Annotated in this window: 49 protein-coding genes and 3 tRNA genes (1 of these 52 only partly in view); 19 read left to right on the top strand and 33 right to left on the bottom strand. The window is 55.0% G+C overall.

Translation table 11 applies throughout. The features are described 5' to 3' along the window. Positions 1-154: 154 nt before the first annotated feature. A complete protein-coding gene (locus AC2FCQ_RS17310; RefSeq protein WP_209639831.1) occupies positions 155-379 on the bottom strand; it encodes a YgdI/YgdR family lipoprotein in 225 nt (74 codons plus the stop codon). 196 nt (positions 380-575) lie between these two features. Between AC2FCQ_RS17310 and csdA the strand changes: the two genes are divergently transcribed. Together csdA and csdE are read left to right on the top strand one after the other, a co-directional pair. Further along, positions 576-1,781, top strand: coding sequence for a cysteine desulfurase CsdA (gene csdA / locus AC2FCQ_RS17315; RefSeq protein WP_490309077.1), 1,206 nt, complete (start codon positions 576-578; stop codon positions 1,779-1,781). A gap of 18 nt (positions 1,782-1,799) precedes the next feature. After that, complete coding sequence (gene csdE / locus AC2FCQ_RS17320; RefSeq protein ID WP_265556474.1) at positions 1,800-2,234, top strand: cysteine desulfurase sulfur acceptor subunit CsdE; 435 nt, start codon at positions 1,800-1,802, stop codon at positions 2,232-2,234. Here csdE and tcdA read toward each other — a convergent pair. Together tcdA and mltA are read right to left on the bottom strand one after the other, a co-directional pair. Continuing rightward, the gene (gene tcdA / locus AC2FCQ_RS17325; RefSeq protein ID WP_012146512.1) at positions 2,225-3,031 is read right to left on the bottom strand and encodes a tRNA cyclic N6-threonylcarbamoyladenosine(37) synthase TcdA; all 807 of its coding nucleotides are present in this window, start codon (positions 3,029-3,031) and stop codon (positions 2,225-2,227) included. The two genes, csdE and tcdA, sit on opposite strands and share 10 nt — an antisense overlap. 88 nt (positions 3,032-3,119) lie before the next feature. Next, positions 3,120-4,262, bottom strand: coding sequence for a murein transglycosylase A (mltA, locus tag AC2FCQ_RS17330; RefSeq protein ID WP_404760916.1), 1,143 nt, complete (start codon positions 4,260-4,262; stop codon positions 3,120-3,122). Between the two features lie 213 nt (positions 4,263-4,475). Between mltA and AC2FCQ_RS17335 the strand changes: the two genes are divergently transcribed. The 3 genes from AC2FCQ_RS17335 to AC2FCQ_RS17345 all read left to right on the top strand — a co-directional run bounded on the left by AC2FCQ_RS17335 (position 4,476) and on the right by AC2FCQ_RS17345 (position 4,831). Further along, positions 4,476-4,552, top strand: a tRNA-Met gene (locus tag AC2FCQ_RS17335). A gap of 61 nt (positions 4,553-4,613) precedes the next feature. After that, positions 4,614-4,690: transfer RNA gene (locus AC2FCQ_RS17340), tRNA-Met, on the top strand. Between the two features lie 64 nt (positions 4,691-4,754). After that, positions 4,755-4,831 (top strand) — tRNA-Met (locus AC2FCQ_RS17345). A gap of 100 nt (positions 4,832-4,931) precedes the next feature. On the opposite strand, the gene amiC is transcribed toward AC2FCQ_RS17345, so the two are convergent. Beyond that, positions 4,932-6,185 carry an N-acetylmuramoyl-L-alanine amidase AmiC gene (gene amiC, locus AC2FCQ_RS17350; protein ID WP_209639822.1) on the bottom strand — a complete coding sequence of 418 codons (1,254 nt, stop codon included), beginning with the start codon at positions 6,183-6,185 and terminating at the stop codon, positions 4,932-4,934. A gap of 240 nt (positions 6,186-6,425) precedes the next feature. Between amiC and argA the strand changes: the two genes are divergently transcribed. Further along, positions 6,426-7,751, top strand: a complete 1,326-nt coding sequence (gene argA / locus AC2FCQ_RS17355; RefSeq protein WP_209639819.1) for an amino-acid N-acetyltransferase — start codon at positions 6,426-6,428, stop codon at positions 7,749-7,751. Between the two features lie 31 nt (positions 7,752-7,782). Here argA and recD read toward each other — a convergent pair whose 3' ends face one another. The 12 genes from recD to rppH form a co-directional block, all read right to left on the bottom strand. Further along, positions 7,783-9,633, bottom strand: a complete 1,851-nt coding sequence (gene recD / locus AC2FCQ_RS17360) for an exodeoxyribonuclease V subunit alpha (RefSeq protein ID WP_404760867.1) — start codon at positions 9,631-9,633, stop codon at positions 7,783-7,785. Next, on the bottom strand, positions 9,630-13,190 hold the full coding sequence (gene recB / locus AC2FCQ_RS17365; RefSeq protein WP_490308766.1) for an exodeoxyribonuclease V subunit beta: 3,561 nt from the start codon (positions 13,188-13,190) through the stop codon (positions 9,630-9,632). Before recB ends, recD begins: the two co-directional genes overlap by 4 nt. Next, positions 13,187-16,075, bottom strand: coding sequence for a pitrilysin (ptrA, locus tag AC2FCQ_RS17370; protein ID WP_490308802.1), 2,889 nt, complete (start codon positions 16,073-16,075; stop codon positions 13,187-13,189). The genes recB and ptrA overlap by 4 nt, the downstream gene beginning before the upstream one ends. Positions 16,076-16,320: 245 nt before the next feature. Next, positions 16,321-19,692: an exodeoxyribonuclease V subunit gamma gene (gene recC / locus AC2FCQ_RS17375; protein ID WP_490308767.1), complete on the bottom strand. Its 3,372-nt coding sequence runs from the start codon at positions 19,690-19,692 to the stop codon at positions 16,321-16,323. A 33-nt stretch (positions 19,693-19,725) separates the two neighbouring features. Continuing rightward, positions 19,726-20,067 carry a prepilin-type N-terminal cleavage/methylation domain-containing protein gene (locus AC2FCQ_RS17380; RefSeq protein WP_209639807.1) on the bottom strand — a complete coding sequence of 114 codons (342 nt, stop codon included), beginning with the start codon at positions 20,065-20,067 and terminating at the stop codon, positions 19,726-19,728. Beyond that, on the bottom strand, positions 20,057-20,503 hold the full coding sequence (locus AC2FCQ_RS17385) for a YgdB family protein (RefSeq protein ID WP_404760870.1): 447 nt from the start codon (positions 20,501-20,503) through the stop codon (positions 20,057-20,059). The genes AC2FCQ_RS17380 and AC2FCQ_RS17385 overlap by 11 nt, the downstream gene beginning before the upstream one ends. Further along, on the bottom strand, positions 20,500-21,078 hold the full coding sequence (locus AC2FCQ_RS17390; protein ID WP_490308768.1) for a prepilin peptidase-dependent protein: 579 nt from the start codon (positions 21,076-21,078) through the stop codon (positions 20,500-20,502). Before AC2FCQ_RS17390 ends, AC2FCQ_RS17385 begins: the two co-directional genes overlap by 4 nt. Continuing rightward, positions 21,066-21,572, bottom strand: coding sequence for a prepilin peptidase-dependent protein (locus AC2FCQ_RS17395; RefSeq protein WP_490308769.1), 507 nt, complete (start codon positions 21,570-21,572; stop codon positions 21,066-21,068). Before AC2FCQ_RS17395 ends, AC2FCQ_RS17390 begins: the two co-directional genes overlap by 13 nt. A 220-nt stretch (positions 21,573-21,792) precedes the next feature. Further along, complete coding sequence (gene thyA, locus AC2FCQ_RS17400) at positions 21,793-22,587, bottom strand: thymidylate synthase (RefSeq protein ID WP_209639795.1); 795 nt, start codon at positions 22,585-22,587, stop codon at positions 21,793-21,795. Between the two features lie 7 nt (positions 22,588-22,594). Then, complete coding sequence (lgt, locus tag AC2FCQ_RS17405; protein WP_209639792.1) at positions 22,595-23,467, bottom strand: prolipoprotein diacylglyceryl transferase; 873 nt, start codon at positions 23,465-23,467, stop codon at positions 22,595-22,597. A 193-nt stretch (positions 23,468-23,660) separates the two neighbouring features. Further along, positions 23,661-25,907: a phosphoenolpyruvate--protein phosphotransferase gene (gene ptsP, locus AC2FCQ_RS17410; RefSeq protein ID WP_209639789.1), complete on the bottom strand. Its 2,247-nt coding sequence runs from the start codon at positions 25,905-25,907 to the stop codon at positions 23,661-23,663. 12 nt (positions 25,908-25,919) lie between these two features. Continuing rightward, positions 25,920-26,447 (bottom strand): RNA pyrophosphohydrolase, encoded by a 528-nt coding sequence (rppH, locus tag AC2FCQ_RS17415; protein WP_209639786.1) that lies wholly within the window; start codon positions 26,445-26,447, stop codon positions 25,920-25,922. Between the two features lie 696 nt (positions 26,448-27,143). On the opposite strand from rppH, the gene mutH reads away from it, so the two are divergent. The 4 genes from mutH to AC2FCQ_RS17435 all read left to right on the top strand — a co-directional run bounded on the left by mutH (position 27,144) and on the right by AC2FCQ_RS17435 (position 30,411). Further along, entirely contained in the window at positions 27,144-27,830 is a 687-nt protein-coding gene (gene mutH / locus AC2FCQ_RS17420) for a DNA mismatch repair endonuclease MutH (RefSeq protein WP_209639783.1), read from the top strand. Between the two features lie 94 nt (positions 27,831-27,924). Continuing rightward, on the top strand, positions 27,925-28,641 hold the full coding sequence (locus AC2FCQ_RS17425; RefSeq protein ID WP_209639780.1) for a TerC family protein: 717 nt from the start codon (positions 27,925-27,927) through the stop codon (positions 28,639-28,641). A 174-nt stretch (positions 28,642-28,815) separates the two neighbouring features. After that, a complete protein-coding gene (locus tag AC2FCQ_RS17430) occupies positions 28,816-29,034 on the top strand; it encodes a YgdI/YgdR family lipoprotein (RefSeq protein ID WP_135317776.1) in 219 nt (72 codons plus the stop codon). A gap of 336 nt (positions 29,035-29,370) precedes the next feature. Beyond that, a complete protein-coding gene (locus AC2FCQ_RS17435) occupies positions 29,371-30,411 on the top strand; it encodes an NADP(H)-dependent aldo-keto reductase (protein ID WP_130381893.1) in 1,041 nt (346 codons plus the stop codon). A gap of 37 nt (positions 30,412-30,448) precedes the next feature. Here AC2FCQ_RS17435 and lplT read toward each other — a convergent pair whose 3' ends face one another. The 3 genes from lplT to AC2FCQ_RS17450 all read right to left on the bottom strand — a co-directional run bounded on the left by lplT (position 30,449) and on the right by AC2FCQ_RS17450 (position 36,692). After that, a complete protein-coding gene (gene lplT, locus AC2FCQ_RS17440; protein ID WP_209639774.1) occupies positions 30,449-31,645 on the bottom strand; it encodes a lysophospholipid transporter LplT in 1,197 nt (398 codons plus the stop codon). Then, positions 31,645-33,798 (bottom strand): bifunctional acyl-ACP--phospholipid O-acyltransferase/long-chain-fatty-acid--ACP ligase, encoded by a 2,154-nt coding sequence (aas, locus tag AC2FCQ_RS17445; protein WP_490308770.1) that lies wholly within the window; start codon positions 33,796-33,798, stop codon positions 31,645-31,647. Before aas ends, lplT begins: the two co-directional genes overlap by 1 nt. 635 nt (positions 33,799-34,433) lie before the next feature. Next, positions 34,434-36,692 (bottom strand): molybdopterin guanine dinucleotide-containing S/N-oxide reductase, encoded by a 2,259-nt coding sequence (locus AC2FCQ_RS17450; protein ID WP_490308771.1) that lies wholly within the window; start codon positions 36,690-36,692, stop codon positions 34,434-34,436. A 219-nt stretch (positions 36,693-36,911) separates the two neighbouring features. On the opposite strand from AC2FCQ_RS17450, the gene galR reads away from it, so the two are divergent. Next, on the top strand, positions 36,912-37,931 hold the full coding sequence (gene galR, locus AC2FCQ_RS17455) for an HTH-type transcriptional regulator GalR (RefSeq protein WP_265556487.1): 1,020 nt from the start codon (positions 36,912-36,914) through the stop codon (positions 37,929-37,931). On the opposite strand, the gene AC2FCQ_RS17460 is transcribed toward galR, so the two are convergent. Then, positions 37,928-38,383, bottom strand: a complete 456-nt coding sequence (locus tag AC2FCQ_RS17460) for a GNAT family N-acetyltransferase (protein WP_209639763.1) — start codon at positions 38,381-38,383, stop codon at positions 37,928-37,930. The genes galR and AC2FCQ_RS17460 overlap by 4 nt on opposite strands. A gap of 152 nt (positions 38,384-38,535) precedes the next feature. On the opposite strand from AC2FCQ_RS17460, the gene AC2FCQ_RS17465 reads away from it, so the two are divergent. The 3 genes from AC2FCQ_RS17465 to AC2FCQ_RS17475 all read left to right on the top strand — a co-directional run bounded on the left by AC2FCQ_RS17465 (position 38,536) and on the right by AC2FCQ_RS17475 (position 40,338). Then, a complete protein-coding gene (locus tag AC2FCQ_RS17465; protein WP_404760875.1) occupies positions 38,536-39,546 on the top strand; it encodes a LacI family DNA-binding transcriptional regulator in 1,011 nt (336 codons plus the stop codon). A 139-nt stretch (positions 39,547-39,685) separates the two neighbouring features. Then, complete coding sequence (locus AC2FCQ_RS17470) at positions 39,686-40,030, top strand: type II toxin-antitoxin system RelE/ParE family toxin (RefSeq protein WP_209639757.1); 345 nt, start codon at positions 39,686-39,688, stop codon at positions 40,028-40,030. A 5-nt stretch (positions 40,031-40,035) separates the two neighbouring features. Then, a complete protein-coding gene (locus AC2FCQ_RS17475; protein ID WP_404760876.1) occupies positions 40,036-40,338 on the top strand; it encodes a helix-turn-helix domain-containing protein in 303 nt (100 codons plus the stop codon). A 30-nt stretch (positions 40,339-40,368) separates the two neighbouring features. Here AC2FCQ_RS17475 and lysA read toward each other — a convergent pair whose 3' ends face one another. Further along, the gene (gene lysA, locus AC2FCQ_RS17480; RefSeq protein WP_490308772.1) at positions 40,369-41,631 is read right to left on the bottom strand and encodes a diaminopimelate decarboxylase; all 1,263 of its coding nucleotides are present in this window, start codon (positions 41,629-41,631) and stop codon (positions 40,369-40,371) included. Between the two features lie 189 nt (positions 41,632-41,820). On the opposite strand from lysA, the gene AC2FCQ_RS17485 reads away from it, so the two are divergent. Next, positions 41,821-42,744: a LysR family transcriptional regulator gene (locus AC2FCQ_RS17485; protein WP_209639748.1), complete on the top strand. Its 924-nt coding sequence runs from the start codon at positions 41,821-41,823 to the stop codon at positions 42,742-42,744. Here the strand turns inward: AC2FCQ_RS17485 and AC2FCQ_RS17490 are convergent. Together AC2FCQ_RS17490 and AC2FCQ_RS17495 are read right to left on the bottom strand one after the other, a co-directional pair. Next, on the bottom strand, positions 42,734-43,888 hold the full coding sequence (locus tag AC2FCQ_RS17490; RefSeq protein WP_209639745.1) for an MFS transporter: 1,155 nt from the start codon (positions 43,886-43,888) through the stop codon (positions 42,734-42,736). The genes AC2FCQ_RS17485 and AC2FCQ_RS17490 overlap by 11 nt on opposite strands. A gap of 314 nt (positions 43,889-44,202) precedes the next feature. Continuing rightward, positions 44,203-45,111 (bottom strand): LysR family transcriptional regulator, encoded by a 909-nt coding sequence (locus tag AC2FCQ_RS17495; protein WP_209639743.1) that lies wholly within the window; start codon positions 45,109-45,111, stop codon positions 44,203-44,205. A 108-nt stretch (positions 45,112-45,219) separates the two neighbouring features. Between AC2FCQ_RS17495 and AC2FCQ_RS17500 the strand changes: the two genes are divergently transcribed. After that, positions 45,220-46,104 (top strand): MBL fold metallo-hydrolase, encoded by an 885-nt coding sequence (locus AC2FCQ_RS17500; protein WP_404760877.1) that lies wholly within the window; start codon positions 45,220-45,222, stop codon positions 46,102-46,104. Positions 46,105-46,216: 112 nt separating this feature from the next. Next, on the top strand, positions 46,217-46,867 hold the full coding sequence (locus AC2FCQ_RS17505) for a DsbA family protein (protein ID WP_265556499.1): 651 nt from the start codon (positions 46,217-46,219) through the stop codon (positions 46,865-46,867). A 47-nt stretch (positions 46,868-46,914) separates the two neighbouring features. Here the strand turns inward: AC2FCQ_RS17505 and AC2FCQ_RS17510 are convergent, their stop codons facing one another. Further along, positions 46,915-47,622: a tetratricopeptide repeat protein gene (locus AC2FCQ_RS17510; protein WP_209639734.1), complete on the bottom strand. Its 708-nt coding sequence runs from the start codon at positions 47,620-47,622 to the stop codon at positions 46,915-46,917. 191 nt (positions 47,623-47,813) lie between these two features. On the opposite strand from AC2FCQ_RS17510, the gene AC2FCQ_RS17515 reads away from it, so the two are divergent. Beyond that, complete coding sequence (locus AC2FCQ_RS17515) at positions 47,814-49,550, top strand: ABC transporter ATP-binding protein/permease (RefSeq protein WP_209639731.1); 1,737 nt, start codon at positions 47,814-47,816, stop codon at positions 49,548-49,550. 44 nt (positions 49,551-49,594) lie between these two features. On the opposite strand, the gene agaF is transcribed toward AC2FCQ_RS17515, so the two are convergent. From agaF to agaR, 6 genes are read right to left on the bottom strand one after another with little or no spacing between them, the layout of a single operon-like run. Further along, on the bottom strand, positions 49,595-50,029 hold the full coding sequence (agaF, locus tag AC2FCQ_RS17520) for a PTS galactosamine/N-acetylgalactosamine transporter subunit IIA (RefSeq protein WP_490308773.1): 435 nt from the start codon (positions 50,027-50,029) through the stop codon (positions 49,595-49,597). Positions 50,030-50,039: 10 nt separating this feature from the next. Next, positions 50,040-50,933, bottom strand: a complete 894-nt coding sequence (locus tag AC2FCQ_RS17525; RefSeq protein WP_490308774.1) for a PTS system mannose/fructose/sorbose family transporter subunit IID — start codon at positions 50,931-50,933, stop codon at positions 50,040-50,042. After that, positions 50,923-51,702: a PTS N-acetylgalactosamine transporter subunit IIC gene (gene agaW, locus AC2FCQ_RS17530; protein WP_209639722.1), complete on the bottom strand. Its 780-nt coding sequence runs from the start codon at positions 51,700-51,702 to the stop codon at positions 50,923-50,925. Before agaW ends, AC2FCQ_RS17525 begins: the two co-directional genes overlap by 11 nt. 14 nt (positions 51,703-51,716) lie before the next feature. Continuing rightward, positions 51,717-52,193, bottom strand: coding sequence for a PTS N-acetylgalactosamine transporter subunit IIB (gene agaV, locus AC2FCQ_RS17535; protein WP_037418370.1), 477 nt, complete (start codon positions 52,191-52,193; stop codon positions 51,717-51,719). Between the two features lies 1 nt (position 52,194). Continuing rightward, entirely contained in the window at positions 52,195-53,478 is a 1,284-nt protein-coding gene (locus AC2FCQ_RS17540) for a D-tagatose-bisphosphate aldolase, class II, non-catalytic subunit (protein WP_209639719.1), read from the bottom strand. 23 nt (positions 53,479-53,501) lie between these two features. After that, complete coding sequence (agaR, locus tag AC2FCQ_RS17545) at positions 53,502-54,275, bottom strand: transcriptional repressor AgaR (RefSeq protein ID WP_037418365.1); 774 nt, start codon at positions 54,273-54,275, stop codon at positions 53,502-53,504. A gap of 515 nt (positions 54,276-54,790) precedes the next feature. Here agaR and AC2FCQ_RS17550 point away from each other — a divergent pair. Then, complete coding sequence (locus AC2FCQ_RS17550; protein ID WP_265556510.1) at positions 54,791-56,011, top strand: CynX/NimT family MFS transporter; 1,221 nt, start codon at positions 54,791-54,793, stop codon at positions 56,009-56,011. On the opposite strand, the gene AC2FCQ_RS17555 is transcribed toward AC2FCQ_RS17550, so the two are convergent. The 3 genes from AC2FCQ_RS17555 to AC2FCQ_RS17565 all read right to left on the bottom strand — a co-directional run. Then, positions 56,001-56,174 carry a hypothetical protein gene (locus tag AC2FCQ_RS17555; RefSeq protein ID WP_209639713.1) on the bottom strand — a complete coding sequence of 58 codons (174 nt, stop codon included), beginning with the start codon at positions 56,172-56,174 and terminating at the stop codon, positions 56,001-56,003. The genes AC2FCQ_RS17550 and AC2FCQ_RS17555 overlap by 11 nt on opposite strands. Before the next feature lie 11 nt (positions 56,175-56,185). Beyond that, positions 56,186-56,299: a YmiA family putative membrane protein gene (locus tag AC2FCQ_RS17560; RefSeq protein ID WP_209639711.1), complete on the bottom strand. Its 114-nt coding sequence runs from the start codon at positions 56,297-56,299 to the stop codon at positions 56,186-56,188. Between the two features lie 400 nt (positions 56,300-56,699). Then, a protein-coding gene (locus AC2FCQ_RS17565; RefSeq protein ID WP_209639709.1) for a multidrug ABC transporter permease/ATP-binding protein crosses the window boundary here: on the bottom strand, positions 56,700-57,671 show its 3' portion. It continues 681 nt past the right edge of the window; only the last 972 of its 1,653 coding nucleotides appear in the window; its start codon lies off the right edge, out of view; its stop codon occupies positions 56,700-56,702.

Consider the following 57,671-nt stretch of genomic DNA (forward strand, 5'->3'; position numbering starts at 1 on the left):
TGTGATGTTGTGTTTGCAAATTGTCTGGCAATCCAGACGTGGTAGCTAAGCTACTGTTTTTTCACTTCCTGTACATTTACCCTGTCTGTCCATAGTGATTTTATGCAGCACCGCAATCTTTGCGGTGCTTTTTTTTACCCGCTTTTGACCGACGTTACTGGTCGCTTTCAACCATTTCCTTCACGTCTGAACGGTTGATCTGCTGCTCAACGCCATTGGCGTCTTTATAGCGGATCATGCCTGTATCATTATCCAACGCGGGCTTTCCTTTAGCGACAATGGTACGTCCATCATTGGTCTGCATCACGTAGTTGCTGGAACAGGCTGCCAGGGTAAACGTTAGCATCAGGGCAGAGATAACTGCGGCTGTTTTCTTCATTGTGGACTCCTTTGTAGTTTTAAATGCTGTAAAAAACCTTTTATATTATTTAACGTCATGACTTAGTGCGCACCTAACAGCATAACAAACTTACCCATAATTTCCAGCCGATGAATCCTAATATGCGGGATAGCTTGTCTCTGGCGATAAAATAAGACAGGATCAACCATTGACTCAAGCCAGTGACAATCAGGGTATGACACCTTTTAACCCCATCGCTTTTCGTAATCAGTTTCCTGCTTTGCAACAAGCGGGTATTTATCTTGATAGCGCCGCCACCGCGTTGAAACCCTTGGCGGTCATCAACGCTACGCAGCAGTTTTACCGTGACGACGCTGCCACCGTGCACCGCAGCCAACATCGCGCGGCGCAAGATCTGACCTTGCGTTTCGAACAGGCTCGTCAGCAAGTCGCCAAGCTTGTGAATGCTCCGTCAGCCGATGACATTATTTGGACCCGGGGTACGACTGAAGCCATCAATTTGGTGGCGCAAAGTTATGCGCGCCCGCGCTTGCAGCCGGGTGACGAAATCCTGGTAAGCGAGGCCGAACACCACGCCAACCTGATTCCCTGGCTCATGGTGGCTGAACAAACCGGCGCACGCGTGGTGAAATTGCCGCTTGGCGCAGACTCGTTACCCGATCTTACACAATTACCGAGCCTGCTCAGCGATAAAACCCGCCTGCTGGCTTTGGGACAGATGTCCAACGTCACTGGCGGTTGCCCGGATCTGGCACACGCCATAGATTTGGCCCACAGCGTCGGCGCACGCGTGATGATCGACGGCGCACAAGGTATCGTGCACTGCCCGGCCGACGTTCAGCAACTTAACATAGATTTTTACGCCTTCTCTGGGCATAAGCTCTATGGCCCGACCGGCATTGGCGCACTGTACGGTAAAAGTGAATTATTGGCGCAGATGGCCCCCTGGCAAGGGGGCGGCAAGATGTTAACGCTGGCGTCATTCGACGGTTTCACGCCGCAAAAACCCCCACACTGTTTTGAAGCCGGTACGCCAAATATCGCGGGTGTGTTAGGGCTGGCCGCAGCGCTGGAATGGCTGGGCAATCAGGATATGGCGGCAGCTGAGCACTACAGCCGCGAACTGGCCGATCTGGCAGAGAAACAGTTGGCGCAACTGCCGGGGTTCCGCAGCTTCCGTTGTTCTGGCTCCAGCCTGTTGGCGTTTGATATTGCCGGTATCCACCACAGTGATATCGTCACCTTGCTGGCAGAACAAGGCATCGCGGTGCGTGCAGGTCAGCACTGCGCTCAGCCGCTCATGGCGGCATTGGGGGTCAGCGGGACGCTACGTGCCTCTTTTGCGCCTTACAACACCCGGGAAGACGTCAATGCCCTGGTGGCCGCACTGCAGAGCGCCATCGACCTGCTGGCCGACTAAATGACTCCCGGAGAGACTATGCTTGCCCCCCATCCCTTTGGCCATGAAATAACCGCCGAGGCATTAACCGAGAAGTTTACCGCGCTGAAACAGTGGGAAGATCGCTATCGCCAACTGATCATGCTGGCGAAGCAATTACCGCCGCTGCCAGAAGCATTACGTGCAGCGGAAATGGAATTGAGTGGCTGTGAGAACCGGGTCTGGCTGGGGCATCAGCTATTGGCGGACGGCACCATGCACTTTTATGGTGACAGCGAAGGCCGCATCGTACGCGGCCTGCTGGCGGTGCTGTTGACGGCGGTCGAAGGAAAAACGCCACAGCAAATCGTGGCAATGGATCCCTTGGCGCTGTTTGAGCAGCTTGCACTGCGTGCCCAGCTCAGCGCCACCCGCGCCAGCGGGTTGGAGGCTCTGGCTGGCGCCGTGAAGACGATGGCCGCTCGCTACGCCTGACGCGCGGCTTTTGCTACCATCTTCTTCAGGGCATGGGAAACAGCGACAAAGCCAAAGGTGGCGGTCACCATCGTTGCCGCACCAAACCCTGCACTGCAATCCATTCTTTTTGGCCCTTCCGCGGTACTCCGCGACGCACAAACGCTGCCATCCGGCTGCGGGTAAACCAGGGGTTCACTCGAAAACACGCAGTCAATACCCAGCTTACCCTTGCTGTTCTTCACCACGTTGAAGTCATTTTTCAGCCGTTCACGCAATTTGGCGGCTAACGGATCCTGAATGGTTTTCGCCAAGTCGACTACCGCAATCTGGGTAGGATCTATCTGGCCACCGGCACCACCGGTAGTAACCACGGGGATCTTGTAACGGCGACAATAGGCCAGCAGTGCCGCCTTCGGCCGCACGCTGTCAATCGCATCAATGACATAGCTAAAATTGTTATTCAGCAACTCTGCGACATTGTCGGCAGTAATAAAGTCGTCAATGCACGTCACCCGACACTCTGGGTTGATCGCCAAAATACGTTCCGCCATCACTTCCGTTTTTGACTGACCGACATGCTGGCGTAGCGCATGAATCTGGCGGTTAGTGTTGGTGACGCAGACATCATCCATATCAATCAGTGTGATGGCACCGATTCCGGTGCGCGCCAGTGCCTCTGCCGCCCAAGAGCCCACGCCGCCGATGCCAATCACGCAAATGTGCGCCTGGGCAAACAGTGCCAATGCCTGCTGACCGTACAAACGTGCCGTGCCGCCAAAACGCTGCAGGTAGGCTTCAGAATAGGCTGTGCTCATAACGCTTCAATACCTTAACATTGCAAATGATAAGGGCCGGAATGTCCGGCCCTTGCGGGTCAATCTATTTCTGTATCACCCAGAGCCGTTAGCGGGTGACTAACAGCGAGCCACCGGACGTGGAACCGCTCTGGCTGGTAAACAACGGCGCGTTAACATTGGCGCCTTTCAACACCCAAACGCGGCCATAGTGGTTGTAAAAACCTGCCGAGTGACCGGCATCTGGCCCGATACCCTGGTACATGTCAAAGTGCTGGCCTTTAATCGCCCCACCCACATCCAGAGCCACCATCAGGCGCATCTCATATTTTCCCGTGAATTTACCCTTGTTGTCCAGCAGCGGCACTTCTGCCAGCAGCGTGGTGCCTGCCGGGATCAACGAACGGTCGGACGCCACCGAGGCTTTGGCAATCAGTGGCACAGCACTGGCGCCCCTAACCGGCGCAAAAGCCTCCGGACGGAAGAAGACAAAGGAAGGGTTTTGCTCCAGCAACTCACGCACTTCTGCTGCGCTGTGGGTATCCGCCCACTGACGAATCGCCTGCATCGACATATCCGCCTTCGCCACTTCGCCGCGGTCAATCAGCACTTTACCAATGCTGCGGTAAGCATGGCCGTTCTTGCCACCATAGCCGAAGAACACCAACGGCTGACCATTGCCATAATCCACATAGCCACTGCCCTGGACTTCCATCATAAAGTTGTCCATCAGTGAGTTGGTGTACGCCACAATATAGCGGTCATCCAGCGCACCTGAATAAATGCCTGCGCGATCGGGCAAGCGGCCTTTTCCTTTTGGCGGCATGCGGTACAGCGGGTAGCGGAACTCGCCCTGTTGGGTATAGCGCGCCTGCAATACCGGGGTGTAGTAACCGGTAAACTGCACATTACCGTAGTTGTCCACGCCCTCCATTTGGTAGGCGCTGAGGCCGTATTGGTTCAGGCTGCGCGTGTCAGCGCCAGAGGCCATCCAACGTTGTACGGCCTGAAACGTCGTGTTGTTGCGATTGAAAAGTGAAGGAGAGGCGTTTTTAATCTCCATCAGTTGATCTGCGTAATCCCTGGCATTCACCGGTACGCCCTTGGCGTTAGGTTGGTTCACCAGCTCCAGAGACTGATCCAGACGGCCATCTTTATATTGCTGTCCCCGGTCAGTCGGCTTAGACGAACAGCCTGCCAGTACCGCTACCACTAACCCGCCCAGCAGGTATTTGCCCCAACGTCCTTTCATCACGCACACTCTCAACTGATATGATCTACCGGCGAACGATAACAAACGCCCATAGATAAAGGAATCGCTGCAAATAAAAAAAGCCCCACGGCGGATAACGATGAAAAAGACCGCAAATTGCGGACTAATCCACCAGAAAGGCCGTTTTAGTTCAATTAAATGCAAAAAGGGTTGCAACAAAATGCACGGAGAGTATAGTGCGCTTCCATCGGACGCGGGGTGGAGCAGCCTGGTAGCTCGTCGGGCTCATAACCCGAAGGTCGTCGGTTCAAATCCGGCCTCCGCAACCAACCGATACTGCAAGAGCAGTATCAATTAAATGTTGGATTCGATGAAAAAGTATTATACGGACGCGGGGTGGAGCAGCCTGGTAGCTCGTCGGGCTCATAACCCGAAGGTCGTCGGTTCAAATCCGGCCCCCGCAACCAACAGATACTGTACCAGCGGTATCTTATGAAATGTTGGTTTCGATAATACAAGCATTAAGACGGACGCGGGGTGGAGCAGCCTGGTAGCTCGTCGGGCTCATAACCCGAAGGTCGTCGGTTCAAATCCGGCCTCCGCAACCAATCTTAATGACTACAGATAAGCACCTTAACGGGTGTTTTTTTGTATCTAAAATCCGCCAAAAACCGACCGGGCATCAGCCCAGCCGTTTCTGCTTTTAGGTTATCCTCTGCGCGCTACTGCCCCACCGTTGGCAAAATAGGCCTTGATGCCCGCAAGAATAGATTCCGCCACCTGCTGCTGGAAATGGGTGGTACGCAGCTTACGCTCTTCTTCTATGTTGCTGATAAACGCGGTCTCAACCAGGATCGATGGGATATCCGGTGCTTTTAATACGGCAAAACCGGCCTGATCGACACGATTCTTATGCAAACGGTTAATTTTCCCCATCCGGTTCAGCACTTCCTTGCCGAATTTCAAACTGTCATTGATGGTCGCGGTTTGGATTAGATCAAACATGGTGTGATCCAGGTAGCGGTCACCACTTTTACTTACCCCACCGATTTGGTCCGATTCATTCTGGGTTTGTGCCAGGAACTTCGCCGCCGAGCTGGTTGCCCCCTTGGTCGACAGAGCAAAGACCGACGAGCCGCGTGCGGCGCGGCTGGTAAAAGCATCTGCGTGGATTGACACAAACAGGTCAGCACGCTGCTTGCGCGCCTTAGCCACCCTCACCTTCAGCGGAATAAAGACATCTTCATTGCGCGTCATAAAGACTTTCATATTCGGCTCGCGTTTGATTAACGTGCTCAGTCGCCGCGCAATCTGCAACACGATGTCTTTTTCACGCGTCTTGAATTTGCCAATGGCACCGGGATCCTCCCCCCCATGCCCAGGATCCAGCATGATGACAATAGGCCGGTCACGCCCTGCCTTACCGGCCTGTGGTGCCTCCGCCGGCAAAGTACGCTCAAGATCGCCCTTGTTGTAATCTTCCAGTAACGCCAGCAGTGGATCATAGTCTTCACCGCTACCGCCCTTACTCGGATACAAATCCATTACCAGACGATTGCGATATTCCGGTACCGGTGCCAGCGTAAACATATGTGGGCTAACGCTCTGTTTTAGCTCCAGCACCAAGCGGACGGTATTTTGATCGAACTGCCCAACACGCGCCTGCTTCAGGTAGGGATCGTCGTCACGCACTTGACCGACAATACCCTTCAACACGCTGTTGAGTTGCACGCCTTCAATATCCACCACCACGCGATCGGGATTGGTCAGCGCAAACTGTTTGTATTTCAATTCAACGTTAGATTCGAGCGTCACCCGGGTATAGGTGGAGGAAGGCCAGACGCGTACGGCAATGACGTGCGATGAAGCAGCGATACCTACGCGACTCACACTCAGCAACCAGCTTGCGGCAACCCCCTGTAATAAACGACGGCGGCCCAGATTGTGATTTGAGTTTGGCATGCGACTCCAGCAGTGATAACAGATTAAAACAGATGAAAAAAACACCAGTAAAACGGGAATGCCGAAAACTTTAACCAATCATTCCGGCGCTGTCATCAGAAAATCTTTTTATGGTTTTTCAATTTATTAACGATTCAGCGCCCTTAGCAAAGGAAGAGAGACAATTTCGTACTTGCCATCAGGACCAGAAAAGAATAAAAATACAAAAATATCGTATAAATATGCAAATGAGGTTTGGCCGTGAAGGAACGTAGTACAGAGCTGGTCCAAGGATTCCGTCACTCAGTTCCCTATATCAACGCCCACCGCGGCAAGACGTTTGTCGTCATGCTTGGCGGGGAAGCCATAGAACATGAGAACTTTTCCAACATCGTCAACGATATCGGGCTGCTGCATAGCCTTGGTATTCGTTTGGTGGTGGTTTATGGTGCACGACCGCAGATCGATGCCAACCTCGCGCAGCATAATCTAGAACCGATTTATCACAAGCATACCCGCGTCACCGACGCTCACACGCTTGAGTTGGTGAAACAGGCTGCAGGCCTGTTGCAGTTGGACATCACCGCCCGGTTGTCGATGAGCCTTAACAACACGCCGCTCCAGGGTGCGCATATTAACGTGGTTAGCGGTAATTTTATCATTGCCCAACCACTGGGAATTGATGACGGCGTAGACTACTGCCACAGCGGTCGTATCCGTCGTATTGATGAAGAGGCCATTCACCGTCAGCTCGACAGCAACGCTATCGTGCTGATTGGCCCGGTCGCCGTTTCCGTCACCGGCGAAAGCTTTAATCTGACGTCAGAAGAAGTGGCAACCCAGTTAGCCATCAAACTGAAGGCCGAGAAAATGATCGGCTTCTGCTCTTCTCAAGGGGTCACCGATCAACAAGGCAATATCCTGTCCGAACTGTTCCCCAATGATGCGCAGAAACGCATCGAAGAACTTGAAGAGACTGGTGACTACCATTCCGGCACCGTGCGCTTCCTGCGTGGCGCAGTAAAAGCCTGCCGCAGCGGCGTGCGTCGCAGCCACCTGATCAGTTATCAGGAAGACGGTGCACTGGTGCAAGAGCTGTTCTCGCGCGACGGTATCGGTACCCAGATCGTCATGGAGAGTGCTGAACAGGTACGCCGGGCGACAATTAACGATATCGGCGGCATCCTCGAGCTCATCCGCCCGCTTGAACAGCAAGGTATTTTGGTTCGTCGCTCACGTGAGCAATTAGAGATGGAGATCGACAAGTTCACTATTATCGAACGCGATAACCTGACCATCGCCTGCGCTGCGCTATACCCATTCCCTGAAGAAAAGATCGGTGAAATGGCCTGCGTTGCGGTTCACCCCGATTATCGCAGCTCATCGCGCGGTGAAATGTTACTACAGCGAGTGGAAAGCCAGGCACGGCAGATGGGCTTACATAAACTGTTTGTGCTAACCACGCGCAGCATTCACTGGTTCCAGGAGAGAGGCTTCACGCCGGCAGACGTCGACGTGCTACCCGTCGAGAAACAGGCGCTATACAACTACCAGCGCCGCTCCAAGATCCTACTGGCGGATCTGTAATCCTTTGTGGGCGCAGCATGCTGCGCCCCATTTACACCCTGATCTGCAACCGTTCAGCCAACCCACTGCGGCGCTGTGTTGGCGTGCGGATCGCCCGTGTCAGAACCGCATCGGTGGCATATAACGAAAGTTGCCTGCGTGCGCGGGTTATCGCGGTATAGACCAATTCACGCGTCAATACCGGCATAAAGTGATTAGGCAGCACCAGCACTGTGTGGTCAAATTCCGAGCCCTGGGACTTATGTACCGTCATCGCATAGGCGGTTTCATGTGCCGGTAAACGGCTCGGTTGTACCGACTTAATACTGCCATCTGGCAGTTGGAAGTGAACGCGAAGTTCGCCGTTAACATCCCGTAAGGCAATACCAATATCACCGTTAAACAGCCCTAACGCACTGTCATTACGGCCAATCATCACCGGACGCCCCGGATACCAGCGCCCCGCAGCACCGGGTTTACGGCGAATCAGACCGGCGCGTTGCAATCCTGTCTCAATACGTTCGTTCAATCCGGTAATACCAAATGGCCCTTCTCGCAGCGCGCACAAAACCTGAAAACGGCCAAAAGCTGCAAGCACTGCCACGGCATCTGCGCCTTCGGTGACCTGCCGCAGGTAATCACGGTAACCTGCTACGCAGGCATCCAGTAACAGCGGGTAGTCTTGTGTTTCCGCCAACGGATACCCGATAACGTCGCTGAAACTGCCGCCGAGCGTAGCCAACGCACGTTTACCGTCACCCGAGTTCACCGCAAACGCCAATTGGCCAATACCCGAGTTGGCATCAAAGCGGTAGCTTTTGCGCAGCAGGCACAAGCTGTCGCGCACTGCCGCCTCAGCTTGAGCACTTTGCCCCTGTAATAAACAGCCGGTCAGGCGCGAAAGTTGTTCGGCTCGCGGAACGCTGTAACCTTGTTCGGCAAAACGACAAATATCCCCCAGAACCGCCCCGGCCTCTACCGAGGCGAGCTGGTCACGGTCACCCAAAAAAATCACCTGTGCCTGGGCAGGTAAAGCGGCTATCAAACGTGCCATCATGGGCAAATCGACCATTGAGGCCTCATCGACGACCAGCACATCCAAATGCAGGGGGTTACCACGATGATAACGCATGCGCTGACTGTTGGGCTGAGCGCCTAACAGGCGATGAAGCGTAGAGGCTTCTGTGGGGAACAGGGCACGCTGCTCTGGGGTTAGCATTAATTGCCTGCTGGCACTGCCGAGCGACTCAGTAAGACGAGCCGCCGCTTTACCGGTGGGCGCCGCCAGCTGGATACGCAAACGACGCCCCTCGGCGAGTTGCACCAGTGCCGCCAGTAGTTTGGCGACCGTGGTGGTCTTACCGGTGCCCGGCCCGCCGGATATGACCGCGATGCGCCGTGTTGCCGCCACGGCAGCAGCAATTTTCTGCCAGTCCGGTTCATCTGTCGCCTCGCCGAACAGGCGGTCAAGAATGGTGCGCAGCTCTGCTTCTTCAACGGGCTGATGGAGGCTATCGCTGCTGATAAACGCAGCAACCTCACCTTCGTTCTGCCACATCCGCTGAAGGTACAAGCGCTGCTGCTGCAACACCATCGGCATTGCAGTAGTGCCATCACCCACGGCGCCACAGGCAGAGAGGCGCCGTTGCCAACCGACAATATCCAACTGACCTGCCGCCAGCCACACGGCCTGTGCCAATTCAGGCTGCCGCCCGTCAAAAAGATTTTCCGGCAGCAGTTGCTCCAGCATCAGACAAACATGCCCAGACCCGGCCTCTGCACTGAGGCAGGCGGCAGCCAGCAGAATATCCGGCTCATCGTCCCCTGCCACCACTCGGGCAAACTGCAGGTCAAGCGGGCGCAACACGCCAAGCGCCTGCGCCTGCTCCAATAACGTGATCATGATGCATCCTCCGCCGCAATGGTTTCGCCGCGGAATAACAGGTCCATACCTTCCACCAATTTCGCCTCCGGGCGGCAGGCGAAAATCCCATTGCCTGGATGCTGCGCATCTACACCGCGAAGGAATAAATAAATCACCCCTCCGAAATGACGCTGATAGTCATAATCCGGCAATCGATGGCGCAGATAGCGATGCAGCGCCAGCGTGTATAGCTGGTACTGCAAGTCGTAACGATGTTCCGCCATCGCCTGCGCCATTGCTGGCTGGGTATAGGCACTGCTGTCTTCACCCAGCCAGTTGGATTTATAGTCCAGCAGGTAATATCTCCCCTGCCAGCAGAATACCAGGTCGATAAACCCTTTCAGCATCCCCTGCACCTGTTGAAAGTCCAACTCAGGACAGCGGGCAGAAAGCGGGTCATAACTTTTCACCAGCTTATCCAACTCACGCGCCTGCAACAGCTGCTCGATCGGCAGATAAAACTGCAGTTCTGCCTGTTTATGCTGAGGTGCCAGCGCCGACAGTGCGACACCGGCATCATTAAGTGGGGTGTTCAACAACACTTGCATCCACGCCAGCAGTATCGGCTGCCAATGTTCGGCAAAGCCCTGCTGTTGCAGTTGTTCAAGCAACCACTGTTCATCAAGCGGTTGGGTGAAATCGAGGGTTTCGAACAGGCTGTGCAGGAAAGTCCCGGGGGTAGCACCACGTGGGAAGGTGTGCGGTGTGAGCGCTGGCTCACCGCTTTGCGCTTGCTCTCCTGCGGCATCGACATCCAACCGTGGCAATAAATCCTGCATCAGGCCCGCGCCATGTTGCTGTAAACCGGTATAACTAGTTACCCGCCAGAAATCCTGTACCTGACGTGAGAAATCCTTAGCCGCCAGTTCGCTCAAGGCCACCGTTTGCGGCTGCCAGGGCTGTTCATCCAAGGTGCCGACCAACGACAGCGCGACACCGTCCCCGGCAAGCCGTTGCAAACATCGCTGTAAATAGTCCGCATCACCGGCCTGACCGGCTTGTACCAGATAACCCAGCGCACTGCGGTGTAAATCGGTATCGCCCTGTTTCTTACGCGTGCCCTGAATCAAAGGTGCAATGCCGATGCTGCAGTGGTACACCGAACGGGTCAGCGCTACGTATAGCAAGCGTAAATCTTCCGCCAGCCGCTCTTCCTCTGCCCATTCGATACTCTCTTCATTAGCATCAAGGTCAAGCAAAGCCTGGAAGCTTTGGCGATCGTGGTACAACACCTGCTGCTGCTGGCGGAAATTACCGACAAACGGCAACCACACTAGATCAAACTCCAGCCCTTTGGATTTATGGATGGTGATCACCTGAACCAGATGCCGGTCGCTTTCCAGCCGCAACTGCTGGTTGTCAGATTGGCGATTGGGTTGAGCAATCTGCTGCGCCAACCAACGCACCAGCGCATGTTCGCTGTCGAGCTGTGCGGAGGCCTCTTGCAACAGTTCGCCCAAATGCATAACGTCGGTCAAACGGCGCTCACCACCGAGACTGGCCAGCAAGTTCTCTGCCAAATGACGCCGTTTCATCACCTCACGCAGCATCGGCAACACGCCCCGGCGTAGCCAGAGCGAGCGGTATTCATCAAACTCATCAACCAATTTATCCCAGGCGCGTTCGTCGTGGTTCAAACCGTCCAGCGCCGGAGCATCCAGCCCCATCAGCCCAGTCGCCATGGCGCTGCGCAGCGTGCGCTCCTGTTCAGGAGCCAACACCGCTTGCAATAGCCACAGCAAGTCTTTGGCCTCTGGTGTATCAAACACGCTGTCGCGGTTGGACAGATACACCGAGGGAATCGCCAGTGCGCTGAGCGCATCGCGAACTAACGCCGCCTCATTGCGGCTACGCACCAGCACGGTAATATCCGATGCCTGCACCGTACGCCGTTTATCGCCCTTCACCAACCAGGCCTGTTCGTTTTGCCCGGCACTGAGCCAGTCACGGATTTGCGTCGCGCACAGGCGCGCCATTAGTTGTTGGTACTCACTAACGCCAACACCTTCCCCCTGTTGCAGCCAGAACTGCATCGCCGGCTGAACCTGGTTTTGTAGCTCAAATGCCAACCCCCGATTTTTCTCAGCGGCGGCAACCTCGATAAAGGGAATTTGGCCAAACAGGAAAGGTTTTTCCACCTGAGTAAACAGATGGTTAACGCTGTTCACCATCGCCGGTGACGAACGCCAGTTGGTTTCAAGGGTGTAGTGGGCACTTACCTCTGAACGAGCACGCATATAGGTAAAAATGTCGGCACCGCGGAAGGCATAAATCGCCTGCTTCGGGTCACCGATCAGCAACAGGCCGCATTCCGGCCTGCCAACATAGAGTTTTTGGAAGATGCGGTATTGCTGTGGGTCGGTATCCTGGAACTCATCGATCATCGCTACCGGGTAACGCTGGCGGATTGCTTGCGCTAGCCGATCGCCGCCTTCGCTGCACAATGCGCTATCCAGGCGGCTTAGCAAGTCGTCGAACCCCAGCTCGGCACGCTGGCGTTTTTCTTGCTGGATAGACTGACGTATCTCACTGAGCGCCCGCGCCATGATCAAATCACGCAGCGTCAGGGGTTCATCGAACAGTTCGTCGATCGCCACGAACAAGGCATGGCGCGGCGGCTCGCCTTTTTTGGTTTTCTCCAGCAGTACCGACTGACGGAATTTATCCAGCTCTTTCGGCAGTTGATAGTCCTGGGTTTCCAGCACGACCCATTCACCGACTTTGTGCAACCAGTTGGGCAGATGCTTGCTGCTATAACTGCGCTTATCAACACCGGACTGACCGATCAACGCCTCAAAGTCGCCCGCTGCCGCCAGCCACTGCGCTTTGATAGCGTCAATGCGTGCCACAATCTGCTCATGGCGCATCAGCACCGTTTCTTCATCCTTCGGCGGTCGGCGCAGCATTGGCGCTTCACCGTGCAGATAGCCGGAAAGATCGGCCAGCAAGGCTTCCGGCCCACTCCACTCCTGGCTCACCGCACGCGCGACGCCCAGCGGTAACGGATAACAGTGGCGACGCCAAAAGTCCGCACAGGCCTGGCGGCGCAGCGGCAGCTCATCCTGCACCAGAGTTTGCTCAAACAGAATGCCGGACTCGAAAGCATTGTGGGCCAGCATACGCTGACAAAAACCGTGGATGGTGTAGATCGCTGCTTCGTCCATCTGACGTTCGGCAGCCAGCAATTGCGCGGCGGCATCCGGAAGATTTTCAATTTCTTCCATTAATGAGACAAACAATGGGTTGTCACATTTAGCGCCTTTACCGCGCACACAGGCTATGCGCAGCCCATGGATGTTATTGCGAATACGTCCGCGTAATTCTTCGGTGGCCGCCTCGGTAAAGGTCACCACCAGGATTTCTTCAACCGTCAATGGGCGCGGATAGGCCGCTGCCTGGCCCAGGCCAAGCAGCAGGCGCAGATACAGCGCACCAATGGTAAAGGTCTTGCCGGTCCCCGCCGACGCTTCTATCAGTCGCTCGCCAAACAGCGGCAACGTGAGTGGGTCAAGCCGCTGCGGGGCCGTCTCAGTCATGGTGTCGCCACCTTACGCGGTAAGGTTTTCTGCAATGCAGACGCATTGGGATAAGTTACCCAATCCGGCTGGACCGCGTAATCCGCTTTTTCTTGACCGCTGCCGCTGACCTGCGACAGCACAGCCAAGCCTTGCGGCTGGATCACCGCTTGATGGAAGTAATCTGCCAGTTTAGTCGGCGTCAATTGTTTGATCTGCTCAATCAGCTTATGGCGGGTATCAAACGCAAAGTTGCCGCGGTCAAAGTCATTGGCAAAACGGCCAGCCTCTTCGCTCAGCGTTTGCGGGCGCTGTTTAAGCTCGTTGATCATCGCCTGCTTGTACTGTTCGAAGTCGGCTTCTTTCATCTCACGCAGGCGTTTCTCGGTTTTCGGATAGAAATCCTGATAGCGCTGGTAAAGGTATGCTGGCTGCTTGCTGTTGCTTTGCAGCAGGAAACCGATCCCCCATTGCCGGCCCACTGACGTTGGGAAGGCAAAGACGGCATAACCCAGTTGTTCCTGAGTGCGCAGTTGGCTGTAGAACCAGGGCTGTATAATTTGGCCTAACAGTGAACTGTATGCCATACCTGTCACTTCATCGTAGCCGGTCGGTACATACACCGCTGCCAGCGCTGAGTCAGTGCTGCTGCCCGCACGTTGCAGATTGGCCAACTGTTTTTTTGCCACTTCAACGTCTTCGCCATGCCACCATTCAACGCCGGTACACCCCAAGCGATGCTTCAGCGTTGAGGCCAGGGTATCCACCTGTTGCTTACTCATATTCCCCACCACCAGCAGTTCTGGCGTTGCATCCGCCAACAGGCTGTCGCGGTAAGCCAATACGTCCTTCAGCGTCAGGGTTTTCAGCACCTCACGGCGCTCGCTGCGTTCGGAGTAAGGAACACGAGAGACCATCTGCACCGGTTGAATGGCCAGTTCAAAGGCTTTGCCCTTCTCCGCCGAATCCAACTGCTCCAGATACCAGGATTTGGCTTGCGTCAGTTGGTCTTCCGTCGGCGTGAAGCTTGAATACCCTTCGATCAGCGAAGTCAGCAACTGTGGCAAGCGCTGGGTAAAACCGTTGGCGTTAAACATCAGCCCGTTGTTTGGCGAAGTCGAGAAACTCAGCCCGCCAACCGAAGCCTGATAACTCAGCTGATCCAGCGAAATCCCCGCCAGATAGTCGGTCAAAGAGAACAGCACCTGATTGCGTGCTGAATCCATGGTTTTCGCATTGCGGAACGCCACCGTGACGTCGGCCTTTGGCTCGTCGGCAAAGTAGCGGCTTGGCATATACAACACCCGCAGCCCCGGTTGGTTGACCACCATCTCCGGTTTTTTAAACTCGTGCGAAGGCTTGTTCAGGCTGAAATCATCCGGAATATACGGGTTCAAAGCAGGTAACGACAGGCTGATCCCTTTACCCAATTGCTGCCACTGCTCAAAACGCTGCGGGGTAATTTTATCCACCTGATAAGGCGCATTGACGAAATAAGCCATTTTGTTATGTGGCTCATTCGGGCTGACAAACCAGATACGCGCATTTTGCGGCGTCATGGCGTCCAGGCGCTCGGCAATTGCCTTGGCGTCATAGCGGTCGGCCAGGTAAGGGGCATCGAGCGTATGCTCTACAGGTACCCGCACCATGGTATCCACCAGCCATTCGATGTAATCCATATCACGGGTGATCGACGGATAGCGGAAATCCAGATTCAGTACGTGGGAGATCTCATCAAAATAGCTTTGTTTGATGCCTTCTGTACGCAGCATTTTCAAGTAGTTGAAAATCGCGGCAACGACTTCGTCACGCTTGGCCAAGCCTTTATCCGTCAGCGACACACTGATCGAGAATACGCCGCCATTGCGATCCACCATCGGATCAGCCCCGGCATTGATGGCATCCGCCAACCCTTGCTTTTGCAGCCAGTCAGACAAGGTATTTTGACTACGGTTACCAATCAGGTAGCCGATATAGGTGTCGGTCTTACTGCGGAATTCAGCGCTGTTATTGTCAATGCGGAACTCTACTTTCAACTGCTTACGCGGTTGAGCCGGCACATAGTGAATAATGATGCCCTGCTGTTCAGGGGTCACTGCCGGGACATCTATCGGCGGCACAGTGGCGTTACGGTTAGGCACGCGGCCAAAAGTTTTGGCCGCCAGTTCAGCCAACTCCGGCAATGGTTGGTTGCTGTAAAGCACCCCCATCATCAAATTAGCGGAATAATAACGTTGGTAGAATGCCGTCAGCTCGTCGTGCAATTTGCTGCCTGGCTTATCTTTCAGGGTATCGAGGTTGCCACCGGAGAAACGCGCGCTCGGGTGAGCCGGGTTCAGCGTCTCTGCCCCGACCTGCGCCATGCGCATACCGTCGCGTGAACGTGCCATGGTCAACTCGGCATTGACTGCATTACGCTCACGGTCGGCATTACCCGGATCCAGCAGCGGTTCGGCGATGGCGTCCGCCATGCGGTCTACCGCCGGGGCCAAGGCGTCGTTTTCCACTTCCAGATAGAATGCGGTGCGATAAGACGCCGTGCTGGCGTTATGGCTACCGCCATGCTTCTTCAGGAACTCCGAGAGGTTTTCTGGCTGCGGGTAGCGCTTTGACCCCATGAGAACCATGTGTTCCAGGTAGTGCGCTAACCCAAGCTGGCTATTTGGATCCTCCAACGACCCCACCGGCAGCGCCAACGCCGCCAGCGATTTAGGTGCCTGAAGATCTGAAACCAGCAGCACGGTCATACCGTTCGCCAACTTGATCGCCTGATATTGACGGGGATCGTGATCGCTTTTGTTGATCTTCTCCGCCAGCGGTTGCCATCCCTGTGCAGCCCAACTCAACGGTGCCCAAAACATAACCAATAATACTAACCCGGTGATGCGGGCCAACTGTCTGCGTATATCCAAAATGAACCCCTATTCTGACGCCGTCACGGCAAATCCCTGACGTTGACGACGTACATCAAAACAACACACTCAAAGTCTGTACCCTTTGAATTTCAAGCTGCAGTTAACAACGGCTGCAGTTTGAAAAGCGGCGAGTCTATATGCTTGTACGTTATGTACGACCAGAGCTAACCCCGATAGTTGAATATAACCCTGATTATTTTTACCACCACAAGGCAATCAGTACCACCGGGGGATTGTTACCCAAGGTTATGCCTTGCCACCGGCAGAAGATAACGCTCTGTTTCGGCCAGAATTTGCGCTAAATAAATATTATCCAATTGGCGAAACACCCGCTGTACATAGGGATCTTCACCCTCGCCAGGAATACGCTGATCGCCCTGCCAGGCTTGCAGCAGTTTCGCCCGAGCCTTGGTTTGTACTTCGTCATCCCAATCAATCTGCTGCGTTTCAGGCTGGTAGCACTGGCTCAGCCACGCCCAACCACTTTTGTTCAGCAAGAGTAACGGTTGACACAGGCCGCGCTGGTAACCCGCTACCAGCTCAGCCAAGTGCTCGTGTGCCTCTTGTGCGCTTAACGCGGCAAAACGCCAGGCTGCCCCCTTACGCCCGTAAATACGGCTTTCTCCCGTGCCACCGACGCAGCAATACACCAGATGTTCCAGCCACAACAATATCCCATCAACCGCCGACAACGTTGACGGTCGCCAGCGCAGCAGCCCATCGTCTTGAACCTGATGCAACCACCCACTGATATTCACCCCGGCAATATCGATATCCAGTTCCAGGCTATGTCCCTCTCGTCGTTCAGCACGCACCTGTTCGGCAAGTTCGGTCATCTCTTCCTGCTGCTTCTGCCAATAAATTTCGCCGAAGGGGCCAAAAGGCAAACCGCCAGCGGCACGTACCCGCTGAAACAGGCGCGTAGCGTCCTCGCCATCAATCAAGGTGTTCAGCAATTGGCTGTTGAACTGATAGCGGCTGAGGTTATCCAGGGTAAAGGGCTCTTCATCCGGTAATTCGGTTTCTTCCAGAATGAAACTGACGCCCAACCTCAGTTGGAAGAACGCACGGACAGGGTGACGGTAGAACCGCAGCAAATCATCCAACGAGATCTGCGTTTGCGGCTCTGGCAATAACGGCTGATTAAACGGCGGATGTGCCGCACCGCGCCTATCGGCGGCAGGTAACCACTCTGCCGCATAGCTTTGATCTTCGCTGCCGGGCAGAAAGTTATCAGCGGCAAACGGCATGCGTGAATGCCAGTTGAGCAAATGTTGCCCCACGCGCCGAGCGCTGCTATCGGCGTCCAGCTTTTCATCGCCCGGCAAGCAATAGCTTTGCTCCAGGTACTCCAACAATTCAGTCACCAATACCGAGGGGTAACGCTCGCTGTTATCCTGGATAGAACGGCCAATAAAGCTGATATAGAGCCGTTTCTGTGCCGACAGAATCGCCTCCAGGAAAAGATAACGGTCATCATCACGGCGACTACGGTCGCCACGCTTCATCTGTTGCGCCATCAAGTCAAAACCCAGCGGTGGCAGAGTGCGCGGGTAAACCCCGTCGTTCATGCCCAGCAGGCAAACCACGTCGAACGGAATGGAACGCATCGGCATCAGGGTGCAAAAATTGATTTGCCCGGCGAGGAAGCGTTGACTGATGCGTTCTTGATCAAGGCGCGCGGCCAACTCGTCACGCAATATAGACAGCGGCACGTCATCGGGATAGCGCGCCGCCAACCCGAACTCGAACACTTTGTTCCACTCCCGCTCTATCAGTGCCAACACCACTTCGGTTTCGTCATCCTGCTCGAAGAAGGTCTCAAGCAGTTGTCGACACAGCGGTTGCCATTCGGTCAGGGAGCGTGCCTGCCCCAATCGTTGCCGCCAGCGGCTCAATGCAGCCAGCAGTTCCGCCAGTTGGCCAGCCAGTTCAGCAACTAACCCGCTAGATTCGTCGTAAGGTAATACGCCCTGCCAATCACCGGCGTTGCTGTCCATGGCGTAACCCAGCAGCATACGGGTAATCCCGAATTGCCAGGTGTGCTGACCGGTCGCGGGCAAGTCCAACTCGCGTACGTTGTCGTCATCCAGGCCCCAGCGCACGCCAGACTCGCCGACCCAGTGGCGCAGCAGGCGCAGCCCTTCCTCACGAATGGAGAAACGCGCAGCCAGCGCCGGGACTTCCAACAGAGCCAGCACCTGTTCTGACGTAAAGCGACTCTGGGGTAGATCCAACAGCGAAATAAATGCCTGCAACGCAGGATGCGCCTGGCTGGCCTTTCGGTCAGAAATGGCAAACGGCAAATAACGTTCAGGTGAGGCGTTGCCGAACACCGCCTGAATATAAGGCGTGTAGCTGTCGATATCCGCCACCATCACAATGATATCGCGAGGCGTCAGCGCGGGATCGTCCGCCAGCATACTCAACAGCTGGTCGTGCAATATTTCAACTTCACGTTGTGGGCTGTGGCAGGCATGCAGACTAATGGAGCGATCGTCGGGATCAAGCTGGCGTTTAGTGGCGCTACTTTCCAACGTTTCCGGTGTGGTGCCGATCACTGCGCTGTTCTTCAACTCCAGCATATCGTGTTGAATGGCATGCAGCAGATTGTCCGCAGGGACATCAACGAAAGCAAAAACCTCTTGTGAGGATTCAATCTGCGAAAGTAAAAAGTGATGATCCCGCCCCAGCTTGCCCCATGAGGCCAGTAACGGGTTCGGCAAGTCTTGTTCACCCTCTTCATTGAACAGCGAAGCGGCATTATCCGGATCCCTGAACAATGCATATTCCGTTTTATCGCGATAGTGCTGCCGTTTACGGCTCTGTAACTTCGCCAGGAATGACGGGCTCTGGATATCGCCCCAATAGTAACGGCACGGATTGGTGAACATCAGGTGAATATCAATGTGCTTTCCCAATGCCTGCAGCGCTTCCAGGTATACCGGCGGTAATGCGGAAATACCGCAGATAAATACCCGTGGCGGCAATCCTACCGGCGGCTGATCCGCACTTTCCAGTGCCTTGATAAAGCGACGGTACAAATTGGCACGGTGCCATTCCGGTTGCCCCAACGCCTGAGTGTATTCGACCAGCCGCGCCCACAACGGAGCCTGCCATTGCTGTGCTTCCGCCAGTCCGTCTATGCGTTCGCCTTTCTGCCAACTTTCCAGCCATTGCGGGCGGTACACCAAATATTGGTCGAACAGGTCTGCCACACGGCCAGCAAGCTGGTGAATTTTACGTTTGTCGCCGTCGTCGGTGAGGTAATGCTGCAACGGGGCAAATTCAGGTTGGGTGAGCAGATCGGGCAGCAGCCACATCAGCTTCCAGGTCATGGCGTCTTTGCTAAAGGCACTCTCTTTCGGAATACCCGGCAAAACTCGCGTAAACATGTCCCAGATGAAGGTTGCAGGCAGTGGGAAAGCGATATTGGCGGCGATGCCAAACTGTTCGGCCAGTTGCATCTGTAGCCACTGCGCCATACCGGGGCTCTGCACCAATACCACTTCCTGTTGAAAAGGATCGGCCAATGGCTCTCTGGCTATCAACGCGCTGGTCAACGTTTTCAGCAAATCCAACTGATTGGAATGATAAACCCTAAACATTGGGAGCTCCCTTAAAACAAAATGACTGCCGGATTACTGGCGTTTGCAGTACCAACGGCTGAGTTTCGCCCACTGTCGTTGGGGCGTTTGTATTTTTACCGTCAGCCTTTGGCAGAACGCCTGCGGAGTGCTCAGCTCAGTATCAAGCAGCCACCCCGGCGCAGGTAGCGGCAGTCCGGCATCCACACGCCCAGTTGCGGCGAAAACGTCTAATTGCTGGTGCGCTAACGACCAAGCTTGCCGATACTGCCACTGACGCTGGAACGACTGCAACAGCACCTGATGATACTGTAACAATCCCAGTAGCGACACCGCGAACAGCAACGCAGCAATCATCACCTCTGGCAGACTGAAACCTTGCTGCTTACTCCGCACAGTCCACCTGTTTTTTTTCCGGGCAAAAATCCAGCCAGCCCCCCGCCTCTGCAACCAGCACGATCGAACTTTCCGCCCCGTCAGGCTTCGTCCGTTGATATATCCGCAGCGGCTCTCCATGATTCATGTCGGCTTCACCTCGCACCAGCACAATACCCGTCTGAGCGGACAATTTTGCGCAGGCACGCAATGCAGCGGTTTTCTGGCACCACCACCCATTAGTGACAAGGCGGTTGCGCGGCCAGGATTGTGCCACGCCCCAACTGAGTGCCGAAATAGCCTGGTTATAAGCCTGTAAGTAGCGCTGCTCGTCGGCCGCCACCAGTAAGGCACTGTCCAGTTGGCGATGCTGAGCATTCAGTAACATCAGCCCCATCACCAACAGCATCATCACCGCCGCCAAGGTACTGCCCCCTCGTTGCTTGCACGCATTCATGGCAGCGAGGCCATATTAACTGCCCAATGCAAACTGCGCCGTATACCGCTATTGGCTTTCGAGCGACCGGTCAATACCAGCGAAACCCAGGTTTTGCCCCCATCCCCCGCGTTGGCTTTGACGTCAAAAGTTTCAATGCGCACTTCGTCGCTATCGAGTAGGCGTTCCCACCCCGTGCCACTGCAGTGCCTCACACCACGCTGCCCTTCCAGCATGCCCTGTCGAAGACGATAACCAAAGTAATCAGCATCAGCGCCGGTGTCTTCCCACTGACCGTTGCGAGAGACGTCGTAGGCCACAATCACGCAGCTGCCCGCCGCCTCACCGCTGGCATGGCTAATCAGCAGAGGCTTTCCGCGGCACTGACCCGCACAGAAACCGGCACGGCGTAGATCTTTCTCTATACCAAAAGCCAACTGCCGCAGCACCGACTCCAGCCGATAATAGCGGCCAACATCAACACTGTGCTGACGCAGCACCGGGTAGGTCTTAGCGGCAGCAAGCGCAATCAGGCTGCCGAATGTGAGTGCCAGCATCACCTCCGGCAAAGTAAAACCACGCTCTAAGACTGACATAATGGAATCCCCCGTATGCTTTGCCCTTCACTGCATAGCCGGAGCCGCCCCTTGCCGGACAACACGAGTCGAAGGCTACCAGCCCCATTGCTCAATACAATATGCCCGGCTTGTGCATTGTTACGCAGGCCATAGAAGCCCATCTCTTTTTGGGTATAACCCGCCAGTTGCACATCCGTGTAGTACGGGGTGAACACGTCATCGCCGAGCGCATTGCAATCCGCAGGGGCTTGCCCGTTGCTGATGCACCAGGGGGTGCCGGTTTTAAAACCCAGCAATACCGTGCGATTGCGCCAGTTAGCGTCCGCTTGCATCCGTGTGAGAAAGGCCAGCAACTGTTGGGCGGTATGCTCCAACCGCAAAGACTGCTGGTAATCACGCCAATGGCTGATCCCTGCGCCGGTTAGCACACCGGCAAGGGTCATAACCACCAACAGTTCAATGAGTGTCATGCCACGTTGGCCTGTAAAGTTAAACGTCGTCTCATCATTCATAGCGGCCAGTGTAAGCCAGTATGCCGCGGGATAAAGCGCCCGTTAGCCGACATGAATTACGCCACGCAACCTTTTGATGTAACGAGTGGAAAAGCCTAAAAAAATGCGAAGCAGAACGCAGAGGTAAACGAGGCAGAGGCAGAGGCAGAGGCAGAGGCAGAGGCAGAAAAAAGTAAGGGCGCAACCCGTGCGCCCTTAGCAATAATTTATGGCAAGGAAATCAAATGGCAACCGGTGCCTTGATGGCAGGGTGCGGATCGTAACCTTCGATTTCAAAATCGTCGAAACGGTAATCGAACAGCGATGCCGGTTTGCGTTTGATCAGAAGTTTTGGCAATGCACGCGGTTCGCGGGTCAACTGAAGCTGGGTTTGTTCCATATGGTTGCTGTACAGATGCGTGTCGCCACCTGTCCAGACGAAATCACCCACTTCCAGATCGCATTGCTGCGCCATCATATGCACCAGCAACGCATAGCTGGCAATGTTGAACGGCAGGCCCAGGAACACATCACAAGAACGCTGATACAGCTGGCAAGACAATTTCCCGTCTGCCACATAGAACTGGAAGAACGCGTGGCACGGTGCCAATGCCATCTGATCCAGCTCACCCACGTTCCAGGCAGAAACGATGATACGGCGCGAATCCGGATCCTGTTTCAATTGGTTCAGCACGGTGGTCAATTGATCGATCTGACGACCGTCCGCTGCCCCCCAGGCTCGCCATTGCTTGCCGTACACCGGGCCAAGATCGCCGTTTTCGTCAGCCCATTCATCCCAAATGCTGACGTTGTTTTCCCGTAAGTAAGCCACGTTGGTGTCACCGTTCAGGAACCACAGCAGTTCATGAATAATTGAACGCAGGTGACATTTTTTGGTGGTAACCAGGGGAAACCCTTCCTGCAAATTGAAACGCATCTGGTGGCCGAAAATCGACAACGTGCCAGTGCCGGTACGGTCGGCTTTAGGGGTGCCCTCGGCGAGCACTTTGTTCATCAAATCCAGATACTGTTTCATTTGTTCCTCACGACAGTTGTTGCTGCGGGCGACGACGATACGCCCAAATCATCATAATAATACCGGCCACCACCATAGGAATGGACAGGATCTGCCCCATGCTGATTACGCCGTCGAACAGGCCGAGCTGGGCATCCGGCTGACGGAAAGCTTCGACAATAATACGGAATGCACCATAACCAATCAGGAACAGGCCGGAGACGGCGCCCATTGGCCGCGGTTTGCGGATAAACAGGTTCAGAATGATAAACAGCACCACGCCTTCCAGCAGCAATTCATACAGCTGGGACGGGTGACGCGGCAACACTCCGTATTGGTTCAGGATCGGCAACAGCTGCGGGTCGGCGGCGGCAAGCGCCACGTCTTCGCTGCGCGAACTTGGGAACAGCATCGCCCATGGGGTATCGGTCGTCACACGGCCCCAGAGTTCGCCGTTGATAAAGTTGCCCAAGCGGCCGGCACCCAAACCGAATGGGATCAGCGGGGCAATAAAATCGGAAACCTGGAAGAAGGTGCGTTTGGTGCGACGAGCGAACCAGAACATCACCAGGATCACCCCCATCAAACCGCCGTGGAACGACATGCCGCCATCCCAGACTTTAAACAGATAGAGCGGGTTATCCAGGAACAGCGGCAGGTTGTAGAACAGCACATAGCCAACGCGGCCACCGACGAACACACCGAGGAAACCGGCATACAGCAGGTTCTCTACTTCATCCTTGGTCCAACCGCTGCCTGGCTTGTTGGCACGGCGCACCGCCAGCCACATGGCAAAAACGAAGCCAACCAGGTACATCAGACCGTACCAATGCAGAGAAACCGGGCCGATAGAGAAAATCACCGGATCAAATTTAGGAAACGCCAGATAGCTATTGGTCATCTATCACCACAACATGTCTATTATTCTTCCCCATCCGGGGGCGGCAGGTGCCAAACGCGGTGAAACACAGCAGGAACACTCTTTTTCCGTTGCTTTCAACGCAGTTGAGGAGGCGGATAATAGCATAAGCTTAACCCCCTCCGGTCTGGCCTGCTGGGAAAAGTTCTGTAAAAAAATCAGTCAGCCCGTGACCTTACTTACCGCCGCGGATCAAACCGCCCATGCCACGCCGCTCCATAAACGCGGCAACCTGATGGCGTACTTCGGTAGTCATTTGTGCGTTCAGTACCCGCTGCGTCAACACTTCGGCGTCGGATAGTTCGATATGTCGCAACAGATATTTGATGCGCGCCACGCTGCGGCCGTTCATGCTCAGATTGCGATACCCCATGCCCACCAGCAACAGCGCGCCCATTGCGTCGCCAGCCAATTCACCGCACAAGCTGACCTGTAGCCCGACGGCCTTGGCCTGAACGGCAATCAACTTCAACACCTGCAACATGGAAGGATGCAGGCTGTCATACAGCGACGCTACCCGGGTATTATTGCGATCTACCGCCAGCAGATATTGCGTCAGGTCGTTGGTGCCCACCGAAATAAACTCAACGCGCCCGGCCAGATGCGGGATCATGAAGATCATCGACGGCACTTCCAGCATGATGCCCAGCTTCGGTTTCGGGATTTCATACCCGAGAACCTCTTCCACTTCTCGCCCTGCGCGGTCGATCAAACGCCGAGCCTCGTCGATCTCTTCCAGGCTGGTGATCATCGGCAGCAGAATACCCAGATTACCCGTGCCCGCATTGGCACGCAGCATAGCCCGCACCTGAATCAAGAATATTTCCGGTTGATCCAGCGTGATACGGATACCGCGCCAGCCCAAGCAGGGGTTTTCTTCGCTGATCGGCATATACGGCAGTTGCTTATCGGCGCCGATATCCAGCGTACGCAGCGTCACTGGCTTATTCGGATACAGTTGAAGCATGCCTTGATACTGCGCGACTTGTTCTTCTTCAGAAGGAAAACCGCTTTGCAGCATGAAGGGGATTTCAGTACGGTACAGGCCAACGCCGTCGACCCGCCCACCCAGCAATTGTTCGTGTTCCGGGCTAAGGCCAGCATTGAGCATGACCTGAACACGCTCGCCACTTTTGAGTTGGGCCGGCTGCTCAACGTCGTCCTCAGCCAGCTTGCTTAATTCTTGTTCTTCGCTGATCAGCCGCTGGTATTCCTGAACCAGTACCGGCTCAGGATCCACCAGCAGTTCACCGCGATAACCATCGACAATCAACAGCCGCTGACTGAGCAGCGCAGGCTGAATATCTGCCCCCATCACCGTCGGCACGCCCATCGCACGCACCAATATCGCCGCATGGGAGTTGGCAGCACCGTCACGCACAACAACACCGACCAGCCTGTCCTGCGGCATTTCGGCCAGCAGTGTGGCAGTCAGCTCATCGGCCACCAGTACAAAACGCGCTGGCCACTGAGTCGCACCTTGGGTGGTGTCGTCGAGGTGGAACAAAAGGCGTTGGCCAAGCGCACGCAGATCGCTTGCACGCTCGCGCATGTAGGTGTCTTGCAGGCTGGCGAACTGCGCGGCAAAGACTTCAATCACCTGTTTAACCGCCCATTCAGCCACAGAACCGGCATCAATCTCGGCAAACAATTCGCGTTTAAGACGGGCGTCGTTCAACAGGTGAGAATAGAGATCGAAGATCGCCGCGCTCTCTTTTTGCGAGCTGGCGGCAAAGCGCTTGCTGAAGCGACGGAATTCCGCCCCGGCTTCTTCAAGCGCCTGAGTCAGGCGTTCCCGCTCGCTCGCGGTATCGAGCGTCGAGGCCTTATAAACTTGATCGAGTGAAGGCTGGCTGCTGTCCTGCCAGCCCTCCGCCACCGCAACGCCCGGTGAGGCCGCCAGTGCGCGAATACGCGTCTGTCGGTATTGACCGAAAATGGCGTTAAGCTGTGACTGCGAGAGGATCCCGGCCATCTGCGTGGCAAGCGTCACCATGAAGGATTCTTCGCTTTCGTCAAACTGACGTAGCTCACGCTGCTGCACCACCAACACGCCCAGCAATTGGCGGCGATGAATGATCGGCACGCCGAGGAAGGATCGGAAACGATCCTCCTTCACCTGAGGAATGTATTTGAAGCTGGGGTGACTTTGCGCATCCGCCAGGTTAATAGGCTCCGCACGGCGCCCGACCAACCCGACGACACCTTCATCAAATGCCAACGCGATGACACGCCCACGCGGTTTTTTTAACCCGCGTGTCGCCATCAGGTAGTAGCAACGGCGGTCGTTGTCCGCCAGATAGATGGAACAGACCTCCGTATCCATTGCCAGACAGGTTTCATTAACCAAAAGATCCAGCGCATCTGTCAGACTGGCCGCCGCGGCCACCTTCTCAACAATTTCTCGCAAGCGCGTGAGCATAGTCGGCTTAACTTAACCTCTCTTCCGGCGATAAGCGGGGATCTGCCGCTGTGCTGCCTGCTCCTGCATTGGCATCACGGTCACGGCGAATTCTTTCATCACCCGGCGGTATACGTCACGTTTGAACGACACCACCTGGCGCACCGGATACCAAAAACTCACCCAGCGCCAACCGTCAAACTCCGGCGTGCTGCTGCGTTGCATATTGATATCAGCGTCATTGCACATTAACTGCAACAGAAACCATTTCTGCTTTTGGCCGATACAAACCGGCTTTGTGTCCCAACGCACCAAACGTTTTGGCAATTTATAGCGCAACCAGTTGCGGGTTGAGGCCAGGATACGCACATCCTTTTTACTCAGCCCCACTTCTTCGAACAGCTCACGGTACATTGCCTGTTCTGCGGTTTCACCAGGGTTAATCCCACCTTGGGGAAACTGCCAGGAGTGTTGACCGTAACGGCGAGCCCACAGGACTTGCCCCTGACGATTACAGATTACGATACCAACATTCGGGCGGTAGCCATCATCATCGATCACCGGACTACCTCGATAAGCTTAAATTCGCATAGATACCCTGATTGTTTCACACAAGCTACAGGCGGTAAACCACTGCTTTGCGGCCCTGCAAACCGGATAACATTGGGATAACTCACAGATAATGGCAAAGTTATAAACATGCAGGGCAATTTCACCGCGGTTTTATTCACTTTTTCTGTGGATAGGTGTGTGAAGAACTCAAGGGATAAGCCGGTAAAACTCTGACAAGCTCAAAAACCCATAAAAAACGAAAACCAAATTAATACTTTTAAAATAACAATTTATGGATTTATCAACAGACATGTACAGAGCAAAAATGTGATCTATGTCCGCTAAGGATCCTGGCCTGGTGAAAGATCCACCAACGTCGTTTTTATCCACAGATTATTCGCGCAAGTTACGCACAAAACGGACAATTTCGCAAAAAGGTGCCCACGTCAAGGCTGTAAATCGAACCAGTGATCGGTAAAAATTTGGGTTATCCCATAAATCTGTGGATAAATAGGTGTAAGATCCTGTTTATTGTCGGTGGCTTCTGGTGCACAAGCGTCGTCAGGAATTTTCTCCCCGCCATGTGTCAGAAAAAAAGTCATGAAAAATCATGCTACTATTATTCTTTTCCCCAGCCACTTCCGGCAAAAGTTATCTGTGTACAAATGCAGTACGTTTTTCAACCAAATCTAACAGGCTTGTATTATGGCGTTTTTATCTCCTCTGCCCGCTCCTCCCAAAAACGAGCAACAGCTGTTTGAACGGGCGCAACAGCTTGCCGGTTGCAGCCTGGGTGAACTGGCCGAACGCGCACAGTTGGCTATCCCTAAGGACCTGAAGCGCGATAAAGGCTGGGTTGGCATGCTGTTGGAACAATATCTTGGCGCCATGGCAGGCAGCAAACCGGAGCAGGATTTCCCCGAATTGGGTATAGAGTTAAAAACGATTCCGATAGACGCCGCCGGTAAACCACTGGAAACCACCTTCGTCTGCGTTGCCCCCTTAACCGGCAATAGCGGTGTAACCTGGGCCAGCAGCCACGTGCGCTATAAACTGGCGCGTGTATTGTGGATCCCGGTTGAAGGTGAACGGCAAATCCCGCTGGCGCAACGTCGCATCGGTTCTCCGTTGTTATGGAGCCCTAACGCGGTTGAAGAAGAAATGCTGCGCCGCGACTGGGAAGAATTGATGGATTTGATCGTGCTCGGCCACGTCGAACAGATCACGGCTCGACACGGTGAAGTACTGCAACTTCGGCCCAAGGCCGCCAACAGTAAAGCGCTAACGGAAGCCATCGGTGAACAGGGGCAGCCGATCCTCACCTTGCCGCGCGGCTTTTATCTGAAGAAAAGTTTTACCGGCGCGCTATTGGCAAGACATTTTCTCATCTGATCGCGTTTGTTTAGGTCACGTTTAGCTAACGGTGTCGCCGTATCAATAAACGGGTATAATTCAGCCTTGGCTTTTTATTAAGGTGTGCTGGGCAATGTTCGAGTGGATTGTGGATCCCAATGCCTGGTTAGCGTTAGGTACGCTGACCATTCTTGAGATCGTTCTGGGTATTGATAACATTATTTTCCTTTCCCTGGTGGTGTCCAAACTGCCGAAAGCGCAACAGAATAAAGCGCGCCGTCTCGGGTTGGCGGGTGCAATGTTAATGCGCCTGGGGCTATTGGCCTCTATCGCCTGGGTGATCCGTCTGACCCATCCGCTGTTTACCGTGATGGAACACAGCATTTCCGCACGCGATCTGATCCTGCTTCTGGGCGGGTTGTTCCTGATTTGGAAAGCCAGCAAAGAGATTCATGAAACCATCGAAGGCTCAGAGGAAGAACACAACACGAAAGTGCACAGTTTCTTTGGCGCCATCGTACAAATTATGCTACTGGATATCATTTTCAGCCTGGACTCGGTGATCACCGCAGTAGGTCTGTCTGACCACCTGTTTATCATGATGGCCGCTGTGGTCATTGCCGTTGGCGTCATGATGTTTGCCGCCCGCCCGATTGGCGAGTTTGTTAACCGCCACCCTTCGGTGAAAATGCTGGCGCTGGCATTCCTGATCCTGGTCGGCTTCACACTGATGTTGGAAAGCTTCCAGGTACATGTACCAAAAGGCTACATTTACTTTGCGATGTTCTTCTCAATGTCGGTTGAAGCGCTCAACTTGATGCGCAGCAAGAAAAAGCAGGTCTCTGAGTAATGCCTCTGCGGGAGTGTGCAAAAGCCGCTCCCGCAATATTGTCCGCCGTTCCCAACGCTACTCGGCCCTACTTTCTCTTACAGAGATAAGGACTTATCCGAAACACGGCGCATCTAGAGTTTGCTAATCTAAGAAGAGACTTCTTTTCTGCATACATAAACGAGGATCGGCAGGATGAAAAAGTGGGTAATGGCAGTTTCGGCACTGGTTATCGCCGCCGGGTTGGCGGGATGTTCCAGCGATTACGTTATGGCGACTAAAGACGGCAATATGATCCTGACCCAGGGCAAACCGGAAATCGACAAAGATACCGGCCTGATCAGCTATAAAGATGAAAAAGGTAACAGTCGCCAAATCAACGGTGATCAGGTTTCACAGGTTATCGAGCGTTAAACACCCTGACTATACCCTATAGCTTTCACGTTGCAGCCAGGCCCCCAGCTCGTTTGTACCCAAATATTGTAGGGACGAGGTTATTCGTCCCTACAGTCGCTGAAGTCAGTGACAAATCTGCCGGGAACCTATTTGATCGCCGCAGCTTGAAAGACCGCCTCTGTGATACACGATAGCCGCCTCTCGCACTGAATCCTCTTCCCCCATCTTCTCCGCTTGGTTATAGTCGAGAAAGGCGATATACCGCCTTGCAGGCTGTTTGCCGCAGCCTGCCCTTTGGCTCCTGTTTCACCGGGCGGTACAGCCCGTAGCGCTAACATGAAAGGAAGGCCGTTAATGCAATACCACCGTATTCCCCACAGTTCTTTAGAAGTGAGCGTGCTGGGACTGGGCACCATGACCTTTGGCGAACAGAACAGTGAAGCCGATGCCCACGCGCAACTCGACTATGCATTAGCCGCTGGCGTCAACCTGATCGACACCGCAGAGATGTACCCGGTACCGCCCCGTCCAGAAACCCAGGGGTTGACTGAGCAATACATCGGCAGTTGGATCAAGGCACGCGGCAATCGTGAGAAGATCGTGCTGGCCAGCAAGATCGCCGGGCCGGTGCGTGGCACCGATAGCAGCATCCGCCCGCAGCAGGCATTAGACCGCAAAAATATCCGCGCAGCTCTGGATGCCAGCCTGAAGCGACTAAACACCGATTATCTCGATCTCTACCAGCTGCACTGGCCGCAGCGAGCGACTAATTTCTTCGGCAAGCTTAATTATCAATACACCGACGATAAAGCCACCGTCACCCTGCTGGAAACGCTGGAAGCCCTGACCGAACAGGTACGTGCCGGTAAAATCCGCTATATCGGGGTGTCTAATGAAACGCCATGGGGCGTGATGCGTTATCTGCAATTGGCTGAAAAGCACGAGTTACCGCGCATCGTCTCTATTCAGAACCCCTACAGCCTGCTAAACCGCAGTTTTGAAATAGCCCTGGCCGAGATCAGCCAGCATGAGGGCGTCGAACTGCTGGCCTATTCCAGCCTGGCGTTCGGTACGCTCAGTGGCAAATACCTGAACGGTGCCAAACCTGCCGGAGCGCGTAATACGCTATTTAGCCGCTTTAACCGCTACTCTGCGCCGCAAACGCAGCTGGCCATTGCAGAATATGTCGCATTAGCCAAAAAACACGGGCTGGATCCGTCACAAATGGCGCTGGCCTTTGTACGTCAGCAACCTTTCGTTGCCAGTACCCTGCTGGGTGCCACCACGTTAGAGCAACTGAAAACCAACATCGACAGTTTCGACGTGGTGTTGAATGAAGACGTTCTTCAAGGGCTGGAAGAAATCCATACCCGCTTTACTATTCCTGCACCATAAATCATATGGGGCGCGTAAATGAACCGCGCCCCATCTGTTATTTTGCCCGCCGCTGCGACAACCACAGTGCGCTTATCGCCAGCGCAAACACCACGCCAAAACCAATTCCTACGCCAACCACCGGCACGCTGACTTTCACCGCCAGAGAATACAGCCCGAGCATCAGCAACATTGCGGTGTTCTCTCCCAGGTTTTGCACCGCGATCGCATTGCCTGCCCCCACCGAGTTTTTGCCCCGTTCCTGTAATAAGGCATTCAGCGGTACCACAAAGAAGCCGCCCAACACGCCGATAATCAACAACACCACATAGGCGTTAAACAGGGTCGTTTGCAGTGCAAATACCGCCACAGCGACACCGATCAAAATCCCGGCAGGCATGCAGCGTTTCACCGTCTCCAATGTGACAAAGCGCGCGGCGGCACCGGCCCCCACCACAATCCCAACCGCCACCATCGCATTGAGTAGCGTTGGCGTGGCGTTATCCGTGATACCGAGCGCCACGGGTACCCACAGCACCAGCAGAAAACGCAGTGTGACCCCTGCGCCCCAGAACAGGCTGGTACCAATCAATGAAAAACGTGTCTGACCATCGCGCCACAGCACCACGCAAGCGTTGAAGAAAGCGCGAGTCATGGCACGCGGCGTCCAGGAAACCGCCGGATGCGCCGCCGGCAAGCGCGGAATATACAGGTTGGCGATCACCGCAGCCGCATAGACCAATGCACACACCGCCAGCGCCGCCACGATATGCCAATCGGCCAATATACCACCGGCCACAGAGCCAATCAGGATCGCAGCAATAGTGGAAGCCTCCATCAGGCCGTTGGCCTTGACCAGCTTTTCACCGCCGGTGATCTCCCCCAGAATGCCGTATTTTGCCGGCGAATAGGCTGCGGCGCCGACACCCACCAGGCTATAACCAAGGAACGGATTGAGCCCAAAACAGATGACCAGTGCGCCAGCAAGCTTCAATCCATTGGCCACCATCATCACTCGCCCCTTGGCGAAACTGTCGGCGACCTGACCGACAAAGGGAGCCAGAACGATGTAGGTCGCGACAAAAGCCATTTGCAAAATCGGCTGACTCCAGTCCGGGTAGAGTTGTTGTTTGATCAGCGCCAGCGTGGCGAACAGCAACGCATTATCGCCAAAAGCGGACAGGAACTGCGCACAGATCACGGCGATCATACTGCGTGAAAGCAGAGGTGAATCAGTATTCAACGTCGAGCTCATCAGACTGTCTCCGGCTGTTCAGCCATGTTACGCAGGGTCACAAAGTCCGGCTTACCGCTGCCAAGCACCGGCAAGGTTTTCAAAATGCGAATATCACGCGGCACTGTCAGCTCGGGGCTGCCCAACTCACGAGCGACCCGTAGCAACGCTTCACGGCTCATGCCTGCTGCCGTGGTAAACAGCACCAGCGCTTCGCCCTTGCTGCTATCGCTTTTCACCGTAGCAGCGTGCTGCCCTTCTGGCGCTGCACGTTGTGCCAACAGCTCAACACTCTCTAGCGAAACCATTTCACCCGCCAGTTTGGCAAAGCGCTTCACTCGACCACGGATCACACAGTATCCCTGTTCGTCTAATGTGACGATATCGCCGGTATCATACCAGCCCGGTTGCAGGTTACCCTGTGCATCCTCTGCCGCCGGTGGTTCCAACTCGCCCGGACGCTCCACCCGCAAATAGCCCTTCATGATATTCGGCCCTTTCAACTGCAGACGCCCGCCGTTATCAATGCCTGGTACCGCGATCAGCCGCGCCTCCATCTTCGGCATAATGCGCCCCACCGTACCGACCTTAGCCGCCAGCGGTACGTTGATCGACACCACAGGTGCACATTCTGTTACGCCATAGCCTTCGAGGATGCGAATGCCGTATTTGTCCTGATAAATTTGTTTGGTGCTATCTGCCAGCTTTTCCGCGCCAGCCACGACATAGCGTAAACGGGCAAAATCATAAGGATGAGCAAAGCGTGCATAGTTATTAAGGAAGGTGGCAGTACCAAACAACACGGTGCAGTTGCGGTCATACACCAGCTCCGGTACCACGCGGTAATGGAGCGGACTGGGATAGAGGAAAATACGGCTACCGGTCATCAGCGGCGTCAACAGCCCGACCGTCAGGCCAAATGAGTGGAACAAGGGTAGCGATGACATAAAGCGATCACGTGGCGTGAAATCAGCAATGGTACGGATCTGCTCAACATTGGCCAATAAACTGGCGTGAGAATGCACCACGCCTTTTGGATTGCCTTCCGAGCCCGAGGTAAACAGGATCAACGCAGCATCGTCCGGCTGCTGTGGCAGCATTGCCCGCGCAGGTTGCAACAAATGGCGAAGGATCCACAATTTGTCCGTCAAAGTAACGGTATCTTTCAAATCCTCCAGATAGACCCAGTTAGCTTCAGGTACCTGCTGCGGTAAATGCGTCAATTTGCCCTTCTCCAGAAACTGGCGCGAAGTGACAATGGTTTTGATATTGGCGGCGGTCATGGCGCTTTTCAGGCCATTGGATCCGGCGGTGTAATTGAGCATCGCCGGAATACGGTTACGCAGCGAAGCGCCAAAAATCACTGCGACAGTGATAGTGGCATTCGGCAATAGCATGCCGACATGCTCACCCTCGGCAGTAAAGCGTTGCAGGATACGGCTGACACCCAGAGCCTTTTTGATCAACGTCTGGTAGCTGTCTTCCTTAAAGTTAATATCCTCGATGCACGGCTTACGGCTGCCGTAACGGTGCTGTGCTGCCAGCAGGGCTTGAAACAAGGTCTGTGGTTCGCGGGTATCCATACGTGCCTGCATCATGATCTGATGCAAACGGTCCCCGGCAAGCGCACGGCGATCGCGGGCACGGGGGGCAATCGGCATCGGCAGTGACGTTGGGGGTAAGATCCGGATACTGATCTGTGGAAACCAGCGGATCTTGAACACCCCAGCCATACGGCCAAAGGGGCTGAATTCAGCACCATCGAGCCGAATGGGCACCAGGGTCGCCCCCGATTTGGCGGCAATAAATGCAGCGCCATCGTAAACCTTCATCAAGGATCCGGTAACGGTAATCCGCCCTTCAGGAAAAACCACAATCGGTCGTCCCTGTTCCACCCTGCGCACCAGCTGCTTGATGGCCATCGGTTTTGTTGGGTCGAGTGAGACAAAATCGATATAGGGCCGCAGCCAACGCATAAACCAACGATCGCCAATGCTGGCATAAACGGCAAACACCGGTTTGATCGGTAAGAACAGCGCCAACAAAATGCCATCAAGGAAGGAGATATGATTGGGTGTAATCAGCAGCTTTGGCTGATCAAAATGCCGGGCGTCACCTTCGACACGTACCCGGTACAACAGGCGGAACAACACCCGCAGCATAGAAAAGATCATGCCCTTCTCCCTTTGGCCCAAAATGAGTGTATCCCCAATCGATCTCAAGGAGCGGGATGGCCGCAAGCATACGGGCCCCCAAGCGCTTACAGAAGTAAGTCATTGGGGCGCAGCCAACACACCAGCGCCTTGAAAGGTAAAGGGGATAAATGGTTGTTGGGAAAAGAATACTATATGGCAGATGGCAGGCAAAAAAAAACCTACGCATCCGCGTAGGTTGGTGCAATTGAAAATGGCTTCAACATACAGAGTATGTTGATTTCTCACCAATCAATACCTCTGGGATCACCTACTCTAGAGAGGAGTGGATTAAGAAACTACCGATCAATCGCAAGAGTTTTGCTCTAAATGCAACCAGCTGTAAATTTCCCACGCTTGGCGGAAATAACTCAATGAAAGCTAAACAATCCTGGGCAAGATAAATACAAAATGTGATTTTGTGCAGGCGGGTTAGCTGGGCTTCAGGAAAAAAAACCTACGCATCTGCGTAGGTTGGTGCAAATTAATATGGGTTCAACAAACACGTTGTTGAAACTCACCAATCAATACCTCTGGGACGTTAAACTTACCCCGTGCTGCCAAATACCAGCCAGCAGGGCTATCGCAACATTAGGGCGCAAAGTGTAACCAGCTATTTATCGGGTGCTCACCTCTACCAGGCAGCTCATGGCGTTCGGCCCCTGGGTTAGCGGCGAGGTGCCGATATCCAGCGTTAATACATTGGGGTTGCCGGACTGCTCTACCGGTAACTGTTGGTCACCCAACCCCGGGTCAAACCAGGCACCGGTCGCCATCAGTACCACACCACGTGTGACCCCATCGGTAATAGCAACGCCCGCCAGGCAGTGACCACGCGCATTGCTAACCTGCACTTCGGCGCCGTTGGCAATACCCCGTTTTTCTGCATCCTCAGGGTGCATATACAGAGTCTCACGACCCGCGGTTTTATTGCCTTGCGCCAGCGGTGCAGGATCCATCTGGCTATGCAAACGGTCGCTCGGCTGAATAGAAATCAGGTGCAGCGGCCACGTTTTTGCCTGTGGAGCCCCCAGCCACTCAACCGGCGGCTGCCACTGCGGATGGGGTGCAAAATCAGGATAGCGATAACGGGCGATTTTCTCGCTGAACAGCTCAATTTTGCCACTCGGCGTTTGCAGCGGGTTAGCCTTTGGATTGGCACGAAAGTCGTCAAAGAACACAAATTCCTTCGCCGGTGCCGGCAACTCGACGTAGCCTTTACGCCAGAAATCGTCAAATTCGGGCCATTCCCCCCCTGTGCCCGCCTGCGCCTGCCCACACTGTTGGTAAATAGATTCGATCCAGGCCCGTTCATTACGGTTTTCGGTAAATTGCTCGCGATAACCCAATCGCTCCGCCAAGTCGGCAAAAATATCAAAATCGTTGCGCGCTTGATGCTGTGGTGCAATGGCCTGATGCATCGCCAACACGTAGCGATCGCGTGATGAACCGCCAATGTCGTTACGTTCCAGCGAGGTCGTGACTGGCAGAACGATATCTGCCATCTTTGCCGCCGGCGTCCACCAGATATCCTGCACAATCACCGTATCCGGCTTCTGCCAGCCCTCCACCAGTCGATTTAACTGCTGATGGTGATGGAACGGGTTGCCACCGGCCCAATGCACCAGATGGATATCCGGATAGTGCAAGGTTTCACCGCGGAACTGATAGGGTTCGCCGGGGTGCAGCAACATGTCGCAGATACGCGCCACGGGAATAGCCAACCCACATGGGTTCTCCCCCACCGACATCATTGGCCCTGGCGTGTCCACGCGCGGATTGCCAACGCCATTCATCGAACCATGGCCAAACGAGAAACCGCCGCCGGGTAGCCCAACCTGACCAAGCATCGCCGACAGCGCTATCATCATCCAGTAGGGCTGTTCGCCGCGGTGGGCGCGCTGAACTGAATAGGAACAGGTGAGAAAACTGCGTACACCAATCAGTTGCTGCGCCAACAACGCAATGCGCGCCGCCGGAATGCCGGTAATTGCGCTGGCCCATTCTGGCGTTTTCGCCACGCCGTCATCCACGCCACGCAGATAATTCGCCAGTTGGTCGTAACCGGTACAGTGGCTATAAAGGAAGGCTTCGTCCTGCGCCCCTTGGCGTTGAATTTCGTACGCTAACGCTAACATCAACGCCACGTCGGTGTTCGGACGGATCGGGATCCATTCGGCATTAACAAATGCCGGGCAGTCATCGCGCATCGGGCTGATGTTGATAACCGGGGTGCCTTTCTGAACCAGTTTTTGCAACCAGGGCTTGAGTGAATGTTCAGCAGCCCCGCCAGAAGACACTTGGGCATTCTTCAACGCCAGCCCACCGAAGGCCACAAACAGCTCACAGTGCGCGATCACACTGGGCCAACTGGTGACACGTCCGGTCAATGGGGTGAAGGTGCCGATCACATACGGCAGGAAAAACTGCGCCGCCCCCCAGCTGTAGTTACCCAACTGATCAACGCCGCCACCGCCACTGAAGTAAAAACGCCGCACCAACGAACGCGCATGATGCAAACGGCCGGCGGACGACCAGCCGTAGGAACCGGTAAACAGGCCTGAAGGACCGTAACGATCGCGCACGCGCCGGTTTTCTTCCGCCACCAGATCAAGTGCAAGCTCCCAGTCAACCTCAACAAAATCCTCACGACCACGCAGCGTGTGGTCACTGCCTTCACGTTTTTGCAGCCAGGAACGACGCACCGCCGGCTTGCGGATACGCTTATCGGAATAGGCCATTGGCGCAATGGAGTCGAGCAATGGAGAAGGATCCGGATCATCGGCAAAAGGCTCACAACGGATAAGCCTGCCGTCTTCAACCACGGCGGTATAAGCCCCCCAATGCGCGAGTTGCGGATAACGTTTAATCGACATGCGGTTCTCGAACAAGAAAAGATACACAAAAGTAACATCAGCCAGTGCCCGGAACCAAAGCACAAATTGCGCTATTAATGCGTCCGGTAAGTCTAAGCGCACGATAAATCGCACATATCTGCAACAGCCACCACAAGTTGCGATCGCCAGCGCTTGCAGCACCGGACTTTTTCCGCAAAACTGAGGAATGTAAGCGATTACCCAGGATGTATGACAGATATGGCTACCATAAAGGATGTTGCCAGGCTGGCGGGTGTTTCCGTGGCCACGGTATCCCGTGTAATAAACAATTCCCCAAAAGCCAGCGAAGGCTCTCGCACCGCCGTGCAAGCCGCGATGGAACAATTGCAATATCACCCCAACGCTAACGCCCGCGCGCTGGCGCAGCAATCGACCGAAACGCTCGGATTGATTGTCTCTGACGTGTCCGATCCTTTCTTTGGCGCCATGGTCAAAGCGGTGGAACAGGTGTCCTACGCGACCCACAATTTTCTGCTGATCGGCAACGGGTACCACGATGCGGAAAAAGAACGTCAGGCGATCGAACAACTGGTGCGCCATCGCTGTGCTGCGCTGGTGGTGCATGCCAAAAAATTGACCGATCGTGAATTAAGCGGCTGGATGCAGCAAATCCCTGGCATGGTGCTGATTAACCGTACGCTCCCAGGTTTTGAGTCTCGCTGCGTCGCACTTGACGACCGTTACGGTGCTTGGCTGGCAACCCGCCATTTGATCCAGCAAGGGCATCAGCGTATTGCCATTATTTGTTCCACCCACCAGATTTCTGACGCAGCAGACCGTCTGCAAGGCTATCTCGATGCATTGCAGGAACATGGCATCCCGGTGGATGAAAAGCTGATTGCCTACGGCGAACCCGACGAAATTGGGGGTGAGCACGCCATGACCGAGTTGCTTGGCCGGGGAAAAAACTTTACCGCAGTGACCTGCTACAACGATTCTATGGCTGCGGGCGCGTTATCGGTACTCAGCGATAACAGCGTCGACGTGCCGGGACAGATGTCGTTGATTGGCTTTGATGACGTGCTGATTTCACGCTACCTGCGACCACGCCTGACAACCATTCGCTATCCTGTCGTGGCCATGGCGACCCAGGCGGCTGAATTGGCACTGGCGCTGGCCAATAACCTGCCGCGGCCCGAAATTACCAACATGTTTAGCCCGACGCTGGTGCGCCGCCATTCGGTGTCCAGCATCAATAACGTGTACGAGCAGAACTAGCCTAACGCCCGGTGATACAGCCGCACCGGGCGGTCAGGATAATCCAGCGCGTCACCGATATAGTGCCAGCCATGGCGTTCGTAATAACCGCTGAAGTCAGCGTAAAGATACAGCTCGCTGAAACCAAGCTGCCGGCTGTAATCCTGCACATGCTGCTGCAACTGCAGGCCCAGGCCAGTGCCACGCTGGCTTTCGTCGATGTACAACGCCGCCAGCCAAGGCGTCAAATCTTGGCGGCTAATCAGATCACAGCGCCATAAGCCGACAGTGCCAACCAGTTTATCCCCCAGCAGAGCGATAAAGGTGACGGGCAAATCCGCCCCACGCAGGCCGCTGTCTACCACACTGGCGAAAAATGCCCGGCTGCTCTCGCTGCCGAACGCCCGCCATTGCCAGTCAATCACCTGCTCACGGTACTGAGGAAAGTCAGCCAACAACACAATACTTGTCATTCTACCGCCCTTTTTTCATTGCTTGATTCTCATCTACACGCGTTTGCCCGCGACACCGCCACCACGATAAAAAGCCGCACAGCCAACAGCTAACCCTATGCTAGACTGAGCATTATTTGCCACCAGCGGATGTTGAAAGGGGTAAGCCACTGATGATCACCATGTTGGATGTTTCCATTCGCGCGGGGGTATCTAAAGCCACAGTTTCACGCGTGTTAAATGGCACCGGCCAGGTGAAAAAGAGTACCCGAGAAGCCGTGTTCAAAGCGATGGACGAATTGGGTTACCGCCCGAATTTCCTTGCCCAATCGTTGGCGAACAAAAGCTCCAACAGCATCGGGTTGGTCGTGTCCAATTTCGACGGCCCCTACTTCGGGCGACTGCTCCGCCGTGCAGCTAAGCTGATTGAAGCCAGCGGCAAGCACTTGATTGTCACCGACGGCCACGACACACCGGAAGATGAGCTCCAGGCAGTGCAGCTGTTGGCCGATCGGCGCTGTGATGCCATTATTCTCTATACTCGCTTCATGTCCGAATCTGCACTGATGGATTTGCTGGACAGCCTGCCGGTACCGATTATGGTGATCAACCGCGATTTGCCGCAAGCGCGAGCACGCTGCGTGTTCTTCGAACAACAAAAGGCTGCCTTCCATGCGGTTGATTATCTGATTCAACAAGGGCACCGTGAGATCGCCTGCATTACCGGCCCCATCAAGACGCCTACCGCTCAGGCGCGGCTGGCAGGTTACCAACAGGCGCTTGAGCACCATCAGATTGCCTTCGATGCCTCCCGAGTGGCCTATGGCGACAGCAGCGTACAAAGTGGTTATCAGGGAGTACAGCGTTTACTGGACGAAAATAGCAATTTCAGCGCACTGTTCGCCTGCAACGACGATATGGCGGTGGGCGCGATGAAGGCGCTGCACGATGCCGGCAAACGCCTGCCACAGGATGTCTCACTGTTCGGCTTTGACGACGAACCCAGCGCCGCCTATTTACAACCCGCGCTCTCCACGGTTTATCTGCCGATCGATGTCATGATCGAAGCCGCCATCAGCCAGGCTTTCCGCTTGATCAACCGAGAAGACATCCAGCCGCTCCCGCCTTTTACCGGTGAATTACGGCTACGTGAATCAGTGATTCCAGGGCCATACGCTGATTGATTCCCACTGGCGTTGTCGTCGGTTGCGCACCGCGCCGCATTTCTTCCACTGCAATTTCCCTTACCTGCAACTTGGCAGCATATTGTCACCACGATAGCCTTTACACTATATAGCTCTGAAGCTATATTCGGAGCGTGACATGTGGCAGGTTGTGACCGTCGAACGATTCGACAGCTGGTTTTTATCATTAAACGGGGATGAACAAGAAAGCCTCTTAGTGGGCATTTTTAAACTGCAGGAGTTTGGCCCTTTGCTGGCACGTCCGCATGCCGACACGCTGCATCACCATGGCAAAATACAGCATTTGAAAGAACTGCGTATTCAGCACCGTGGGCGCCCATTTCGGGTTTTCTTCGCCTTCGACCCACAACGGCAGGCCGTCCTGCTATGTGGTGGCGATGAAACCGGCAATAAACGCTTCTATCAGCAAATGTTGCCCATCGCCGTGAGAGAATTTTCATATTATCTGGCAACCCTGAGGTAACGTATATGGCCAAGCCATTATCAAATCTGATCGATAAACTCGACCCAAACGTCGTTGAAGCGGCACGACAAAAAGCGGACAACGAGATTTTTGAGCTACGGCTGGCAATGCTGCGAGAAGAACTGGCCGTGTCCCAGGCAGAACTGGCCAAGCGGCTGGGTATCAGCCAGCCTTCGGTTGCTAATCTGGAGAAACGCGGCAGCGAAATCAAACTCTCTTCGCTGAAGCGCTACATTGAAGCAATGGGAGGCACGCTGGCGCTGGACGTCCAACTCCCCAACGGCCAACATCGACGCATGACGCTGTGAAACGGGCGCAGCAGGCTGCGCCCAAAACAATCAGAGCAATTCCAGCGCTATCAACTCTTCAATCGTCTGTCGACGACGGATCAAGCGCGGTTCACCGTTCTCAAACAGCACCTCCGGCAGCAGCGGACGGCTGTTGTAGTTCGATGACATTGAGGCGCCATACGCCCCGGTATCATGGAATACCAGATAATCGCCAACCTGCACTGGCGGCAGTTCGCGGGTTTCAATACCGCCACCGGCCTGCTGGGTAAAGACATCACCCGATTCGCACAGCGGCCCGGCGATCACGGTATCGCGCAATGGCTGGTTGGCAGTATCGCGGCCATCGGCCGGTAACAAAGAAATATGGTGGTAGCTGCCGTACATCGCCGGACGCATCAAATCGTTAAAACCGGCATCCACCAGCACAAAGTGGCGGCTACCCATATCTTTCACCGCGCGCACCTCAGCGACCAGCACCCCGGCTTCCGCCATCAGGAAACGGCCAGGTTCAATCTCCAGGCTTATCGGGTGGCCCAAATGGGCGGCAATACGCTCACGGGCGCGGTTCCACAGGCCAAAATAGTGTTCGGTATCAATCGCCTCTTCACCGTATTGATACGGGATAGACAGGCCGCCGCCGGCTGAGATGGCGCTGATATCCTGACCGAGGTCAATGACCTGCTGCACCATGGCGTCACACACGCGCTCCAGGTGTTGGTAATCAACGCCCGAGCCGATATGCATATGCACGCCGATCAGCTTCAGGCCATATTGTTGAATTTTTTCTACTGCCTGCGGCAAATCGGCATACCAAATGCCGTGCTTGCTGTTCTCGCCGCCGGTATTGGTTTTCTGACTGTGACCATGCCCAAAGCCTGGGTTGATACGCAGCCACACGGGATGCTCTGCAGACACCTGACCCAGTTGCTCCAACATGTCGATCGACCCGACATTGACCGGGATTTTCAGCTCACTGACGCGTGCCAACGTTGCATGGTCCAGCACGTCGGCAGTAAACACGATTTCACTTGGCTCGCCGCCCGGCTGAAACCCTGCTTGCAATGCACGTTCGATCTCACCGAGCGACACTGAATCCACTTTAACGCCCTGCTCACGCATCAGGCGCAAAATATGGATATTCGAACACGCCTTCTGGGCGAAGCGGATCACATCAAAATGACGCAGTTGGCTAATGCGCTCACTGATGATAGCAGCATCATAAGCCCATACAGGGCAACCAAAACGCTGCGGCAAAGCCAGCAGGTTAGCGGCATTAAGAGCCGTCGAAGTGTCGTGCAAAGCGCATGGCATGGTGATGTCCCCGGTTCGAAAGTGATCTGGCCGTCGTATTTCACATCGCGGCGCTGTTAACTGCGATTGGAAATCCCTAGGGCTGGTTAATGACCTTAATATTGCCGCACTCTTTCTCGGGTGGAAAATATCTATTTAGCCAGAGTCTATTCATTTATGATATGGCTTTGCTCGTTAAGGACCCTCTCGATGCACGCGATAACCCTGCGCCAGATTGAAATCTTCTATGCGGTGATGACGACCGGCAATCTGACCGAGGCCGCTGCACTGCTGCAAACCTCTCAGCCCACCGTCAGCCGTGAGCTGGCACGCTTTGAGAAACTGATTCAATTGCAATTATTCGAGCGGGTGCGGGGCCGTTTGTCCCCAACGGTTCAAGGCTTGAGGCTGTTGGAGGAGGTTCAACGCTCTTATTACGGCCTGGATCGCATCGTTAACGCGGCCGCGGGCATCCGCCAGTTTCAGCAAGCACAGCTTTCGATCGCTTGCCTGCCGGTGTTCTCGCAGTCGCTGTTACCCGCCGTGTGCAAACCCTTTATTGATCGCTATCCAGAAGTGAGCTTCAGCGTCATCCCGCAGGAGTCACCGTTGCTGGAAGAATGGTTGTCGGCACAGCGCCACGATTTGGGCCTGACGGAAAATACCCTGACACCGGCAGGCACCGAGCGCATGACGCTGATGACGTTGAACGAAGTGTGTGTGCTACCGGCAGGGCACCCACTGCTGGCAAAAACGGTGCTGACACCGCAGGACTTTGCTGATCAACACTTCGTCAGCCTGTCAAACACCGACAGTTACCGCCAACTGCTGGATTCGCTGTTCAGTGAGGAAGGGGTGAACCGCCGTCTGGTGATGGAAACCCACAGCGCCGCATCAGTCTGCGCAATGGTTAAAGCCGGGGTCGGGGTGTCGATCGTCAACCCGTTAACGGCGCTTGACTACGCCCACAGCGGCGTTCACATCCGCCCATTCAGCGTTGACGTCCCCTTCACCGTCAGTTTGATCCGGCCGTTGCATCGTCCGGCCTCGGCACTGGTCACCGCCTTTACCGAGCATTTGCAACAGCAGGCGGAGACGCTCCCCGCCCGCTTGGCCGCGGTAATTACGCGCTAGCCGGGCGCTTGGCACGGCTGAAGGTGATCAGGCACAGAACCAACCCCAGCAATGCGATCCCCGCAGCGGCCAGAGGTACGCTGGTCAATCCCAGTCCTTGCGCGATCACGACTCCACCTACCCATGCACCAATAGCATTGCCGACATTAAACGCGGCAATGTTCAGCGTGGACACCAGATTGGGGGCTTTCTTACCGTAAGTCACCACGTTGATTTGCAGTGCGGGTACCGCAGCAAATGCCGCCGCCGCCCACAGGAACAGCGTGATTTCTGCCTGCACCATCGCATGGCTGGTCCAGCTAAATAGCGCAGCGAAGCAGGCAATCACCAGGAAAGTGCAGGTCAACGTCAGCGGCAAACGCCAGTCAGCCAGACGGCCGCCAAGGATATTGCCCAGCGTCAGGCCCACGCCCATCAGCAGCAGCGTCCAACTCACGCCGTGCGACGAAACGCCGGTCACTTCAGTCAACAAGGGGGCGATATAAGTAAACAGCGCGAACATCGATGCGGCAAAAGCCACCGTCATCAGTAGCGAAAGCCAGATACCGCCGCCGCGCAGCGCCGCCAACTCTTTTTTCAGATCGGTCGGTGTTTCATCCTTCACCGTTGGCAGCTTGCTGTACAGCGCCATCAAGGATAATACGCCGATCACGGCCACCGCCCAGAACGTCGAGCGCCACCCCAATGCCTGCCCCAATGCGGTGCCGAGTGGCACACCCAACACGTTAGCCAGCGTCAGGCCGGTGAACATCAGCGCGACCGCAGAGGCACGACGGTTAGGTGCCACCAGGTTAGCCGCCACAACCGCACCAATACCGAAAAACGCACCGTGGCACAGTGCAGTGATAATGCGCGCCAGCATCAGGAAATCGTAGCTGTAACCCAGGGCGCACATAATGTTGCCAAAGATAAAAATCACCATCAGCAGCAACAAGGTTTTTTTACGCGGCAGCCTGGCGGTCAGCAGCGCCATGATCGGCGCGCCGATAGCCACACCCAGCGCATAGCCGCTGATCAACCAACCGGCGGAAGGAATAGAGACCTGCAGATCCCTGGCAACTTCAGGCAGCAACCCCATAATAACGAACTCGGTCGTGCCGATGGCAAATGCACTTAATGCCAGTGCGAGCAGAGAAACAGGCATGTGTAACGCTCCCAATCAACAAAGCCCCGGCGGCAGTCGCACGAGGCAGATAAAAACACAAAAAATCGCCGGGCAGCCTGACAGGTTGCCCGTGAAGAATCAGAAATGGCGTTCAAAGAGCCAGGGAATCTGCTTAACCCTATAATTATTAAGTCTTATTCACCCTTCTCACACGACAGGAATAACATGATGGTCAGTATGAGAACCAGTGACCGGGCCGTGACAGGGCACAAAAAGATCCCCTCAGCCGTCTAACCGCTTGAATGCGCTGATGATGAAAAATGTGTACAAATATTACCGTGTTGTTAACGATATCAGCGCAGCGTCGCCCGCCAGTCGGCATCATTGGCAAACCACTCCACCAGAAAATCCAACATGGTGCGCAAAGTGGCCGGCATTTGCCGGCGTGAGGTGTAAATACCGTAAATCCCCATAGATTGGGGCTGGTAATCCGGCATCAGCTCAATCAGCTCGCCACTGGCCAACAACGGCGCTGCCGAATAATAAGGCTGCATGGAAATACCGGCCCCCTGTACGGTCCCCGCCATCAACACCACGGATTCATTGGCACTGAGATTACCGCTCACCGCGACCGCCGATTTCACCCCTTGGTGATCAAAATGCCACAGGCTTTTACCGAAGTAGGAATACGTCAGACAGTTGTGCAATGCCAGATCTTGTGGGTGACGTGGCGTACCCTGCGCCGCCAGATAAGCCGGAGACGCACAGACTACGGATGCACAGGATGACAATGGCCGAGCGATTAAATTGGGATCCAGTTCATTCGTGATACGCAATGCCAAATCAATGCGCTCTTCCACCAAATTCACCGTGCGATTATTCATTTGCAGATCCACCGCAACCTGCGGGTGGCGCTTGAGGTATTGCGCAACCGCCCCCACCAGCACCGTCTGACCCAAGGACTGCGAACAGGTGATGCGCAGCAAGCCACGCAGTTCGTCGCTCTGTTCACTTTCAACCAGATCAATCTCACCTGCCAGCGCCAGCATCTGTCGGCAACGCTCCAATGTGCGCTCTCCGGCGTCAGTCAGACTAAGCTTACGGGTAGTACGGTGCAGTAAACGTGCGCCGGCCCATTGCTCCATCTGGGCGAGATAACGGGTCACCATCGCTCGCGACATTTCCAACGTTTCTGCGGCGGCAATCATGCTGCCACGGTCAACAATGGTGATAAAAACCTCAGCTGCGGTAATGCGATCCATGATTCGTCCGATTTACGCAATGAATAATTGCTTATTATCCGGTTTTTCTATCGCTTTATGCAACCTAACATCTGTACAACATTAATCGCGACTCAAGGATCTCTAACCATGTTTAACAAATCATTATTGACTCTGGCCTTCGCCGGCATCACGACCTTCAGTGCCTACGCCACTGCGGCCAATACCCTGACCATGGAAGTGTACAATCCAGGCGAGAAAAGCGTGTTCCCTGTGTCATCTGAAATCATCAGCGGCAAACACGAAGTGGCCTTGATCGATGCCCAGTTCCAGCGCAACGACGCGGAAGAACTGGTGAAAAAGATCAAAGCGACCGGTAAAAAACTGACCACCGTCTATATCAGCCATTCAGATCCTGATTTCTACTTCGGTCTGGACGTCATTAAGGCCGCTTTCCCACAGGCAAAAATCATCGCGTCACCCGGCACGATCAAAGAAATCAACGCAACCAAAGACGGCAAAGTCGCGTACTGGGGCCCGATCCTGAAAGATAACGCACCAAAAGCGGTCGTTGTACCTCAGGCGTTGCAGGGTGACAGTTTCACCGTTGACGGCCAGAAAGTGGAAGTGAAAGGCCTGACGGGCCCAACACCAGAGCGCACCTATGTGTGGATCCCCGCGCTGAAGGCTGTCGTGGGCGGTGTTCCCGTTGCCGGTGACAATATCCACCCGTGGGTCGCCGATAACCAAACGGTTGAATCACGTGCACACTGGCAACAAACGCTGGAAGGCATCAAAGCATTGAAACCAAACGTCGTTGTTCCTGGTCACTTCCTGCCGGGTGCCGATCAGACGCTTAAGTCCGTCACCTTTACCCAGAATTACCTGACCACGCTGGAAGCTGAGCTGCCGAAGACCAAAAACTCTGCAGAACTGATTGCGGCGATGAAAAAGCATTACCCGAACCTGAAAGACGAATCGAGTCTGGAACTGAGCGCCAAAGTGCTGAAAGGCGAAATGAAGTGGCCTCAATAAGCGTGCAACAAAAAGCAGGCTAAGGCGTTATTGATTGCACAGATAGGTACCTGACCTCTCCCAGGTGGCAGTGCTGCCGCCTGGAAGACAAGAGGTATAACGAGGAATAAAGATGACCGGCACGACTCTGCATTACATTTTCGATCCGCTGTGTGGCTGGTGTTATGGCGCTGCCCCACTGGTAAAAGCGGCCAAAACTATTCCAGGGCTGACCATCGCCCTGCACGCTGGCGGCATGATGACCGGCAACAATCGCCGTCAGATCACGGACGAATGGCGCAACTATGTCATTCCGCACGATAAACGTATTGCGGAGTTAACCGGGCAACCTTTCGGTGAGGCCTATTTCAACGGGCTACTGCGTGACACCACCGCAGTCATGGACTCTGAGCCGCCAATTACTGCAATACTGGCGGCCCAAGCGCTGGCAGGGCGTGGGCTGGATATGCTGCATCGCATTCAAGAGGCGCATTATAAGGAAGGCCGACGTATCGCCGACACGCCGGTGTTGGAAGCCTTGGCGAAGGAGTTAGGCTTAGCCTCTGCGCCGTTCATCGCCGAAATGCGTTTTAACGCCGGTGCGCCGACCGCCCAGCACATTGCGCAAAGCCGGGCGCTTTTGGCCAAAATTCACGGTCAAGGGTTCCCGACCTTTGCGTTGGAAGACAGCGAAGGTCGTTTGCGCCAACTCCCTGTGGGTAACTATCTGGGCAATGTCGAGGCCTGGAAAGAGTTGCTCAGTGGTGCCACCACCTGGGCTTAAAGCGGCCACAGCCCCGGGCGTTCATGCGATTGAATGCCCGGGGCTCACTATTCAACCCGCACAAAGCGCCCTTCAGCCCGCACGTTAAAGCCAAAACCGCAGTCGCCATGGGTGCGCATGTCCAGCGAATCAGCCCTGAACTGCATGGACACATCACAGGTCGTTGCGTCCTCCGGTTCCCGTTGATGGTACACCGCTTTGCCATGTTCAATCGGCAGCACTTCGGCGAACTCCCCCATATTCGGTCCGTAATACAGGCCCATCTGCGGCATGTAATAGCCGGAATAGCTTATCAGCCAGTGCCCATCCTGCGGTTTGATGTCCACTTCGCTCCATACGCCACGTCCGGCATATTGCCAGTAGACACCGCCGGGCCCGTCCAACGGTGGCTGCTTCGCTAACCGCTGCTGCAACAGCGTTAGATTATGCCGGGATTTACTGTCTTGCGGCGCCAGCTCTAAATAAGCCCGAGCCTTGAGCAATTCACCTGCATGCATCAGGGCCAACGCCACGTTATTGTAGGCCGTGGCTGTTGCCTGTTCGTCCAGACCACAAAACTCGCTCCAGGCAGCCTGATCGCGGAAAATATCGGCGGCATGCGAATAGTCGCCGCGCTTATAGGCACTGTTCCCCAGTTCAGCGTAGCTCGCCACTTTGTGACAATCGGCATTAATATCCGGCTCATCAATCTGTGCCATAGCCTGGTCGCTAACGAGCACGCCATAGGCCAACAGCAAGGGGACCAACGCCTTCATCACTTATCCTTTCCGCAATAAAAAAACCCAATTTCGGCGCCAGTATAACCGCCATCGGGCATGGCATCACCCCTGACGATTCAGTCGCAATATTTCAAACGGTTAGCTGCGTTAAAACTGCTTACAGTCCAGGTTTGTTTGTTACTTGCCCCCGGCCCATGCTGAAGAAAATGCATAATTTATGGGATCCCATGAACACAACCCCTACCTCCAAACATGCCGTCTGGCAATTGATAAAGCCATTCTGGGTTTCGGAAGAAAAATGGCGGGCCTGGTCGATGCTGATCGCCATCATCGTCTTGTCGCTCGGGTTGGTGTATATCAGCGTATTGATCAACCAATGGAACCAAGTGTTCTATGACGCGCTGCAAAACAAAAACTACCCGGTATTCAAGGCACAGCTGTGGCGCTTTACCTATCTGGCGCTCATTTTCATCGTGCTGGCGGTGTATAAAATTTATCTGACACAAGGCCTGCAAATGCGTTGGCGGCGCTGGATGACAGAGAAATTCATGGGCAAATGGCTGGCGCATCAGGCCTATTACCACACCGAGCAACAGCAGATCGTTGATAACCCGGACCAGCGTATCGCCGAAGATCTCAACGTCCTGACACAGTACACACTCTCTTTGTCGCTCGGGCTGCTCTCCAGTCTGGTGACACTGTTTTCTTTTATTACCATTCTTTGGCACGTCAGTGGGCCAATGACCTTTATCATTCACCAACATGCCATCACCCTGCCTGGTTACATGGTGTGGTTCGCCCTCTTGTATGCGGTGCTGGGTTCGCTCTTGATCTGGTGGGTCGGCAAGCCATTGGTCCAGCTCGGCTTTAATCAGGAGCGCTATGAGGCAAACTTTCGTTTCGGCCTGATCCGCATCCGTGAAAACAACGACGCGATTGCCCTGTATCAGGGTGAACCGCGCGAAGCACAACAGTTGGGCGACCGCTTTGACACCATCCGCGCCAACTGGTGGTCAATTATGCACATCACCCGAAGGCTCAACATTGCCACTAACTTTTACAGTCAATTCGCCATTGTATTCCCAATGCTGGTGGCTGCGCCGCGTTACTTCTCTGGCGCCATCGAGATGGGGGGACTCATGCAGATCTCTTCCGCCTTTGGTCAGGTCCAGGGCGCATTATCATGGTTTATCGACGCTTTCAGCGATTTGGCAACCTGGAAAGCCTGTGTAAACCGTCTGGCCGGTTTTAACGCCGCCGTGGATCAGGTACACCATCAGCAACGCGGCATTCAATTGCAGCAGGAAAACGGCCAACCGGTGATCCTCGATCGTCTCAGCCTGCAGTTACCAGACGGCCAGCCTTTGCTGGATCCCACGTCGATGACCCTGAAACGCGGCGAACGCGTGCTGATTGTCGGCCCATCGGGCTGCGGTAAATCCACGCTGCTACGCGCTATCGCCGGTATCTGGCCATATGGCTCTGGTGCGATTGGGCGCGACGCCGCCAGCAGTACCCTATTTTTGCCACAGCGCAGTTATATTCCGATCGGTACACTGCGGGAAGCGCTGAGCTATCCGCATCTTGCAGCCGAATACCCTGATGAGCAGTTGTTGAAGGTGTTGGAAAATTGCCGGCTGAAGCATCTGCAGCGCTGGCTGGATACCAGTGCCAACTGGAGTCAGCGCCTGTCGCCGGGTGAGCAACAACGGCTGGCATTCGCCCGCGCCATTCTGACCCGCCCAGACATTTTGTTCCTCGACGAAGCCACCAGTGCGCTGGACGACGAGACAGAACAACTGATGTACTGTTTACTGGTGGATGAGTTACCGCAGGTGACCTTAGTCAGCGTGGCGCACCGCAACAGCGTAGCGAAATACCATCAAAGCTGCTGGCGTTTTAATCGTGTGGAAGAAAACCAACCGGCCCGCATGTCACTGAGCCCACTGCCCATCGCGGGCTAACCGACCGACTGGGCGCCCCCTACCATGGCGGCGCCCGGTTCCTCTCAAATACCGTCGGTTTGCACGTCCTCGCATTTTACCCGGCGTCTTTCATGCCATAGGCTGGTGAGGCCACGCTTGCCGCATGCCAGTGCCACTTCGCGAAACTCGTCCAGACTCAACCCTTCCCGCTCCAGCATCATTTCTGCCGCCAACTGCATATTCACCCCCGTCAGCACCTCACAATCGCCATGCAAGTCCGCCAGTTCACTGGCGCAGCGAAACGGTGAACCACCGAGCATGTCAGTCAGGAACACCACACCGTCCGGTTGCGTCACCTCAGCCAACGCAGCACCCAGCGCCACATTTAACTGGGCGGTGCTCATCTGTTCGGGAAAATTGACCGCGATGCAGTTCTCTTGCGGCCCCACGACCTGCTCAACCGCCTGCAACAGCCCACTGGCGAAGCCACCATGGCCGGTAATCATAATGCCTGGCATAGCCCTTTCCTCACAATAAACCGATAAATTTGCCCACGACCCCAATCACCACTGTCACGCCAATCAATTTGACGGGTGAAAAACCCCGCTTCATCAGGAAGAAGATCAGCAGCGTAAAACACAGGGGTAACAGGTTGGGCATAAGCTTGTCCAGCACGTCGGTCTGTAACGCCACACTGGCCTTGCCGGCATGCATCACCAGCGGGGTAGAAAGGTGAACGTATGAGGCCACCAATGCACCGATTACCGTCATGCCGACAATCGACGCGGCGTGGGATATTCGTCGGGTGTGCGTTTTCAGCAGCGCCAACGCACTGGTGCCGGCCTGGTAACCGTAGTGCGCCAGCCCGAAACGCAAACCGAAGTGGAAAACGTTAAACAGCAAGAGGAAGACGATCGGCCCGAACAGGCTGCCTTCCAGCGCCAGCGAGGCCCCAATCCCGGCACAAATCGGCAGCAGCGTCAGCCAAAACAACGCGTCGCCAATACCGCCCAATGGGCCCATCAGCGCCACTTTTACTGCGCGAATGGTGGAAATCTTCTCCTTGTTTTGCTCCATTGCCAACACCAGTCCGGAAAGGAAGGTGACGTCAAACGGGTGCACATTGATAAACTCCATGTGCATTTTCATCGAGTTGGCCAAGTCCTGTGGATTGCGGTGGATCTTGCGCAAACCCGGGATCAGTTGGTACAGCCAGCCACCGGCCTGCATTCGTTCATAGTTAAACGACGCCTGCAACAGCAACGAGCGCCAGGCCATGCGGTTGATATCTCCACGGGTCAACGCCTCAGCGGGTTGACTATCGACGTAGTCGTCCTGCTCGACCTGGCTGGTGGCCAGCGCCTGTGCTAAACGCTGCTCCGCTTTTTGTGCCAGCAGGTCGTCGGAATCATTAAATGCCATCTTCAGCATCCTCCTGTTGTACAGGCTGTTTGAGCGAATCCGCACCGGCCCGTTGACTGTTAAAGAAATCGATCAGTGCGATCGCCAGCGCACCCAGCGCCACGGCCAGAATGGGCAATTTCAGGAAGGTGACGGAAATGAAACCGAGGATGAAATAGGCCACGTAGGTTTTTTTCATCATCACTTTCATCAGCAATGAGAAACCAATCGCCGGCATCATACCGCCCGCTACCGCCAGGCCATCCAGGAGCCAAACCGGTGCTTTTTGCACCATGGCGCTGGCCGCATCGGCACCGAAATAAATCGGCAGAAACGCCACCACAAAATAGAACGCAAACAGGATGGTAATACCGAGATAATTCACCCGTTCAATGCCGCGCCAATTCAGTTCTTTCACCATGCGGTCGCAACGGTGCATCATCGGCGAAAACAGCGTAAACAGCAGCGTAATGCAGCCCTGTACTGCAATCGAAAACGGCACTGCAACGCCGATCGCGACCTTGGGGTCAGCCTTGGTCAGAATGGCGAATGCCGTGCCAATCACCCCGCCAATCACCACATTCGGGGGCTGAGCTCCCGCCAGCGGCACCATGCCCATCCACACCAGTTCCAATGTGCCCCCGACCAACAGGCCGGTGTAAACGTCCCCCAGAATCAGACCAACCAGCGGCCCCAGCACGACCGGACGATGGAAGTGGGTCAGACCGTCAAACAGATCGACCCCTGCCAATCCTGCCAATAGTGCAATCAATAACGCATCAGTCAACATGATTACCCCCGACCTCAAAACAACAGTTTGCCGATCGCCTCACCCGCTTCATCCGGCACCCGGCGTACCTCACACTCGACACCCAGCGCTGCCAACTCACGAAAAGCGGCAACGTCATCGTCATCCAGTGAGACCGTTTTATGCACCTGTCGCTTCCCCTCGGCGAAATGCATATTGCCGACGTTCACGAAACGGATCGGCACCCCGCCCTGCACCAGCTGCAACACATCCTGCGGCGTTTTACACACCAAAAAGATCTTCTGCCGATCTGCCGCCTTGTGGATCACGTCGATGGTTTTCTGCAGCGTGAAATAGCGCGTCTGTACCCCTTCCGCCACCACCATGTCCATCAGGTTCTGTTGCACCGGATCGGCGGCGGCCTCGTCGTTGGCGACCACCACCAGATTGGCCCCCAAAGTATTGGTCCAGGTCACACCGACTTGGCCATGCACCAGGCGGTTATCGATACGCGTCATCAGGATATTTGGCATTTCAATGCACCTCCGGGTAACAGGCGGCATGGTAATCATCGAGCACCTGCGTCACCTTGTGCATCACCCAATCCTGCGGATCCTGGCTCAATTCACCCGCATTCATTGCACGGGCCTGATCGGGCAGATATTGACTCAACAGCGCCAACGGGACCGGATGACGGCGCAAATTGTCGACCAGGTGTTCCACTGCCTGCTGAACCTGCGGCTGCGGCCAGTAGTAACGCACCCGATCGCTCAGGCTGTAGTGGCGATCGAGATATTGTTGATGCGGGTTGCCGTGATAATAACGACTCCACTGCTGCGGCTGTTCGCGCATTACCTGTTCCAGCGTGGCGCAAAGCTGCGCCGACTGATGCTCGCCCAGCCATTCGCGTTCGATATGGTCAAGGGCGAACAACGCCTCGCGCAGTGCAAAGGTCAACGCCGGGCCGACTTTCAGGATAGCGAAGTGATCGCCCACCAATTGCCGGTAAGCCTGGGGCGGTTGGTAATCCGTTGAGTGTGCCTCGTAGACCATGCCCGGCTGCTTTTCGATAAAGTGGCTCAGCGCTTGGGCTCGTTGCGGCTGGTAGTGTTCTACGCTGTGATGATCAAACTCGACACCCGGCTGCACCACCAGCGCAATGGTTCGCGTCCAGGCATCGACCAATTCAGCGCGTTGCCACGCCAGCCGGTGTACGTCCAGCGTTTGCTGTACGGCCTGCGGCGTAGTGACCTGCATGCCTTCCAGCGCTTCCTGAGCGCCACCGGGTACCGGCACTTCTGTACCGATGACATAGACCGGCGCCTCACCGCCGCTTTCCTGCCAGGCGCGTTCCGCGACGGCACACAATCGTGCAGCGCGGATGGCCACCGTTTCATCATTCAGAGGGAAGGGATCGCCAGCGCAAGACATGGAGCAATCAAGGTGGATTTTACGAAAGCCGGCACGGACATAATCGTCGATGAGCCTTTCTGCCAGCATCATCGCTTCTTCAGCCGGGCGATCCTGCCAGGCATTCGGGCCGAGATGATCGCCCCCTAACCAGAGACGATCCCGTGCCAGCCCCACGTCATCGGCCAGCAGCCACAGGGCATCGCGGAATTGTGCCGCGGTTTGGCCGGTGTAACCGCCAAACTGATTGACCTGATTCGATGTGGCTTCCACCAGCACGGGTGTACCACGCTCTTTGGCCTGCCGCAGGGCTGCTTTCAGCACCCAGGGGTGAGCGGAACAAACGGAAAATATCCCAACCGGTTTTCCGGCCTTGTGCTGCTCAATAAGCTGTAACAACTGCTGCATGAATCCCCCACGCAGGCGCCGTACTACCGATCGGCGATGACAACCTCCACGCCCAACTCGGTTAACGCCCGCTCGTAATCGTCCGGAAGAAGGCTGTCGGTAATCAGCCGATGAATTTGTCCAGCTTCACGAATCATGCAAAAGCTCTTGCGACCAAACTTGCTGGCATCCGCCACGGCGATGATCTCGCGCGCCACCTCACACATCACACGGTTGAGGTGTGCCTCACCGGGGTGAGGCGTGGTGATACCGGCAGCCAGATCGAAGCCGTCGACCCCCAAAAACAGTTTGTCGAAACGGTACTGGCGCAATTGCTGTTCGGCAGCCGGACCATAGAGCGAGTAGGAGTTGCGGCGCACGCTGCCCCCCAGCACCATCACTTCCACCCCATCGTTGCCTGAAAGCTCATAAGCAATGTTCAGCGCATTGGTCATCACCACCAAATCGCGTCGCCCTTTCAGGAACGGCACGATTTGAGTGGTGGTGGAACCGGAATCGAGAATCAACGCGTCACCATCACGCACATAGCTTGCCGCTACGCTCGCGATCTGCGACTTCACGTCGCGGTTTAACCGCCCCTTATCATGTAACGGGCGATCGAAGGCAAATTGTTGATTGAGCATGGCGCCGCCGTAAGCCCGCAACGCACACCCTTTTCGTTCCAGAAAGCGCAGATCGTTGCGGATCGTTACCGTGGATACTGCAAATTGCTTGCTGAGCTGCTCCACGCGCACGCTACCGTGCTCGCATAACAGATCGATAATGTGTTCACGTCGTTTTGCGGTATTCACTGGCATGAGCTGCGGTCCTCAGTTTTCCGGCCGGGCCGGGGAGAAGATGGCTTTCGCTCTACTGCGCCTGCATTACAGCAAAGCGAAAGCAATGAAATTGTGATCGGGGTTACAGCGCTGTTTTAGCAGAAAAACTGGCTAAAAACCTTTCGAATCGAAATGAAGTGAAAATTTTATAAGCGCAGAAAAAAGCAAAGTGAAATATCAGAGCGGGCGCAGCTGCCGGGGTGAGAAGCCGGATGATAGGCAGAAAACGAAAGCGGCGGTGTAACCGCCTGGCAGGCTGACTTTTAATTCATCAGGTGATCGGGATCACATATTGGCAATTATGCTTCCCCAGCATGGCATCGCAAATGCCCGAATTGCGTCGCCGGCGTTCAAGTGACCTCTTGTCAGGCCGGGGGATCTTCCCCTACACTGCGCGCAGATATCGGCCAAGGGTCGGTACGTAAGCGTTAACGTCAATCAACGCATCATGCTGTGCAGCATTGATTGACTGCATGCCCTGGTGCGAGGAACTCATGCCCCATTCTGCCTTACCCCAAACATCTGCCGCCATAAAACGCCGTCGGTTACGCCATCCATTATTGCTGATCAGCGGCATTATGTTGGTCGCGGCCAATCTGCGCGCCGCGCTGACCAGCGTAGGCCCATTGCTTGAACAAATCCAACAGCAGTTATCACTGTCCGCTACCGCTGCCGGCCTGCTTAACTCACTGCCACTGCTGCTGTTTGCCGTGCTATCGCCAGTGACTCCCGGCCTGGCCAAGCGTATGGGCATTGAACGCACTCTGGGTATGGCACTATTACTGTTGGTTATCGGCATTGTGCTGCGCTCCCTGCCGCAACACGGCATGCTGTGGCTGGGCAGCGTTTTAATTGGCGCCGCCATCGCATTTGCCAACGTGGTGTTGCCGACACTGGTCAAACGCGACTTTCCGCAGCGTGCCGCGGCGATGATTGCAGGCTATGCCGCCGTAATGTCGCTGGTCGCGGCGACGGCCTCCGGCTTGGCCGTGCCGCTGGCAGCGATGAACGATCTAGGCTGGCGTTTTTCTCTGCTGTGTTGGAGCCTTCCGGCCCTATTGGCATTGATTATCTGGCTGCCGCAGCTGCGACGCCCCGCCACTGCCGTGAGCAGTACCACACCCGGTGTTCAACCTATTCCCTCTCGCTCTCCCTGGGGCAGTGCACTCGGTTGGCAAGTCGCGCTGTTTATGGGCTTACAGTCCATCACCTTTTACACCATTATCGGCTGGTTCAGTGCCTTTGCCGCCAGCCACGGCACCTCGCCACAGCAAGCGGGTTTTGAGCTGTTTATTTATCAACTGGTGGCGATCGCCGCTAACTTCGTCATGGTATTTATTCTGCCGCGCGCGCGGGATCAGCGAACTATCGCACTGTGCAGTTCACTGCTGATTTTTACTGGGGTAGCCGGCCTGTTACTGAGGCCTGAAAATTCGCTGGTGTGGCTGATTTTTGCCGGGTTGGGGGCGGGAAGTTCTTTGGTGCTGGCATTGTCCTTCTTTGGCCTACGCAGTAGTCATCATCACCAGGCAACACAATTGTCGGGAATGGCGCAATCGGTAGGCTATCTTTTGGCGGCATTGGGGCCCACGTTATTCGGTTTGCTACACGATCTAACGCAAGGCTGGCAGTTGCCACTGGCCATTTTGCTGGGTTTGACGCTGCTGCAGGTGCTGTTCGGCATGTTGGCCGGGCGCAACCGGGTTATTCATTAACACCAGGCCGCGTGGGTTGCTCCGATGTAGGCTCTACAGCGTCGTCTTGCCATAGGTCGTTGATAAACTCACGTTGCTCACGAGTCAACTGCCAGGAAGGGGGGATCTTGGCCGGGCTATCATCCCGGGCGCCCCCCGTCTTCTTTACGCGTTTTTTGTCCATCGACACATTTCCTAAATAAACAGCCAATAAATCACGGCGGCGACGGCCAGCCAAAACATCCCGCAGCCGATAAATACGCATAGCCAAGCTTTACGTTTGATATTTGCATCATCCTTGCTTATCACAGCCACCCCGTATAATAGATTAAATCAATTAAAACGTGATTATTGATCTATTTAAACGATCAATAAAGTGTTTTGTTGCCCTAGTAATTTCACAAACATCTGCTACCTATGCACTTGAGGCGAGGTAGGGATAGAGAAAGGGTCTGGATAATGCGTCATGGGCGGCGAATGTGTGTTGCATTAGTGAACGATGGCGCAGTGTGACACAACACAACAGATCAAAATTAAACCACCGGTAAATAAAGCAATACTCAATTAATTGACTTTATGTAAGGGGAATTTGCGGCAGGTTAAACTGGGGGCTGGCTGGAGAAGTGACGTTATATGCTGTGTTCATCGGATAGCGCCATACGCTGACCAACGGCGATTCGGACCGCCAATGCGGCCCGAACGATAAGCCTCAGTCAATCTGCGAAATCGAGTCCCGGCTGGCGCGTTCACGATCGTTGCCGGTCAGCTCGCTTAAATGCCCATCACGCATTTGCAGCAACCTATCGGCATGTTCAAAGTAATGGTCATCATGGCTGATGGCGAAAACCGTTTTTCCCAGTGCGCGTAACTGCGGAAGCAACTCACGGTAGAAGATACGGCGGAATTGCGGATCCTGATCCGCCGCCCATTCATCCAACAGCAGCACATCGCGCTTTTCCGCCACGGCCAGCAGTAACGCCAGACGTTTACGCTGGCCTTGTGATAGTTGCGGATTGGTCACCCGCAGACCATCGAATTGCAGCTTGTCTTTCATGTTCAATCGATTAAGCCAACGTTCTACCAATTCGGCATCCGGTTGCTCCCCCTCTGGCCCCTGCAGGTGGTGGAACGGGTGGAAATCGGTAAAAATAGCGGAGAACAAACGGCGATAATCATGCATATCTGCCGGGGTCTGTGGCACACCGTCCAGCATAATTTTCCCGCTGACCGGTTGATATAAGCCGGTTAACAGCATTGCCAGCGTCGATTTTCCACTGCCATTGCCGCCAATCAGGAATACCAGCTCACCGCGGCGCAGCGTCAGGTTGATAGGCCCGACGGCGAACCCGGCTTTTTGCTCCGTCGCGCCATAGTGGAACATCACATCGCACAGTTCCAGGGTCTGCCAGGCTTTGGGGCTCACCGCAGGAAATGCGGGTTGGTAATCTGCAAGCTGTAACGCTTTGACTTTACCGAAAGCCACCTCTGCGCCAATCAGCGTCGGGAATGCCCCCACCGCCTGCAACAACGGCGTACGCAGGAACAACAACGTCAGTGAATAGGTCGCCGCCACCGCAGTATCAGCCCAGCCCAGGCTATTTGCCATATAGAACACCAGGCCAATCGCGCCCAGCATCATGATATTCGACCAATTTACCGCGCTGAGATGGTAAGTATCCGC

Source organism: Serratia sp. CoH_134_PS_4, from assembly GCF_058190535.1.

Bases quoted from the DNA above. Each gene is read 5' to 3' on its own strand.
- AC2FCQ_RS17525 (WP_490308774.1), bottom strand. From the start codon at position 50,933: ATGGCATTTAATGATTCCGACGACCTGCTGGCACAAAAAGCGGAGCAG.
- AC2FCQ_RS17460 (WP_209639763.1), bottom strand. From the start codon at position 38,383: ATGACAAGTATTGTGTTGTTGGCTGACTTTCCTCAGTACCGTGAGCAG.
- galR (WP_265556487.1), top strand. From the start codon at position 36,912: ATGGCTACCATAAAGGATGTTGCCAGGCTGGCGGGTGTTTCCGTGGCC.
- AC2FCQ_RS17475 (WP_404760876.1), top strand. From the start codon at position 40,036: ATGGCCAAGCCATTATCAAATCTGATCGATAAACTCGACCCAAACGTC.
- amiC (WP_209639822.1), bottom strand. From the start codon at position 6,185: ATGCCAAACTCAAATCACAATCTGGGCCGCCGTCGTTTATTACAGGGG.
- lysA (WP_490308772.1), bottom strand. From the start codon at position 41,631: ATGCCATGCGCTTTGCACGACACTTCGACGGCTCTTAATGCCGCTAAC.
- mltA (WP_404760916.1), bottom strand. From the start codon at position 4,262: ATGAAAGGACGTTGGGGCAAATACCTGCTGGGCGGGTTAGTGGTAGCG.
- AC2FCQ_RS17540 (WP_209639719.1), bottom strand. From the start codon at position 53,478: ATGCAGCAGTTGTTACAGCTTATTGAGCAGCACAAGGCCGGAAAACCG.
- AC2FCQ_RS17310 (WP_209639831.1), bottom strand. From the start codon at position 379: ATGAAGAAAACAGCCGCAGTTATCTCTGCCCTGATGCTAACGTTTACC.
- agaF (WP_490308773.1), bottom strand. From the start codon at position 50,029: ATGCCAGGCATTATGATTACCGGCCATGGTGGCTTCGCCAGTGGGCTG.
- mutH (WP_209639783.1), top strand. From the start codon at position 27,144: ATGGCGTTTTTATCTCCTCTGCCCGCTCCTCCCAAAAACGAGCAACAG.
- AC2FCQ_RS17470 (WP_209639757.1), top strand. From the start codon at position 39,686: ATGTGGCAGGTTGTGACCGTCGAACGATTCGACAGCTGGTTTTTATCA.
- AC2FCQ_RS17425 (WP_209639780.1), top strand. From the start codon at position 27,925: ATGTTCGAGTGGATTGTGGATCCCAATGCCTGGTTAGCGTTAGGTACG.
- ptsP (WP_209639789.1), bottom strand. From the start codon at position 25,907: ATGCTCACGCGCTTGCGAGAAATTGTTGAGAAGGTGGCCGCGGCGGCC.
- agaV (WP_037418370.1), bottom strand. From the start codon at position 52,193: ATGCCAAATATCCTGATGACGCGTATCGATAACCGCCTGGTGCATGGC.
- AC2FCQ_RS17450 (WP_490308771.1), bottom strand. From the start codon at position 36,692: ATGTCGATTAAACGTTATCCGCAACTCGCGCATTGGGGGGCTTATACC.
- AC2FCQ_RS17430 (WP_135317776.1), top strand. From the start codon at position 28,816: ATGAAAAAGTGGGTAATGGCAGTTTCGGCACTGGTTATCGCCGCCGGG.
- lplT (WP_209639774.1), bottom strand. From the start codon at position 31,645: ATGAGCTCGACGTTGAATACTGATTCACCTCTGCTTTCACGCAGTATG.
- AC2FCQ_RS17390 (WP_490308768.1), bottom strand. From the start codon at position 21,078: ATGTCAGTCTTAGAGCGTGGTTTTACTTTGCCGGAGGTGATGCTGGCA.
- AC2FCQ_RS17395 (WP_490308769.1), bottom strand. From the start codon at position 21,572: ATGAATGATGAGACGACGTTTAACTTTACAGGCCAACGTGGCATGACA.
- csdE (WP_265556474.1), top strand. From the start codon at position 1,800: ATGCTTGCCCCCCATCCCTTTGGCCATGAAATAACCGCCGAGGCATTA.
- csdA (WP_490309077.1), top strand. From the start codon at position 576: ATGACACCTTTTAACCCCATCGCTTTTCGTAATCAGTTTCCTGCTTTG.
- aas (WP_490308770.1), bottom strand. From the start codon at position 33,798: ATGATCTTTTCTATGCTGCGGGTGTTGTTCCGCCTGTTGTACCGGGTA.
- lgt (WP_209639792.1), bottom strand. From the start codon at position 23,467: ATGACCAATAGCTATCTGGCGTTTCCTAAATTTGATCCGGTGATTTTC.
- tcdA (WP_012146512.1), bottom strand. From the start codon at position 3,031: ATGAGCACAGCCTATTCTGAAGCCTACCTGCAGCGTTTTGGCGGCACG.
- agaW (WP_209639722.1), bottom strand. From the start codon at position 51,702: ATGTTGACTGATGCGTTATTGATTGCACTATTGGCAGGATTGGCAGGG.
- AC2FCQ_RS17500 (WP_404760877.1), top strand. From the start codon at position 45,220: ATGTTTAACAAATCATTATTGACTCTGGCCTTCGCCGGCATCACGACC.
- AC2FCQ_RS17385 (WP_404760870.1), bottom strand. From the start codon at position 20,503: ATGAATGCGTGCAAGCAACGAGGGGGCAGTACCTTGGCGGCGGTGATG.
- agaR (WP_037418365.1), bottom strand. From the start codon at position 54,275: ATGCCAGTGAATACCGCAAAACGACGTGAACACATTATCGATCTGTTA.
- AC2FCQ_RS17510 (WP_209639734.1), bottom strand. From the start codon at position 47,622: ATGAAGGCGTTGGTCCCCTTGCTGTTGGCCTATGGCGTGCTCGTTAGC.
- AC2FCQ_RS17515 (WP_209639731.1), top strand. From the start codon at position 47,814: ATGAACACAACCCCTACCTCCAAACATGCCGTCTGGCAATTGATAAAG.
- recB (WP_490308766.1), bottom strand. From the start codon at position 13,190: ATGACTGAGACGGCCCCGCAGCGGCTTGACCCACTCACGTTGCCGCTG.
- AC2FCQ_RS17435 (WP_130381893.1), top strand. From the start codon at position 29,371: ATGCAATACCACCGTATTCCCCACAGTTCTTTAGAAGTGAGCGTGCTG.
- AC2FCQ_RS17505 (WP_265556499.1), top strand. From the start codon at position 46,217: ATGACCGGCACGACTCTGCATTACATTTTCGATCCGCTGTGTGGCTGG.
- AC2FCQ_RS17485 (WP_209639748.1), top strand. From the start codon at position 41,821: ATGCACGCGATAACCCTGCGCCAGATTGAAATCTTCTATGCGGTGATG.
- AC2FCQ_RS17490 (WP_209639745.1), bottom strand. From the start codon at position 43,888: ATGCCTGTTTCTCTGCTCGCACTGGCATTAAGTGCATTTGCCATCGGC.
- AC2FCQ_RS17465 (WP_404760875.1), top strand. From the start codon at position 38,536: ATGATCACCATGTTGGATGTTTCCATTCGCGCGGGGGTATCTAAAGCC.
- recC (WP_490308767.1), bottom strand. From the start codon at position 19,692: ATGTTTAGGGTTTATCATTCCAATCAGTTGGATTTGCTGAAAACGTTG.
- recD (WP_404760867.1), bottom strand. From the start codon at position 9,633: ATGATCACGTTATTGGAGCAGGCGCAGGCGCTTGGCGTGTTGCGCCCG.
- thyA (WP_209639795.1), bottom strand. From the start codon at position 22,587: ATGAAACAGTATCTGGATTTGATGAACAAAGTGCTCGCCGAGGGCACC.
- AC2FCQ_RS17555 (WP_209639713.1), bottom strand. From the start codon at position 56,174: ATGGACAAAAAACGCGTAAAGAAGACGGGGGGCGCCCGGGATGATAGC.
- AC2FCQ_RS17495 (WP_209639743.1), bottom strand. From the start codon at position 45,111: ATGGATCGCATTACCGCAGCTGAGGTTTTTATCACCATTGTTGACCGT.
- AC2FCQ_RS17550 (WP_265556510.1), top strand. From the start codon at position 54,791: ATGCCCCATTCTGCCTTACCCCAAACATCTGCCGCCATAAAACGCCGT.